This window comes from Cryobacterium sp. AP27, assembly GCF_056680495.1.
This window is the reverse complement of sequence record NZ_CM155285.1, coordinates 399,970-457,640: the sequence shown is the minus strand read 5'-3', so window position 1 is coordinate 457,640 and position 57,671 is coordinate 399,970. Positions and strand designations below refer to the sequence as shown.

Below are 57,671 nucleotides of genomic sequence, written 5' to 3'. Positions count from 1 at the left end.
ATTCCGGCGCACCGGGTAGCGGATGCCGTGCGCATCACGTCGCAGTACCCGGCGGTGCACGGCGCCCCCGTGCATGTCGGCGACCCCGCGGCCCTCGGCATCGACCTCGGCCGGCCGGGCTTCGGCGACGCGGTCGTCGTCAGGTCCGGCGAGGTTCCGGTGTTCTGGGCCTGCGGGGTCACGCCGCAGGCTGCTGTGATGGAGTCACGGCCGACACTGGCCATCGGCCATGCGCCCGGCCACATGCTCATCACCGACGCCCGGGACTCCGACTACCTTGTCACTCCCTAACCCCACCGACCTCCCGCGGCCCCTCTGATCTCGACAGGCTCGATCCAAGCGCTGGTCGAGCCTGTCGAGACCGCGCGACCCAACCTCCCCCCACCCCGCTGGTCGAGGAGCGCCGTCTACGGCGCATCTCGAGACCGCGCGAGCCAATCTCACAACCCAAGGACAGAATTTACATACTAATTAAGTTCTCCACAGCCGTGAGTGTTTCTCGAATGTTTCTTTGATTCGTGGGATAATCAGGGTATGGAGAACAACGAAGAAGTTCCTCCTCCGGAGGATGCCGCGGGAGCGACCACCCCGCCCGAACCCGTCACCCTGACCCTCGCCCAACTGGACGAGGAACGCGCCGCTGCCGACGACACCCGCACTCGTCTGCTCGACGTTGTCAAAGACTTCGACCGGGCGATCTGTGCCGCGCAGGCCGGCCGTGCGGCGGCCGTCGACGACGTGCGGCGCTGGACGGACTCCACCGCCGAAACGGGGCTGCCCGTCCACGCCCGCGGGCCGCGCACGTATGTGGAGTGGTCGCCGCGCGAGGCCGCGCACGAGGGCCTCGTCGCCGAACTGGCCTGCCTGTTGACGCTGCCGGAGAACACCGCTCGTAACCTCATCTGCCACAGCGAACTACTCCAGCACCGCCTCCCCGCCACCCGCGATGCCCTGCACCGCGGGGACATCAGCTACCGCCACGCCGAGATCATGATCGAGAACGCACTCGCCCTCCCGGACGAGGCGTGGACCGTCTTCGAACAAAAGGCGCTCACGGACAGTGAGACGCTGACCGTGCCTCAGTTCAGGAAGAAGGCCGTGAAGGTTCGTGAGATCTCCCACCCAGAATCCATCGCCGTGCGGCACAAGCGGGCCCTCGCCGATCGCTGCTTCTTCGTCAGCCCGGGGCGGGACGGAATGGGGTATCTGGAGATGACGCTGAGCAACGAAGACGCCAGCGCCATCAGCGACCGCGTCGAAGTGATGGCGAAAGACCTGAACACCATGGACGAGTCCCGCACCCTCACCCAACTGCGCACCGACGCCGTGGTGGACCTGCTCCTACACGGCGTCACGGAGACCGGGCTCGGCGCCGGAATTCGGGCGAACGTCTACGTCACCGTTCCCGTCCTCACCCTGATGGGCCAGAGCGAGGAGCCCGGCACGCTGGAAGGATTCGGGCCGATCGACCCGGAAATCGCCCGCCGGCTCGCCGGAACGGCCACCTCATTCACCCGCATCCTCGTGCACCCGGAGACCGGAGCGGTGCTGTCCGTCGGCCGCACCCGGTACGCGGTCCCGAAGGACCTGAAAACGTGGCTGCAACTGCGAGACGGAACCTGCCGGTTCCCCGGCTGCAACCGTCGCGCCCCGGGCTGCGACATCGACCACACCCTGGCGTGGGAACACGGAGGTGAAACCGTCTTCTCGAACCTCGCCCACCTCTGCCGCCGCAACCACCGCGTCAAGCACGAAACCGGATGGTCCGTCAAACAGAACACAAACGGCACCCTCGAGTGGACCAGCCCGGCGGGCAAGCACTACGCCACCCACCCCGCCACCCGCATCCGCCCACCGGCCGCACCCGTCGACACCGTGCCGGCGATCCCGCGACGGCTTCACGTCGACCCATGGACCACACCGATCACCCACCCCGGCGACTGCCCCATCTAAGCCATCGCGGCGGCTAAAAGGTCGTCCAGCGGCCTTCTCGCACCGGCGGGAGTGGTTTCACACGGCCCGCTCGTCGCGTCCTCTCGGCGTACGCGATCAAAGCGGCGGCCGCGATCGCGGACAGAATCGCCAGCACAAGGGTGAGCACTGTGATGACGGGATAGAACCCAATACTGGAAGCGGGACTCGGGCCGAGGACCCCTGCAGCGATACCGAGCATGATGATTCCCGCCGCCGCGCCGCCGGCCGCCGCCGCTGCTCGCGCGCCCGGTTCCTTCTCCAGTCGACGATCACGGAGCGCGACGGCGAGCCATCCGCCGGCACACGCTACCGCAGCGACGAGGACTCCGATGGCACCGTACGTCAGCGACTCCCGCACTGCCGCCGAACGGGTGAGGTATCCCGCACCGCCCAAGCGGTCGGGGGCCACCACGAGCACGAACAGCAAAAAGCCAAGGCCGAAGCCGATCCCCAGCCCGGCGACGGAGACACGCCAATACCGCTTCACCATGGGCCCAGCCTAGCGACCGCGTGGGCTTCAGGCGGGCTGCGTCGCCGGGGCGGTGAGCGCAGCGAGTTTGTCCACGCCGATGGGCTCGCTCGCGAGCAGCGGAACGATCGCGACCCGTTGTGCGAGGGTGCGCACCGTGTCGATCTGTTCGACCTCGTTTGCGGCTCTCGCCTGCAGGAAGGGCGTTTCCGGATGCGCCGCGGCGATGGAGTTGTTCACGACCCATCCCCACGGGTGGATACCGGCGCGCTCGAGGTCGCCTTGCAGCCCCTCGGCCTCAAGCACCGGCGTGGTCTCGGCCAGGGTGACGAGGATCACCCGCGTCAGGGCCGGATCCTGCAGCCGCATCAACGGGGTGACGAACGACATACTGTCGCCCATCTGACGGGAGATTTCGCGGTGATACGAACCCGTCGCGTCCAGAAGCAACAGCGTGTGGCCCGTGGGGGCGGTGTCCACGACCACGAACTCGTGCCGCGAATCATGCACCGCCTTGGAGAACTGCCGGAACACCGCCACCTCGTCGCTGCACGGCGACAGCAGGTCTTCGGCCAAGGCGGCTCGCCCGTCGGCGTCGAGGTTCTTTCCCTTTGTCGCCATGACATGATCCCGATATTCGCGGATCGCCTGCTCCGGGTCGATGCGGGAGACGCGGAGTCCCGGAATGCTCCCGTGCAGGGTTTCCGTGAGGTGTGCGGCCGGGTCGGTGGTTGTCAGGTGCACGGCGTGCCCGCGCTGCGCGAGGGCGACCGCAATCGCCGCGGCGACGGTGGTCTTGCCCACGCCGCCCTTTCCCATGCACAGCACGAGGCCATAGCCGGCCGGCTCCAGCTCGTCCACGAAACGACCCAGCGGCGCATCCGGCACGTCGACGAACGGAGGTATGACCGGTTCGGACGGCAACGGCGGGGTGGGCTCAAACAGGCTGCGAAGGGCATCGACGCCCATTATGTTTCCGGCCTTCAGCTCGAGAACGTCGCGCGGAAGCCCGGCGATCGCGGCCGGCATACCAGCCATGGCCTCGGATTCCCGCGCTCGTACCGCGGCGGCGATCGGTTCAGTGCCCGCCCGGGAAGGAAGCACACCGTTGACGACGACATAGCCGCCGTTGATGCCGATCTGCTGCAGCTCGAAGAAGGTGCGGTCGATTTCCGCCAGGGACGATGGCTGGGCGCGCGCCACCAGGATCAGGCGCGTGCGGGCCGGGTCCGCAAGGGCAGCCACCGCGGCGGCGTAGACCGTCTTGTGCTTCTCCAGCCCGGAGAGCGGGCCGAGGCACGACGGATCGCCCTTGCCTGCGTCGAGGAATTCGGTCCAGGACCCCGGGAGCTGCAACAGGCGGATGGTGTGGCCGGTGGGAGCGGTGTCGAAGACGATGTGGTCGTACGACTGCAGCAGGCTGTCGTCGGTCAGCAGGTTGGTGAATTCGTCGAACGAGGCGACTTCGGTCGTGCACGAGCCGGAGAGTCCCTCGGCAATGCTCGCGAGTTCGCTGTCGGGCAGGAGTCCCCGCACCGGCGCGATGATGCGTTCCCGGTAGGCCTCGGCCGCCTGCTCGGGGTCGATCTCGAGGGCGAACAGGCCCGGCACCTCCTCGATCGGCGTCACCGTGTTGCCGATGGTGAGGCCGAAGACCTGGCCGACGTTTGATGCCGGGTCGGTGCTCACCAACAGCACCCTTCGGCCCCGGCCGACAAGGTCGATGGCCGCGGCGCAGGCAACGGAGGTCTTGCCCACTCCGCCCTTACCGGTAAAGAACAGAAATCGGGGTGCGTCGGCAAGGAATTTCACCATGGCACTCAGCAACAGGTGGTCTCGGCAGCGCCGCAGCATCCACTCGCGGACGCCGGCGTGGGCGCTGGCGCTGCCTCCGCCAGCCCCAGCTCCGTGCGCTCCGGACGCGGTGCGAGATCGGCGAAGGCGAACAACTGTTCCCGGGGCGGGTAGGCGCCGGTCGCGACGGTGACGCCGTCCACGAGGGTGAGCGGCAGTCCCGTCGATCCCACCACGTGCATGAACGCGCTCACGGCGGCGTCCTCGGTGAAGGCGATCGGGTCGGTCGCGAGGTTGTGCCGTTGGATGTCCGCACCAAGGTCGCGCAGGCTGCGCACGGCCGCGGTCAGCTCCACGAGGGAGGGGTCGACGTCGACTCCGCAGACTCCGGTGTCGCAGCACAGCGCGGGCTCGTAGATTCGAATGACGGCCATGGTGTTCTCCTCGTTCTCGTTGTTGAAGCGTTCGTTACATCGAACATTGTCGATACTTCAGTATGGCCCTATACATCGACATTTATCAATATAAATATGTTCCACTCAGGCGGCCGGTTGACTGACGGCAGCGAGCAACTGTGCCTCGGCGCGGTGCAGGTACTCGGTCATGAGGTCGGCGGCCGTGGCGCGTGCGCCGTCGTCGAGCAGGCCGAGAATCCGGGCGTTCTCCTCGATGTAGGGAGCGTGGAAGCCGCCGTCCGCGACCATGGAGTGAAACACGAGCCGCATCTCCGCGAGTACCTGTGTCATCTGCAGCACCAGGCGTTCACTGCCGGTGAGCGCCACGAGTGCCGCGTGGAATTTCTGATTGGCATCGGCCATCCCGGGAACCGAGCCGGCCTCGCGGGCCTCGCGGGCACGCGCCACGGCCGCATGGAGCGGCGCGGTGTCCCCCGCCGGAGACCACAACAGCGCCGCCGGTTCCAGAAACCTCCGCACGCGGTACATCTCGCGGATGTCCTCAACCGACGGACGGGCAACGTAGACGCCCCGGTTCGGCAACCGCACGACGATGTGCTCGGCCGCGAGCGTCGAAAACGCTTCGCGGAGAGTGTTTCGGGACACGCTGAGCACCTCGCTCAGGGCATGTTCCGAGAGCTTGGCACCGGGGGCCAGCTGGCCAGCGGCAATGCGCTCGCGCAGCACCGAGGCCACCCATATTCCCGTTTCGGCATGCCTCGGGTCGGAACTCTGTCGACGTAGGTCCTGCAGAATATCGTCGAGAGTCATAGTCCCAACCTATGGGGTCGACGGTGGGATCAGTTCACCACGGACGCGACGGCCGCGTGTGCCGAGACGGCGTCGCCCACCTGCACAAGCTTGTCGGCGAGGGTACCGCTGATATGTGCCACCACAATGGATTCCATCTTCATGGCTTCCAGCACGAGAACGGGGTCGCCCTCAGCAACCGTTTCACTCTCCTCCACGAGCCATTTCACGACGGTGCCGCTCATCGTGGAGCGAAGTGACGTCGGATCGGTGGCCTCCTCGGCCACGGGACCAACGTCGGATGCTGCGCCCGAGCCGGCATCCCGGCCCAGCCCGGCCAGCAGCCCGGCAGGCAGGCCGAGGGACATCCGCTTTCCGTCGAGGTCGATGGAGATCGTACGGCGTTCGGATTCGGGCGCCACCGTGTGAAACGCGGGGTCGATATTGATCGCCGCGGCGAAGTCGCCCTCTATCCAGCCGGTGTGCACGCCGAGGCGTTCGATCCCGCTGAAGGCCTCGGTCTCGACGACCGCGCGGTGGAAGGGCAGCACGGTGGGCAGTCCCTCGATCTCGAACGCCGTCAGTGCCCGCCGCGCCCGGCGCAGCGCCTGCTGGCGGTCTGCGCCGGTGACGATGAGCTTGGCCAGAAGGGAGTCGAACTGCGCCGGCACTGTGCCGCCTTCACGCACGCCGGAGTCGACGCGAATGCCGGGGCCGGTGGGTGTCACGAACCGGGTCACAGTACCCGGGGATGGCAGAAAGCCGCGACCGGGGTCTTCGGCGTTGATGCGGAATTCGAAGGCGTGGCCGCGTGGTTCAGGGTCGTCCTGCACCGGGAGCGGGCCGCCGGCGGCGATCTGCAGCTGGGCGAGCACGAGGTCGACACCGGAGGTCTGTTCAGTGATCGGGTGCTCCACCTGCAGCCGCGTGTTCACTTCGAGGAAGGACACGCTGCCATCCTGACCGAGCAGGTATTCCACCGTGCCGGCACCGGTGTAGCCGGCCTCGCGGCAGATCGCCTTGGCCGAGGTGTAGATCTGCTCGCGCTGTTCCGTGGTGAGGAAGGGCGCGGGCGCCTCTTCGACGAGCTTCTGGTTGCGGCGCTGCAGTGAGCAGTCCCGGGTGCCGACGACGATCACGTTGCCCGCGCCGTCGGCGAGAACCTGGGCCTCCACGTGGCGCGGCTCGTGCAGGAACCGCTCCACGAAGCATTCGCCGCGACCGAACGCGGCCTGGGACTCGCGTACCGCGGAGTCGAAGGCTTCTTCCACCTCGTCGAGCTTCCAGACCACCTTCATGCCTCGCCCGCCGCCGCCGAACGCGGCCTTGATGGCCACCGGCAGGCCGTGCTCTTCGGCGAAGGCGCGTACCTGGGAGCCGGATTCGACCGTGCCTTCCGAGCCGGCCACGAGCGGGGCGCCCACCCGAATGGCGATCTCTCGCGCGGACACCTTGTTGCCGAGAACCCGGATACTCTCGGGTGTCGGGCCGATCCAGATCAGGCCGGCATCGAGCACGGCCTGGGCGAAGTCCGCGTTCTCGGAGAGGAACCCGTAGCCCGGGTGAACGGCGTCGGCCCCCGAGCGCATGGCGATGCCGAGCAGCTTGTTCACGTTCAGGTAGGTGTCGGCGGGACTATTGCCGTCGAGGGCATACGCTTCGGTGGCCTCGGACACGTGCAGGGCATCGGCGTCCACATCGGCGTACACGGCCACGGAGTCGAGCGCTGCATCGTCGCAGGCCCGGATGATGCGCACGGCGATCTCGCCGCGGTTGGCGATCAATACTTTCTGCACGGTGTCAGCTCTCTACTGTCTGTTCGTTGGGATCAGGCTGTTCGTTGGGATCAGGCTGTTCGTCCACTACGGGTACGAAGCGGATGCGGGCACCCGCGTCGAGCTGCGCCGCACGGTCAAGGTCGCTCGCCACCACGACTCCCACCACGGGATATCCGCCGGTGACCGGGTGATCGGCGAGGAACAGCACCGGAAGTCCGGAGGCCGGCACCTGGATTGCCCCCGCGACGGTCCCTTCGCTGGCCAGCTCGCCGAGGCGGGAGCGTTCGAGCGGGTCGCCGTCGAGGCGCAGGCCGATGCGGTTGGAGTGCGCGGTCACGGTCCACTCGGCGACGGTCAGCTGCTGCAGCGTTTCGGTGCTGAACCAGTCGGCGCGTGGACCCGGCACAAACCGCAGCTCGGTGAGTTCCGTGGGTTGCGTCGGCGAGGTCTCCGGGTTGCCGACCACGCTCGTGGGCGGGGCGCCATGCACGGCGACACGGTCGCCGTGCATGAGCGGCGCCGCGCCGAGGCCCGAGAGGGTGTCGGTGGAGCGGCTCCCGAGAATCACGGGCGTATTGATGCCGCCGCGCACCGCGAGGTAGCTGCGCACGCCCCAGTCCGGTGCGGATACCGTGAGCCGCTCCCCGGCGAGCAGGGCGAACGGTGCGTCCCGGGGCGCCAGCCGATCGGTGCCGGGGCGGCCCCGATCGGGCGCGTCGGCCTCGTTGGGCACGGCCCCGACGATGGCAAGCTCTCCTCCGGCGCCGCTCACGGCGATCACCTGGTCCGTGATCGCCTCGAGGATCAATCCGCCGAGCGCATTTTCGAGCACCGCGGCATCGGCGGGGTTGCCGACCACACGGTTGGCACGTCGCATCGCGCCGCGATCGAGGGCGCCGCCGCCCGTGACGCCCAGGTGGGCGTGGCCGGGCCGGCCGAGGTCCTGGATGGTGGTCTGCATCCCGGGGTCGACGATTCGAAGGTCACCGGCGGCGTCCGCGCCGGGTTCCGCGACGGCCGCGGCCGCCCGCGCGAATTCGCGTACGGCGCGGAACTGCACCCGGTTGCCGGGCTTCACGAGGGCCGGTTGCTCGCGGTTGAGGTTCCACAGCAGGGCGTCGGTGCGGCCGATCAGCTGCCAGCCACCGGGGCTCTTCCGCGGATACACGGCCGAGTAGTTGTCGGCGAGGGCCACCGAACCGGGCGGAACCGCCTTGCGCGGGGTGTCGCGCCGCGGCACGTTAAGGCTTTCGTTTTCGCCCACGAGGTACGCGAATCCGGGGGCGAACCCGCCGAAGGCCGCGGTCCAGACCTGGCTCGTGTGCGCGTCGATCACGGCATCGCGGCTCAGGCCGGTGGCCGCCGCCACGTCGTCGAGGTCCTCGCCGTCGTAGATGGCGTCGAGAATCACGAGGGTGTCGTCGGCGTCGGCCTCGGCGCCGAGGTCGAGGCCGCGGATCGCGGCCGGGAACCGGCGGGCCGCTTGAGCGGAGTCCCCGGTCACGAGCACGGTGAGTGCGGCCGCCACCACGTCGACCTGGCCGCCCAGCGGATGCTGTGCGAGGGCGTGCTGCAGGCGCAGCACGTCGCTGAGGCTGCCGAGCTGAACCAGCACCGCGCGGTCTCCGGCGGGCCTGATGTCGTGGATGTGGTGTGTCATCGGCTTAGATGAAACTGGCGATGGTGACGCCGGAGTCGGCGAGGGCATCGCGCACGGCCGCGGCCAGTGCGACGGAGCCGGCGGTGTCCCCGTGCAGGCACACGCTGTCGACGTCGACCGAGATGAGCGATCCGTCGATGGCGCGCACCTGGCCGTCGCCGACGAGGCGCAGCACGTGCTCGATGACGGCGTCGACGGAGTGCAGCACGGCGCCCGGCAGCGCCCGGGACACCAGGGTGCCGTCGGGGTTGTAGGCGCGGTCGGCGAATCCCTCGGCCACGGTGCGCAGACCGGCGGCGCGTGCGGCGCGCTCGATCTCGGTTTTCGGAAGCACCATCACGGGCAGGTTCGCGTCGACGGCGAGCACAGCCTCGACCACCGCGCGGGCCTGCTCGGGGTGGTGCGCGATCGCGTTGTAGAGCGCGCCGTGTGGTTTCACGTAGCGCACCTCGGTGCCGGCGACCCGGGCCAGGGCCTGCACGGCCCCGATCTGGTAGATCACGTCGTTGGTCAGCTCGGTGGGGTTCATCTCGATGAACCGGCGGCCGAAGCCGGCCAGGTCGGGGTAGCCTGGGTGCGCGCCCACGGTCACCCCGGCCTCTGCGGCCGCCGCGCAGGTGGCCCGGATGGTACTCGGGTCACCGGCGTGGAAGCCGCAGGCCACGTTGATGCTCGAAACCGAGGCGATGATCGCGGCGTCATCACCGAAGGTCCAGTTACCGAAGGACTCCCCGACATCGCTGTTCAGGTCAATGGTGGGCATCGTTGCCTTCCGTCTCGAGAAAATTGTTCTCTCCAGACTGCACTACTCACGCCGATTGTTCAACAATCTTGCGCGCATTGGTGCCGAATCGCTCCCGGTTACACCGCCTCGAGCACGCTCACATAGTTGGCGACGCCGACGCCGCCCATGTTTTGCACGGCGGCACGGCGCGCCACGGGCAGTTGCATCTCGCCCGCCGTTCCGGTGAGCTGCATGGCGGAGATCACGTGCTGCGAGACCCCGGTCGCGCCCACGGGATGCCCCTTGGCCTTGAGCCCGCCGGACACGTTGATCGGAAGTCGTCCGCCGACGTAGGCCCAGCCCTCCTCAATCGCCCGGCGCCCCTGGCCGCGCTCGGTCAGGCCGATGACCTCGTACATGATCAGTTCGGCGATCGTGAAGCAGTCGTGCACCTCGACGAAGTCGAGGTCGTCGAGCCCGGCACCGGCCATCGTCATGGCCCGCTCGAACGAGACCCGCGTCGAGGCGAACTCGGTGGGGTCCCGGCGAGCGGCGGGCAGGAAGTCGTTGGCCTGCCCGAAACCTGCCAGCCGAACCGGATCGGTCGCCGCGGTGCCGGAACGATGCGGCTCGGTCGTGAGCACCATCGCGGCCGCACCGTCGGAGACGGGTGAACAGTCGGTGCGGCGCAGCGGTTCGGCGACCATCGGATTACGATCCGAGACGGTTTGGCAGAAATCCTCGCCGAGGTCTTTGCGCAGTTGTGCGTACGGGTTGGCCACGCCGTTGCGATGGTTCTTCGCGGCAATGGAGCCGAGCACATCACCGATGGCGCCGTAGCGTGTCGCATAGGCCTGAGCGACCGTGGCGAAAAGCCCGGTGAACCCGGTCCTCGACGGCATCCCGGCCCTGTCGTAGTCCGCTCCGAGCAGCGCCGAGCCGACGAGGTCGGCCGGCGCGTGCGTCATCTTCTCCGCCCCGATCACGAGAACGGTACGCGCGGTACGGGCGAGAATCGACTTCACGCCCTGCTGCACGGCGGCCGATCCAGACGCGCAGGCGTTCTCGACCCGGGTCGCGGGCACGTGCCGCAGTCCGGCATCCGTCTGCAGCGCCAGCGACGAGGGAAACGCGAGTGGTGTCAGGCCCGAGTTGAACTGGCCCACGAAGATCTCGTCAACCTGGCTCGCGTCGATGCCGGCGTGGGCGAGGGCCTCCGTCGCCACCTGGACGATGAGGCTCTCGAGCGTGTCGTCGACGAGCTTGCCGAAGCGACTGTGGCCCCAACCGGTGAGCAGCACATCGCGTCCGAATTGTTCCTTCAGGCTCATACGAGCTCCTCCGACAGCTCGGCAGCCACCGAGAAGGCGGACTCCGTCTTGTGCCGGATCTCCGCCACGGTCACGCCCGGCGCGAGACGCTGCAACACGAGGCCGCCCGGCGTCACATCGAACACCGCGAGGTCCGAGATGATGCGGTCGACCACGGCCAGTCCGGTGAGCGGCAGGGTGCATTCGGTGACGATCTTGGCGGAACCATCGCGGGCGACGTGCTCGGTGAGCACGACGACGCGCGGTGTGCCGGCCACGAGGTCCATGGCGCCGCCCATGCCCTTGACCATCTTGCCCGGGATGGTCCAGTTTGCGAGGTCGCCGTTTCCGGCCACCTGCATGGCGCCGAGAATGGCGACCTTCACATGCCCGCCGCGGATCATGCCGAACGAGGTGGCGGAGTCAAAGATCGAACCGCCGGGCAGCACAGTCACGGTCTGCTTGCCGGCATTGATCACGTCGGCGTCTTCCTCGCCCTCGAACGGAAACGGCCCCATGCCGAGCAGTCCGTTCTCGCTCTGCAGGGTGACGGAAATTCCCGCCGGAAGGTTGTTGGCCACGAGCGTCGGAATGCCGATCCCGAGGTTCACGTAGTCGCCGTCGGCCAGTTCTTCGGCCGCGATCGCAGCAATTTCATCGCGTGTCCAGGTCATGGTCTTCTCCTCAGTTCGGTAGTGATCAGGCCGCGATGGCGTCGCGGGAGCGGACCGTGCGTTGTTCAATGTCTTTGCTGCGGTTGCGTGACTGCACGATCCGCTGAACATAGACGCCGGGGGTCACCACATGGTCGGGTTCGATCTCTCCCGCCTCCACCAGGCGCTCCGCCTCGACGATCGTCATAAGACCGGCCGTCGCGACCACCGGGTTGAAGTTTCGTGCGGTGTAGCGGTAGACGAGATTGCCGCGGGTGTCGGCCATATGAGCCTTGACGAGGGCGACATCGGCCACGATCCCGCGCTCCTGCACATAGGTGACCCCGTCGAACTCGGCAAGCGGCTTGCCCTCGGCGATGAGCGTGCCCACGCCGGTCTTGGTATAGAACGCCGGGATGCCCGCGCCGCCTGCCCGCAACCGCTCGGCAAGGGTGCCCTGCGGGCTGAACTCCACGTCGAGGGCGCCGGCCAGGAACTGCTCGGCGAAAAGCTTGTTCTCCCCCACATACGAGGCGATCACCTTGCGCACCTGCCCGGCCTCGAGCAGCACGCCGAGACCCTTGCCGTCGACGCCCATGTTGTTGGAGACCACGGTGAGGTTCTTCACCCCGGATGCGCGCACCGCGTCGATCAGGTCCGCTGGGATGCCACTGAGACCGAAGCCGCCCACGGCGAGCGTCATGTCGTCCCGCAGCACATCCTGGAGAGCATCTGCCGCACTTGTCTGCACCTTGGTCACTGGATCTCCTCGTTGAGTAGTGCGGATGGATTGTCGTCCACTTTGTGGACAAATCGGTCACTACCTACCCAACCGCGGCCACCGCATCCCTGTCAATGTTTGTGGGCGGGTTATCGGCTAAGGCATCCATGCCGTGACCGCACGGACGCGTTATGTCCATATAATGGACAGCATCGATCCCTCGACAGAAACGGACACCATGGCAGGCGATGACACGAGCCGAACTCCCGCCCAGGTGCAGGGGGCGCAGGTCGTGAGCAGGATTGCCCGGCTGCTGCGCATTGTCGGTCAGGAGCCCCGCGGTCTTCCGCTGGCCCGGATCGTGCGTGAGAGCGGACTCACCCGGCCCACCGTGCACCGCATGCTGAGCTCGCTGCTCGGTGAGGGCCTGCTGGACCACGACCCGGTCGCGGGCACCTGGCGCTTCGGGCCGGAGATCTTCGTGATGGGCGCCGTGGCTGCGCAGTCGTATCCCATCGAGGATCTCGCGCGTCCGAGTCTGCACCGGCTCGCCGAAGAGACCGGAGAAAGCGCATTCCTCTCCATCCGCCGGGGTGCCGAAACCGTCTGTCTGCTGCGCGAGGAAGGCAGCTTTCCCATTCGCTCCTTCGTCTTGCACGAGGGCGTGCGATTTCCGCTCGGTGTCGCATCCGCCGGCCTCGCGATCCTCGCGTACCTCGCATCCGATGAGGTGGACCGGCTCCTCGTGCAGGATGACACCTTCCGGGAACGCTGGGGAGAACAGCACTCCCCCGCCGCCATTCGGCAGCATCTGGAGCGGACGCGGGCCACGGGCTACGCGGTGAACCCCGAACTGATTCTCGAGGGCAGCTGGGGAATGGGTGCGGCGATCTTCGACCAGGCGGGACGACCCACCTGGGCGCTCTCCCTCACCGGCATCGAGCCGCGTTTTCGAGCCGGTCGGCAGCCCTACCTCGGCCAGCTGTTGCTCGATGAGGCGCACAAGATCACTCAGAAGCTGCAGCACACCCGCTAACGGCAATGTCAATTCGGGACGAATGGCCCTGTAACCCGCTATCCGGGTGCATCATCGTTGAGACCGCCTGCTGATCACATTCCGAGGATGCCTGAGGTACCACGCATGAGCACAACACCGGCCACGTCTACCGCACCGCCCGCGCGACCGGGGGGTGGTCGCCGGGCAGGCTTGCTCATCCTCGTCGTTCTGGGTTCCCTCATCGCCTCGTCGGGTTTCGCCACGCTGCTCGGTGGTTCAACGCTGGCCTGGGCGAATGCGCAACAGGGCTCCGAAGGCTTCTTCAGCACGCCGCCGGAAACAATCTCCGTCGACACCTACGCGGTGACGTCCCCGTCGTTCAACCTCGGCAGCCAACTGGGAGAGAACCTGATCCGCGGAGATCTGGGGAGCATCCGTTTGCAGGCCACTGGGACGCAGGCGAACAACCCGCTGTTTCTCGGGGTAGGTCCCACCGTCGATGTTGAGCGATACCTCGACACCGCCGCGCACTCGGAGATCACCGGCGTGGAGACGGCGCCGTTCACGCCGCGTTTTCGTGAGGTGGCCGGCACCGAACAGCCGGCACCACCGGGCACTCAGGACTTCTGGGCTGCCTCGACGGCCGGCACCGGAACGCAGGACCTCGTTTTCGCTGCGACGGATGGCGCGACCATCCCGGCCGGCGACTGGACCATCGTGATGATGAACGTCGACGCGAGCCAGGGCGTGTCGGCCGACGTGTCGGTCGGCGCGCGAGTGGGCTTCCTCGGCGCTCTCGGCGCGTTCCTCATCATCGGCGGTCTTCTGGCCCTGCTCGTGGGCATCGCCCTGATCCTGATCGGCGCCATTTTGCTCGGTCGCGACCAGGACCGCGGCGACGCGTCCGCTGCCGGCATGGAGGCGCGGTCGGTGCCTGCGGCGAGCGCGGCCCCCGCTTGGCTCTATCCGTCCCGGGTGCGCGGCACACTCGACCCGCAACTCTCGCGCGGGCTCTGGCTGGTCAAATGGCTGCTCATCATCCCGCACGTCATTATTTTGTTCTTCCTCGGGTTTGCCTTCGCGATCGTCACGATCATCGCCTGGTTCGCGATTCTGTTCACGGCCCGGTACCCGCGCGCCCTGTTCAACTTCAACGTGGGGGTCATCCGCTGGGGCTGGCGAGTGGCGTACTATTCGTACTCGGCGCTCGGCACGGACCGGTATCCGCCGTTCACGCTCGACACGACCGATTACCCGGCCGAGTTCGACGTGGCCTACCCCGAGCGCCTCTCCCGCGGACTCATTTTTGTGAAGTCGTGGCTTCTGGCCATCCCGCACCTGCTGATCGTGGCCGCCCTCACCGGCGCTGCCACCGGGACCACGTGGACGGGCGGCTGGACACTAGCCGGGCGGATGCCCACCGGCGTCACCGCGGGCATCTCCCTGCTGGGCCTCCTCGTGCTCGTGGCCGCCGTGATCCTGCTCTTCAGCGGCCGCTACCAGAGGCCGCTCTTCGACCTGATTCTCGGCATCAACCGGTGGGTGCTGCGGGTGCTCACCTACACGGCGCTGTTCCGGGACGAGTACCCGCCCTTCCGTCTTGATCAGGGCGCGGACGAGCCGGTCGCGACACACTAAGCATCCGTCGGCCGCGACCGATCGGCCGACGCGACCCGTGCGACCGCGCCGCACCGGGCGACCGCCCCGGCGTCGCTAGGATACGACATACCAACGAAGCCATCGGAGCGCACATGCACCCTGCCGGGAACACCCGCACCCGCATTCAGGGTCTCGACCTCTTGCGCGGGGCCGCGATCCTTCTCGTGCTCCTGCGACATTCCTGGCCCGAGTATTTTGGCGGCGGGGGCATCGTGGGCGTTGTCGCGTTCTTCACTCTCAGCGGATACCTGATCACGGGACTGCTTGCGAGTGACGTGCGCCGCTTCGGCAGGATTCGATACGCCCGCTTCTACCGGAACAGAGCGATCCGTCTGGTGCCGGCCCTGCTCTTCCTGCTCCTCGGCTTCACCATCGCCGAGGGCGTGTTCAACGTTTCCGGCACGCGCGACCAGGTGCTTCGGTCGGTGTTGACCTCGCTGACGTACACGATGAACATTCCGGGGTTCAACCACGGCAGCACCAATCTGAACCACCTGTGGACGCTCGCCAACGAGGAGCAGTTCTATATTCTGTGGCCGGTGCTCATCGTCATCGGAATCCGATTCAGGAAGCTGCGCCTGATCGTCGCGCTTGCTGCCGCCGCACTGATCCTGGCGACGGTCTTCACGCTCGTGCTCACCTTCCCCGACATCGGAAAGATCTATTCCCGCCCAACGACCTGGACGATTTCCATGGTCATCGGCGCGGCCGCACAGCTCGGCGCGGATCCCCTGTCGCGGGTATTGCAGGGACGGCGGGCGATCGTTGGGGCGGGTCTCGGATGCGGCGGGCTCCTGTTCCTGACGTTCCTGCCGGACGCCAAAGACAACATCCTGATGTATCTCCTCGGCGGGCCGATCATCGGGCTCTGCACCGTGCTGGTCATCTGGAAGGTACGCGACTGGGGTGTCGTCCCCGCTCCCGCCCGCCCGCTGGTCTGGCTGGGAATCGTGTCCTACGCGGCGTATCTCTGGAACTATCCCGTCAGCTGGTGGCTGATGGACGGCGGCTTCGGTGCCGGCCGGCAGTTCGCCGCCATCGCGCTGACTCTGCTGGCCGCAGTGGTGAGCTGGTTTCTCGTCGAGACCCCGTTCAATCGGCTGCGCGCGCGTTTCGAGGCCACGACCCGTCAGAAGGCCATGCCCCCGAAACTGTCCACGCCCGCGATCTGACGCTGCGGCAGCTCCGGTCGTCTCAGGCCGGAACGACGACCTCGATCACCGTGGGGCGGTCGGCGGAGAGCGCAGCGCGCACCGCGTCCGCCAGCCCGTCCATGCCCTCCAGCCGCACCCCGTATCCGTTGCACGCGACGCCGAGCGCGGGAAAATCGGGACCGGAGATGTCGACACCGATCAACGGGATTCCCCGCTCGATCTCCTGATCCCGAATCTCGGCAAAACCGGAGTTGTTCATGATGATCACCGGCAGGGCCAGGCCCTGCTCCGCGGCGGTCACGAGCTCCATGGCGGTGAACTGAAAGCCGCCGTCACCAACAAGCACGATAACGGGCGCGTCCGGCAGAGCCGTCTTCGCCCCGATTGCCGCCGGCAGTCCGTAGCCGAGGGTCGCATAGCCGGTCGGGTACAGGAACCGGTTCGGTTCCTCCATCGGCCAGAAGTGCGCCGTTCCGTAGTACGACACCTGCGCGCTGTCTCCGGCCACGATCGTGTCGGCGGGCAGCGCCTGGCGCAGCACGTCCTGCACCTCACGCCACAGCGCGCCGTCGGCCAGCGCGGTGGCCTCGATGCCGCCCCGCGCCTGCGCGGCGCGTTCGGTTCCGTGCGATGCCACGACACCGGATGCCTGCACTCGCGCGACGAGGTCGTCGATGACCGCCGCGGCATCGCCGCGCAGACGCACGGTCGCCGTGAGGTTCTTGTCCAGCTGACCGGCATCGATGTCCACCCGGATCACCTGGCCGGCCGGCCGGATCTCGCCGCCCCACAGGTCGGAGTCCCCGAGCTCCGAGCCCACGACGAGCAGAACATCCGAATCGTTCAGCACTCCCTGCGCAGGCGCCAGCCGGGCCGACGCCCCGAGCGAGAGCGGGTGCGACTCGGGCAACGTGCCCTTGCCGTGCACCGTCGTGACGACGGGGGCGTCGAGCAGCTCGGCCAGCCGACGAACCTGCGCGACGGCGCCACGGGCCCCTCCGCCGGCCAGAATGCTCACTCGTTGACCGGACGCGAGCAGGGCCGCGGCGCTGTCCAGTTCGGCTGTCGCCGGATGCGGCAGCTCCCTCGCGGTCGACGCGCTCGGCGCCGACGGCTCCCAGTCCCCCTCGAGCACATCAATGGGCACCTCGAGGTGCACCGGACGCGGCCGCTCCACCCGCCACCGGTCGAAGATCTCGGCAATCGCCGGCCCGATCTCGGCCGCGCTGTGCACGCGAACGCTCCGCTCGAGCAGCGCCTCCAGGTGGCCCTGTTGGTCTTTGACCTCGTGCAGCCAGCCGACGTTCTTGCCCTCCAACCCGCGCGGGATTCCCGGGGAGATCACCAGCAGCGGGATCGAATCAGCGTACGCCGTCGCCGCCGCCGTTGTCGCATTCGTCAGTCCGGGGCCGCTGGTCGTGACGACGACCCCCGGTCGCCCCGACACTCGGGCGTAGCCATCTGCCGCGTAGCCGGCGCCCTGTTCGTGTCGAGGCGTCACGTGCCGAATGTCGGAGCCGGCGAGGGCCCGGTAGATCTCCAGGTTGTGGGTGCCCGGAATGCCGAAGACCACCTCGACGCCCTGTTCCTTGAGCGCCCGCACGACCGCCGCGCCGCCGTTGGCGGTCACCGCGCTCACGCTTCGACCTCCCTCGGGGTCATGGCGGAGATGAGTTCGTAGGCCACATGGGACGCGGCGACGGCGGTGATCTGCGCGTGGTCGTAGGCCGGCGCGACTTCGACCACGTCGGCGCCCACGAGGTTCACGGCGCTCATCGCGCGGAGGATGCCGAGCAGTTCCCGGCTGGTCAGCCCGCCCGCCTCGGGGGTGCCCGTCCCCGGGGCGTGCGCGGGGTCGAGCACGTCGATGTCGACCGACACGTACACGGGGCGGTCGCCGAGGCGGGCGAGCATCCGCTTCACTACTCCGGCCACGCCCTCCGTCTCCACCTCGTGCCCGGCGATGATGGCGAAGCCGAGCCTGGCGTCATCGGTCAGGTCCTGACGGCTGTACAGCGGGCCGCGGATGCCGATATGCAGGCTGGCCGTCATATCGATCAGGCCTTCCTCGGACGCGCGGCGGAACGGGGTGCCGTGCGTGACGGGGGCGCCGAAGTAGGTGTCCCAGGTGTCCAGGTGCGCGTCGAAGTGCACCACGGCGACCGGGCCGTGCTTCGCGGCGACGGCGCGCAGCAGCGGCAGGGCGATCGTGTGGTCGCCGCCGATGGTGACGAGCCGGGTTCCGCCCTCGCCGAGCTGGCGGGCCGCCGCTTCGATCTGGGTGATGGCCTCGTCGATGCTGAACGGGTTGGCGGCGATGTCGCCGGCGTCGACGACCTGCTGGGCGCTGAACGGCGAGACGTCCTGCACCGGGTTGTAGGGGCGCAGCAACCGGCTGGCTTCACGCACATGGGCCGGGCCGAAACGAGCACCGGGGCGGTAGCTCACACCGCTGTCGAAGGGCACCCCCACAACGGCGATATCGGCGTGGCCGACATCTTCGAGGCGAGGCAAACGGGCGAAGGTGGCGATACCGGCGTAGCGGGGCGAGAGACTCGCGTCGAGCGGGCCGATCGGGGTGTCAGACATGGGGTTCCTTTGGGGAGGCTGAACGGAAGACTTAGATGACTTTGGCGAGAAAGCTGCGGGTGCGCGCATGCTCGGGTGCGTCGAGCACCTGCGACGGCGGACCCTGCTCCACGACGACGCCGGCATCCATGAAGACCACCCGGTCGGCGACCTCGCGGGCGAAGCCGATCTCGTGGGTGACCACGATCATGGTCATGCCGTCCCGGGCGAGGTCTTTCATGGTGTCGAGCACCTCACCGACGAGTTCGGGGTCGAGGGCCGACGTCGGCTCGTCGAAGAGCATAAGAGTCGGGTCGAGGGCGAGCGCCCGGGCGATCGCGACCCGCTGCTGCTGCCCGCCGGAGAGCTGAGCCGGGTAGAAGTCGGCGCGGTCACCCATGTTGACGCGTTCGAGCAGTTCGTGCGCCCGCTTCTCGGCCGCGGCCCGGCCCATCTTCTTGACGAAGATCGGCGCCTCCGTGATGTTTTCGAGGGCCGTGCGGTGCGGAAACAGGTTGAACTTCTGGAAGACCATGCCGATGCCGCGGCGTTGCGCGGCGATCTCACTGGGACGCAGCTCGTAGGTGTTGCCACGGGCCCGGCGGTAGCCGATGAGGTGCCCGTCGACCCAGATCTCGCCGCGGTCGATGCGCTCCAGGTGGTTGATACAGCGCAGAAACGTGGACTTGCCCGAGCCGGAGGGGCCGAGAACACAGACGACTTCGCCGCGGGAGATATCGAGGTCGATGCCGCGCAGCACCTCGAGGTCACCGAAGCTCTTGCGCACGTCCACGGCCCGAACAAGAGGTTCTTCGATCATGAGGGAGTGTCCTGTCGCTGGGCAACGCGCAGCTGCGGTCTCGGGCCGGTGATCGACCGGTCGAGCCTGCGCTCAATGCGGTTCTGGATGAGGGTCAGGATGGTCGTGAGCAGCAGGTACCAGATGCTCGCGACGATCAGCAGCGGAATCTGCTGGAAGTTGCGGGAGTAGATCAGCTGAACCGCGGTGAGGAGTTCGGGTAGCCCGATCACGATCACCAGCGAGCTGAGCTTGAGCATCGAGATCGTGTTGTTCGAGATGGGAGGCAGCACGACCTTGGCCGCCTGCGGCAGGATGATCCGGCGGTACGCGAGCAACCGGCTCATGCCGACCGCTTCGGCCGCCTCGCCCTGGCCAGGGTCGACCGATTTGATGCCGGCCCGAATGATCTCGGCCATGTACGCGGCCTCGTTCAGACCGAGTCCCAGAATCGCCGCGGTGAACTGACTGATCAGCACATTCGTGGGGATCTCGAGGAACGTCGGTCCGAACGGGATCCCGATGCCGATGACCGGCAGGATCGACCCCAGAAAGAACCAGAACAGCAGCTGCACAAGAATCGGTGTCCCGCGGAAAAACCAGACGTAGCTGGAGGCCACGAAACTCAGCACACGGTTACCGGACAGGCGCATGATCGCCAGCACAGTGCCGAGCGCGATCCCCAGCACCATGGCGAGCACGGTCAGTTCAAGGGTGATCAGCAGGCCGCGCATCACCGAACGTTCGAACAGGTAACCGGCGACGAGGTCGAGCCTGAGCTTGTCGTTGGTCACCAGAAACTGGATGAACAGGGCCGCGGCCACGAGGATCGCGCCGACTCCGACCCACTGACCCGGGTGGCGGACGGGGATGACCCGCCCGCCACTCAGGCGTGGGCCGTCAGTTCTGGTGACCGTCGTCATTAGACGGTGCCCGAGTTGATCGGAGCGCCCGTGAGCGCCTGCTTCTCAAGGCCCCACTTGGCGAGGATCTCGTCGTACACGCCGGAGTCGATGACCTTCAGCAGGGCGCCCTGCACGGCGTCGCGCAGCTCGGGGTTGTCCTTGGGGACGACGACACCCACCGGGAGGGTGTCGAACGGGTCACCGGTCAGCTCAAATGCGCCGTCTGAGGTCTGCGCCGTGTACGCCAGCGTGACGTCGAGCGCCACGGATGCGTCGGCGCGGCCGCTCGCCACGGCCTGCACCGCGCTGGCCTGGTCGGGGAACGGCATCTTCTCGATCGGGGGCGTTCCGGCCTCCGCGCAGGCGCCCTGCAGGCCGTCGATGGTGAGGTCGCCGGTGGCGCCCTTCTCGACCGAGACCGTGTGCCCGCACAGGTCGCCCGACCCGTTGATGGCCACGTCGTTGCCCGAGGCGACGAGGATGGACACGCCCGACTGGAGGTAGTCGACGAAGTCGACCTCGCTCTGGCGCGCCACGGTGTCGAGGATACCGGTGAGCGACAGGTCATAGCGTCCGGCCGCGATACCGCCGACGATGCCGTCGAAGTTGACGTTCTGGAACTTGAACTCCACGTCGAGTACCTGTCCGAGTGCGGCGCCGAGGTCGGCGTCGAACCCGATGACGGTGCTGCCGTCGCTGTCGAAGAACTCCATCGGCGGGAAGGACACACCCGAGGCAACGAGCACCGTGCCGGCGTCGCGCAGGTCGGCGGGGACTGACGCGGCGAGGGTGGTGTCCGCGTTGAGGACGGTGATCATCGGCGTGGTGGTTTCGGCGTCGGCCGGGGCCGCGTCGGGGGCTGCGCAGCCGGAGAGCAGCAGACCGGTGGCCATCGTTCCGACCAGCAGGGCCAGTCCCGTTCGGGTGGTGAGTGTCTTCATGAGGCGTCCTTGTCTCGACGTGCGGGGGAAAAGCGGGAAGAGGAAACGTGCGTGTAAGTAAAGAAATAGTTCTTATTAGGCAACTGTAGGACCATGCTCCGGTGTACCTGACGCCATTGTCAAGTAACGATTCCGTATCGGCCTACGGTGCGGGCGTCAGCACCCAGAGCACTTCGCACTCCTCGGTATCCGAGGAATTGCGCCACGTGTGCGGGTCGCGACCGCGAAAGGTCATGGCATCGCCGTGATCAAGCACAAAGGCATCCTCACCGATGGTGAGGTCGAGCGAGCCGCTGATCACGAAGACGAACTCGACATCGCAGTCGAGCACGTACATGTCGACGCCGGCGGTGCCTCCGGGCTCGATGACCGAGCGGATGACCTCCACCTGATTCTGCGTGCCGGGCGTCATGAGGTACTCGGCGGCGCCCCGGCCGCCGAAGTTGATCGGCGAACCCTGGCCGGCGCGCACGACCTGCGCGGTGGGCGGTTCGAACAGCTCGCCGACCCTGAGGCCGACGGCGTCACAGATGGCCACGAGCGTGGCCACCGACGGCGACACCTGGTCGCGCTCGAGTTTGCTCACGAACCCCTGCGTGATGCCGGCGGTTGCCGCCACCGCCCCCAGGGTGAGGCCCTTGCTCAACCGCGCGGCGCGCAGCCGCAGACCAATGGGAACCTGACGAGACATGATGCCCTCCTAGGCTTCAACGTTGAGGGCGACCGCGCGAACCGGTGCGCCGTCGGCTGCTTCGAAGGCTATCGGCAACAGGGAAACGAGCGGTTCATCGAAGTCGATGGCGGCCAGATTGGTGAGGTTTTCGCTGATCACACCGCCGACGTCCGCGATGAGATGGTGCACCGGGAAGCCGACACCCGGATGCTCGTCATCGGGGGTCTCGTCGATATTGATCGCGTCGATTCCGAAGGTGCGCACCCCGAGCTCGATCATCCGAGCGCAGGCATCGGCATCCAGGTAGGGGTTCTCGAAGTAGAGCGGGGTTCCGTAGTGCTCGCTCCACCCCGTGTGCAGCAGCACGATTACTCCCGCTTCGAGCTGTTCGGCGACGGGCGCCACGTGCTGCCAGGTGATGACGCCCCGTGCGCCGAGGCCGCGAGCATCCACGATGACACCTCGCCCGGCGAACCGGCCAAGCGGGATCTCGTCGATCTTCGGCGCCGATTCGTCGAAGTGGTACGGGGCATCGACATGTGTTCCCGTTTGCGACCCCATGCTCACGCTCAGCAGGTTGAAACCGTCGCGCTCAATCGTACTGTGCACGAGAAACCGCGCCTCCGGGTCGCCGGGGTAGGTCTGGGTCTCGGCGTTGATGACCAGAGACAGATCAACGACCTTGTTTATCCTCATAGTCAAAAACTATTGCACATTGGTCAAGTTCACCGCTAGTGTCACTTTCTAGTCATTGCCTACTCTCCCCTGACCCGAAGGCAGCCCATGAGCAAAACCACCGAGTCCGTCCCGCGTACCGAAACGGTCGTGCTGAACGCCAGGCCCCGGGTTACCGAGGTTGAACAGCACGGCATCGACACCATCCCCGATGCGGACCGCACCTCGACCTGGGTCGATCTGCTCCGCATCCAGTTCGGCGGCGCAAACACGTTCGCGACCGTGCTGCTTGGGACATTCCCGATCGTGCTCGGACTCTCCTTCTGGCAGGCCGTCGTCGCAACCGTCTGCGGCGTGCTGGTCGGCGCCCTCTTCCTCATGCCGATGGGCCTGTTCGGGCCGAAGACCGGAACAAACAACGCCGTGACATCCGGCGCGTTCTTCGGGGTGCGCGGTCGGGTCGTCGGGTCGTTCCTCTCCCTGTTGACCGCCGTCGCGTTCTACTCGATCTCGGTGTGGGTCAGCGGCGACGCCCTCGTCGGCGCGCTGACACGACTGGCCGGAGTGTCGGATTCGATCGGGCTGCGCACGGTCGTGTACGGCGTGATCGGCGTCATCGTCATTGTTGTCGTCGTGTTCGGATTCCAGTTCATGCTGCTCGTGAACAAGACCGCGGCCTTCGCCAACACTGCCTTGATCCTGCTCGCCGTCGCGGCCTTCTCCGGCACCTTCGACGCCGGGTACAACCCGGGAGTGAACGCTTACGCTCTCGGCGGGTTCTGGCCCACCTTCGTCGCTGCGGCGCTGATTGTCATGAGCAACCCGATCTCCTTCGGTGCGTTCCTCGGCGACTGGACCCGTTACATCCCGAAGAGCACCCCGCCGCGCAAACTGTTCCTCGCCACCTTCCTCGGCCAGCTACTGACTCTCATCCCCTTTCTGTTCGGCGTTGCGACCGCCACGATCGTGGCCGGCCAGGGGGACTACGTGTTCGCCCTGATTCAGGCGTCCCCGATTTGGTACGCCGTACTACTCATGCTGGTCGCATTCATCGGCGGGCTCTCCACCGGAACCACCTCTCTCTATGGCACCGGACTCGATTTCTCGTCGGTGTTCCCCCGTTTCAACCGCGTTCAGGCAACCATCGGCATCGGCGTCATCGCCTTCGCCTTCATTTTGACCGGGCGCTTGTTCTTCGACCTGCTCGGCGCCGTCAATGCCTTCGTCGGAGCGATCATCGTGACCACGACCCCGTGGATCGTCATCATGGCCATCGGCTACTTCGCGCGCCGCGGGCACTTTGACGCGCGCAACCTCCAGGTTTTCAACAAGGGCGAGATCGGCGGCGTCTACTGGTTCACGAACGGCGTGAATTGGCGCGGCATGGTCGCCTGGATCGGTGCGGCGGCGATCGGCCTGTTGTTCGCCAACTATCCGCCCGTGATCGTCGGCCCGTTCAGCAGCCTGGGCGGCGGCATGGATCTGAGTCTCATCGTCGCGGTCGTGGCCGCCGCCGCTCTGTACATCGGCGCCCTCTGCATCTTCCCCGAACCCCGCTACGTGTTCGGCAGCGACGGCGCACGCATCATCCCCTCCGTGCCGGCCACGCCCCAGGAGATCGAACTCGACCACAACTCGACGGCGGCCAAAGTGGCCGTGCTGCGCAGCCGCAAGCCGTGAGCGTCGCAGCCGAGGCCATCACGGCCACCGAGATCGCCGACACCGACGCGTCTGCCCTCGCCGCTGTGGACGCGCTCATCGACAACTTCCGCCGGCACCGCAAGGCCGCGTATTTCGCCGGCTTCGCCGCCGATGCGACGTTCCTGTTTCACACCGCGCCGCACCGCATCGACGGCGCCGCCGCCTACGAAGCCCTCTGGACCGAATGGGAGACGTGCAACGGTTTCCGCGTGCATGACGCCACATCCACCAACCGCCGAATTCAGGTTTTCGGTGCCACGGCCGTGTTCAGTCACGACGTGGAAACGACCCTGGTCATGGACGAAGAAACCCTGATTCTCACCGAGCGGGAATCGATCATCATGGAGCGTCGCCAGGGCAGGTGGCTGTGCGTGCATGAGCATCTGTCCATCGCCTCACCCGACCCGAATGAGAGCGACATATGACTCCCCCACCCGATTCCGGCGTCGCGATTGTGACCGGCGCCGCGAGCGGCCTCGGTGCCGCCGTTGCCGCCGCCCTGCGCACGGTCGGCTGGCGTGTGGCCGGCTTCGACCTGCGTCCCTCCGACACCGCCCTGAGCGTGGAGGTCGACGTCACGGATGCGGCAGCCCTCTCCGCGGCCGCCGCCCGCGTGGCGCGAGAGCTCGGCACCGCCGACGCCCTCGTCACCGTGGCCGGCATCTACGAGGAGCTCCCCCTCGAATCCATCACCGATGACCGGTGGGACCGCATGCTCGCCGTGAACATCGGCGGAACGGTCAACGCGTGCGCCGCCGTTGTTCCGCAAATGCTCGAACGCGGCAGCGGCGCCATCGTCACCATCTCGTCCGATCTGGGCCTCGGCGGAAGCCAGGGCGATGCCCATTACGCCGCAACGAAGGGAGCCATCGTGGGCTTCAGCCGCAGCCTTGCCCTCGAGCTGGAGAGCAGCGGGATCTTCGTGAATTCCGTCGCCCCCGGGGCCGCGGACACCCCCATGCTCGCGGCGGATTCGCCATGGCGAGCCGAGTCGTTCCTGTCGACGCTGCCCGCAGGACGCCTGGTGCGTCCCGACGAGATCGCCGCGGCCGTGCTGTTTTTCCTCGAGGTGCGCGGCGCCTGCGTCGGCCAGGTCATCTCCCCCAACGCCGGAGCCACAATCTAATGGGCGGGAACGGCTTCATGGACGAACACAGTGCATCCGACCTGCCCGGCGACGCGAACGCGCCGCGGGTCGCCCTGGTGTCGCTGGGCGTCGACGCGGAACGCTCCGCCGTCGTGGCGGCACTCGCCCGCGCCGGCGTACGGGTCGCAGTGCTCGGCACCGCCGTCGCGGGGTCTCACCTCGCCGTGCCGCTCGGAGACGATGCGGCCGCGGTCGCCGCCGTCGAGCGGGAGCTTGGCGGCATCGACATCCTCGTGGTGGGGGCCGAAACCCCGGCTCCGTCCGCATTCATAGACACCGATGTGACGCAGTGGATGACGAACGTGCACGAGGCCGTATCGGCACCGTTCCGACTGATGCGGGCGACCGCTCCGGCGTTGCGCCGGGCCGGAGACAGCCGCATAGTGCTGGTCGGCGCCGGGTGGGGCGCAGCGGGCACCGTGAACGGCACAGCCGGCGCATCCGTTCACGGTGCCCTCATCGCGCTCACGAAGACCCTGGCCAGGGACCTCGGACCGGACGGGGTGATCGTGAACGAGATCGTCGTCCAGCCGAGATCAGGCGCGGACACCGGCGCCCTGGCCGCCGCCGTCGTCTACCTGACCAGTCCGGCCGGGTCGGCCATGGTCGGCCAGGTTGTCACCCTCGGCCGCGGCGGAGAGGTGCGCCCCTAGGCCCTGACCTGTTCTACCGACGGCGCTCCCCCAGCCCGCGCAGGAAGGCGGCCTGGCCGGCGTGTTCGAGGTCGTCGTCGAGCACGCTGACCAAACGGACCCCGCGGGTGACCGCCGGCGTAAACCGGCGGTCGATCACGTCGTCGAGGTCCGTGTCGGTCAGGGTCTGCAGGTACGCGAGCGTCTCGGCGTGCACGGCGTCGTAGTAGCCGCCGAGCAGCTCCGCGTCGACGCGCACGGCGGCGACCTCGGCGCTCGACTGCCCGTAGCCGGTCGCCGACCGGTCGAAGGGCAGCGAAAACCTCTGCTCCCAGCCGTCTCTCGTCCAGACCTGCTGGCGGCCGGCCAGCTCGGCAATGTGGTCGTCCTGCACGCGTGACAGGTGCCAGACCAGCCAGGCGATGGTGTTGGCGTCGGCATCCGCTCGAAAGGTGAGGGTGAGCGCGTCGGCCCCGTCGACGGCGGCGGATACGGCAGTCTGGATGCGCCCGAAGGCTTCAAGCAGCAGATCAGTCGAGTTCATGATTCTCCTTATCGGACGTTCGTGCAGGCGCTCCCACGCTAACGGCACGCATCAGGCGGCGGAGAAACAAAAAAGGCCGCCTGCCAGAAGAATCTGGTCGGGCGGCCTTTCACGTGCATGCGGTGGAGCTAAGGAGATTCGAACTCCTGACCTTCTCATTGCGAACGAGACGCGCTACCAACTGCGCCATAGCCCCCGACTGCTTATGCAGAATATCACGCGCGGGAGCGGCCCGCGTGCACGGGAACACCCAGTTCGGGTTCAGCCGACGGCGCGACGCAGACGCAACACGGCGTCCAGGTCGGTCATGCCGGGCTCCGTCTCGCCCACGATACCCATCGAGGCGAAGCGGCTGGCGGCGGCCGGCGGAGTCGGAGCAACGTGCGCCGGCACCGGAAGTGAGCGAGCGGCGGGCGCAGCAGAAGCCGTGATCTGCGACGCTCGACGGTCAAGCTCGGCTTCCTGCGCCACGCGACGCAGCTCGGCCGCAGCATCCACCGAGGCCATCGCGGTCTGCGCGACAGAACCGCGAGACAGGTGCATGGGGCGTGGCAGGGGCTGAGGCGTCCAGGTGGACGCCACCACGGGGGCCGTCTCGAGGTGCACAGGCTCAAACGGCTGTCCGGTCCGCGGAGCACGCGCGGGGGCCGACGGCACGATCCGCGCCGTGCGCGCCACCTTCGCCAGGCGGGACAGCGTGAGGAACGCGGCGGCGATCGTGGCGATTCCCATGCCGAAGAGCAACCAGGAGCCGGCCGCCACGATCGGCGCGATACCGCCGAGGGCACAGATCAAACCGGTGAGAAGCACGATCGAGCTGAGGGCGCGTCCGCGGCGCAGACGCTTGAGAACCTGTGCCGGGGAGACGGGGACCGGAACCCGGTTGGCGGCCTCGAGGGCGGCGGCGACATCGCGCGCCGCCGCAGCGGCATCCGCCTCGACCTGGTCTGCTGCAACCTGCATCTTTGCCTGTTCCTTCGCTGCGGCACGCACAGCGGAACGAGCCGCTCCTTCGGTGCGTGCAAGAATCTTTTGTTGGTCGGCCACGGTACGAGCGTTGGCCTCGAGACGAACCTGCGCCGGGACCTCGGCCGTTTCGGCCAGAATGCGCAGCGTCTGCTGCAGTCGCACCGCATTTCGTTCGGTGGCGAGGTACTCCCGCCGGCGAGACCAGGTCGGCATCAAATAGGCGACCCAGAGCACAGCAGCCACCGCTACCATCACTCCACCGCCCAGGGCCTCACCAGTCATGTTGACAACGGTAGGAGTGTGTGGGCGGTACGGGCATGATTACGGCGGGTGTGTCATCGAAATTGGTCACTATTTTGTAGTCCTACAACACTGAGCGTGAGGTGATCGGGAGTGGACGCAGGGATGATTCGAGGTCGACGGCACTGACCTTGGCCGCATCCGCGGGAACCCGCCCCTCTTTCCACCGGCGCATGACACCCTGATTGAGTTCCTCGGCCACGAGGCCGAAACAGAAGTGATCACGCCAGTCGCCGTTGATATGGATGAATCGACGCCGGAGTCCCTCATAGCGAAAACCGAGCTTCTCAACCACGCGCAGGGAGGCGGCGTTCTCCGGACGAATGCAGATCTCCATCCGGTGCAGCCCCAGCTGGTAGAAGCAATAGTCGGTGGCGAGCGCCACCGCCGTGGGGGTGACGGACTTCCCGGCGAACCGCTCCCCCACCCAGTACCCCATCGTCGCCGAGGAGAGTGAACCCCAGGTGACCGACGACACGTTCAGCTGGCCCGCGAGCTGTCCGTCGTACTCCACGATGAACGGCAGCCCGTGTCCCGCGCGGGAATGCGCGAGCAGACCGCGGATGCTGGCCCGCGAGTCGAAGGAAACCGGCGTGTGCGGGTTGGTCGCCTCCCATTTGCGCAACCAGGACCGGTTGTCGAGCAGTTCCCCCTCCAGCGCCCTGGCATCGCGCAGGCGCACCGGGCGCAGCGTGACGAGGCCCTCCCTGAGGGTGGGAATGGCGAGGGACACGTGTGACCTGTTCTGTTCATGGGCCACGAGAACGCGACACCCGGATACCCCACGCATGTGGGGGAGCTTGCTGTGGCCAGTCTGCCCTAGTCCATCTGGTTCACGAAGTCCTTCAGCCAGGGACGCAGGTCCCGGCCGAGGTCTTCGCGATCAACGGCCAGCTGCACGATGGCCTTGATGTAGTCGAGGCGGTCCCCGGTGTCGTACCGGCGTCCGCGGAAGATGACGCCGTACACCCCGCCGGTTTCCTCGGGGTTGACGGCCATCTCCTGCAACGCGTCGGTGAGCTGGATCTCATTGCCCTTGCCCGGTGCGGTGTGCTCGAGGATGTCGAACACCTCCGGACGCAGCACGTAGCGGCCGATGATCGCCAGATTGGACGGAGCATCCGCGGCACTCGGCTTCTCGACGAGTCCGGTGATGCGTACCACGTCGGGGTCGTCGGTGGGCTCGATCGCGGCGGCGCCGTACATGTGGATCTGCGACGGGTCGACCTCCATGAGGGCGACGATGCTCGTGTTGCGCTTCACTTGCTCGTCCATCATCTGCGTGAGCAGGATGTCGCGGGAGTCGATGATGTCGTCGCCGAGCAGCACGGCGAAGGGCTCATGGTTCATGTGTTGGCGGGCGCGGAGCACGGCGTGACCGAGACCACGCGGGTCGCCCTGGCGCACATAGTGAATGTCGGCAAGCTCGTTCGACTCACGCACCCGGGCGAGTCGGGCATGGTCGCCCTTGCGCTCAAGCATCGCCTCCAGCTCGGTCATCCGGTCGAAGTGGTTTTCGAGTGCGTTTTTGTTGCGCCCGGTGACCATGAGAATGTCACTTAAACCGGAGGCAACAGCCTCCTCCACCACGTATTGGATCGCCGGTTTGTCGACGACCGGAAGCATCTCCTTTGGCATCGCTTTGGTGGCCGGCAGAAAGCGCGTACCGAGCCCCGCTGCCGGGATGACGGCCTTAGTAATTTTGGTTCCCATGGCCCCTACGATAGCGGCATCTAGAATGTGACGTATGGACTCAGACATCGCTCACCGCAAGCGGGCGCTCCGTGCTGAGTTACGGGAACGCCGCCAGAACCTGACCTCGCTCGAACGCGAGGCCGCGACGGCCGGCTTCACCGAGAATCTGCAGAGCCTCGTGGTCGATCTTTCCGCTCGTTCACTGGCCTGCTACCTCTCCGCACGCAGCGAACCCAACACCAGACCCTTTCTCAATTGGGCGCATGAGCAGGGACTGAAAGTCCTGTACCCCATTTCTAGGGACGACGGCCTTCTCGACTGGACCGTCGGAGACAATGAGTCGGAGATCGAGGGCCTCTCCGGTGTGCCGGAGGCCGTCGGGGAACTTCTCGGACCGATCGCCATCAACGATGTCGATCTGATAATCGTGCCGGCCGCCGCGGTGGATTCCACCGGATTGCGCATGGGCTGGGGCCGCGGCTACTTCGACAAGACCCTCGGTTCCATGGAGAAATGTCCCCCCGTGTACGCCGTTGTCTTCGATAATGAATATCTGGAGGACGTGCCTCGCGAGGTACACGATCAGCCCGTCAACGGACTGGTCACCCCCACGCGCATCATCGCGTTTTAGTCTTACTCGGCAGGCAAAAGCCCGCCGCGCCTTACCAGCTGGAGATTCAGTGCCTACCTATTCCTACCGTTGCACCGAGTGCGACACCGCTTTCGACATCCAGCAGGCCTTCACCGACCATTCCCTCACGGTGTGCCCCACCTGTCAGGGAAAGCTGCGCAAGGTCTTCTCGTCCATCGGTGTGACCTTCAGTGGTTCGGGCTTCTACAGCAACGATTCCAAGAGCGACTCCAAGCGGTCCAATTCGAATCTGGATCGCAAGCCGAGCGAGAAGTCCGAGGCCAAGCCCGAGTCGAAACCGACCGATTCTTCCGCCGGCACGCCGGCGAAGAAGGACTCCGCGCCCGCGAAGTCCTCGTCGGCATCGTCTTCGTCGAGCTCTTCGGGCTCGTCAGCACCCGCATCGACCACGTCCTAATACCCGAGCACGCCTCGGTTCATCGCCACTACGAGATAGTCAGGAGCATCCTGTGATTAGGGGATTCAAAGAGTTCATCATGCGCGGCAACGTCATTGACCTTGCTGTCGCCGTTGTCATCGGAGCGGCGTTCACCGCCGTTGTCACTGCGCTGGTCACCTATATCTTCAATCCGCTGATCGCCGCGATCTTCAATGCGGAGTCGCTCGCGACGGCGATGGTGATACCGCTGCGCAGCGGGCCGGATGCTCCGGAGTTGGCGCTCGGCGCGGTGCTGGCCGCACTGATCAACTTCGTGCTGATTGCCGCGGTCGTCTACTTCGTCTTCGTGCTGCCGATCAACCGGCTCAAGGAGAACCAGGAGCGCCGCCGGGAAGACGGCGTCGCCGCCGCCGCGGTCGAGGACCCCACAACCGAACTCGACATGCTCACCGAGATCCGCGACCTGCTTGCCAGGAACGCGGCCGGCGCCGACGGCCCGAAGCACTAGGCACACCCGCAGTACGCCCCCGCTCGCCACCGCTCGCGGTGCTGTTGCTAGTTCAGGAGATCCGGCCGTCGGCATCCGCTCACCCGCGCCATCACGCGGACGCCGGAGCCCGTGCCCGGCAATCTCCTGAAGTAGCAACCGGCAGGGGTTACCAGTGCGGTGGGCGGTCCTCGCGCAGCCGTGCGTCGTTGCCGCTCGCGGCAGCGCCTCCGTGCGCGACGCCGCCCTCTTCGCGGAGCACCGGCGGATGCGGGTTGGGATCGGTATCGGGCGCGGGCAGCAGCTTCGCCCGGCGTCCCGTCCCCGGCTGGCGCACGATCGGCTGACGCTCGGTGCCCCGGTTGCCTGTTGTCACGGGATGATCATTCCGCGGCGGGTTGCGGCGGGTCGACCTGAGCGGTCGGGCCCGTTCCCGCGGTCACCGGCTGCACGCCCGCGATTGACGCCACCCGGGCGGCGACGGCGTCGGGGTTGCTGAACAGCTCGAAGCTGTGCACGCGCAGGTAGTGCCAGCCGAGTCGGCGCAGCACCTCGGGCCGGAGCCTGAGGGACTCGCGCAGGCTGGCACGGCCGACTACCGCATCCGTTTCAACCACGATGGCACGACCGTTGTGCGACGCCGCCAGGGCGAGCTTGCCCCGGTGGCCGAGGGTCACCGTCAGGCCGCGCCGTTCGAGGCGACCGGCGAGGTCGACGAGCATGGCTTCGCGGGCGTCGGGAACCTGCACCACGACGCCACGCGCCTCGGTCTCGGTGAGCACCTGGGCCAGCGCGAGAATGCCATGGCGCTGACGGTCCGCTTCGATGTCTGAGGGGCGGAAACACGACACGATGTCCATGGACCGGCGGGCCCGTGTCATGCCGATCGCGAGCAGGCGTTCGCCGCCCGGTTCGCCGAGGGAACCGAAGTTGGACAGGAGCCGCCCATGCGGCGTGCGGCCGTAGCCGATGGAGAAGATGACCCGGTCACGGCTCTGCGCTACCGCCTGCTCCAGGGTGAGCACCGTGAACGGCTCGGCCCGGTCCTTCAGAATGAAGTCGGAGAGGTCGGTGCGCTTCGCGAAGGCGGCTAGCACGGCCTGGTGCACTCGCACCGAATGCCGCGCGCTTGCGGTGATGACCATGAGCGATTCGCGGGGGCGTTTGACGGCGTGGTCAAGCACCAGTTCGACGACCTTGACCACCTCCGCGTCGACGCTCTCGATGGCCCCGCTGTCGGCGTCGGGCATCCCGCGACCGCCGGCCACATAGTTGATGCTCAGACTGCCGTGTCCGAGGTAGCTGCCCGCCCACGGGAGCGAGTCGATGCGTCCCCCGTAGAAACGGTGGTTGACGAGCTCGGCGAGGTCTTCTCCCCCGGCCCGATAGCTGCGGGTGAGCGTGAGCGTGGGCAGCAGCTCGCCGAGACGAGCCAGTGCAGAGTCGGCGTGCATCGCATCGACGGTGAATGCCGGTTCGGTGCCGGGTCCGGCTGCGTCCCGAATGCCGGTTTCGAACAGGGACGGCGTTTGGGTGACCGGGTCACCGAACGCCACTATCTGCTTGCCGCGGCGAATGGCACCCACGTTCTCGGCGAGGGTGGTCGCACCTGCGTCCACGAGCAGCACGGTGTCGAAGCTGATGAGATCGGAGATCCCGGCGATCTCGTATGGCGAGGCCAGCCATACCGGCGCCAGCACGCGCCCGAGGTGCGGTGCGGCATCGTTCAGGCGCGCCGGGGTGGCACGGTCGGCGCGCAGCAGGCGACGCAGCTGGTCGGCTTCCTCGGGCCAGTCGACGACGCCGATCTTCCAGGTCTCGGCCAGCAGCCAGGCCAGGAGCTGACCGGTGGCGGACGCGTGCGCCTCGTCGACGAGCTTGAAGTCGGCCTCGAGCCGGTCAAGCACTCCGGTGTTCGCGTTCAGCAGGGCACGGTCGCCGCTGAGCATGGTCTCGAGCACGGACTGCCACCAGGCGAGTTCGAGTTCAGCGGCCACGTTCTGCTCGGACACGTGGCGCTGTGACAGGTCGGTCATCAGCGGGTCGAGATTGTTGTCGCGCAGCGTTGCGAGCAGTGCGGTGCGCTCGTGCAGGTTTGCCAGCACCTCACTGTCGGCGGCGAGGCCGGCGACGGTGTAGATGAGTTCCTTGATCGGGCGAGCCACGAGCGCGCGCGTGGTGCCGGCGGCGCCGAGCGGAACGTCGAGCAGGCCGAGGTCTTCGGCGACGCGCTGGTAGGCGACATGCACGTCGTTGATGCCCACCGGAACCTCCGGCGTCACACCGGCGGCCGCGTAGCGCTGCCAGAGAGTGCGCTGCTGCTGAATGCGACGCAGGCTTTCGTTCATATCGCTGACGCGCACGCCGGGGCGCAGGTATTCGTCGGCCAGCTTGCGCAGCCGGCGCCGGTTGGCCGAGGTCATCTCAGACGACTCGCGGCGGGACGACGTTGCGGTAATCAGCTCAGCGAGCGAACGGTCGTAGACGGCCGGCTGGAACTTGTCGAGGGTCTCCCGGATGTCCAGCAGCAGGCGCAGGTATACGCCGAGCTCCGCGATGGTTTCGAAGGGGCGCAGCCGCGTCTGGCCGACGAGGCCGGCGGCGCGTTCGAGCAGGCGTGGCAGTTCGGTCTCGTTGATGCGTTTGGCGAGCTGGTGTGCGTTGGACGCGTCCGCTGTGGACGTGAAGGACGCGCCGTACCAGGGCGAGTCGCCGGGTCCGTAACGGAACTCGCCGAGAGCGGCGGCCTTGATGAGCGTGGCCGCGGCGGCCGGACGTGAGTGCGCGAGCAGCTCCAGGGCGTGCCGGTCCAGGCGCGCGGTGGTGGAGGGTGGTGGGGACAGCTGGGCGAGCCGAGCGAGTTCCCCGAGCGCGTCTAGTACGGACACGCCGAGCGCCGGGTCGCGCCGAGTCAGCGCCGAACGGTAGTCGAGCAGCACCTTGCGCAGTCGCACCAGAGCGTCGTCGACGTCACTGACGCGCGGTTGGGCGGCCTTCTCGTTGCGCGTGATGGACTGGACCAGATCACGTTTGAGGGTGCGGGGGGTGACAGCCACTCCGGGCAGCCCTACCTGCACGAGGCGATGGGCGATGCCGTCGAGGCTTGAACGACGTGCACTCACCACGAGCACGCGCTTGTGCTGGGCGATCAACGAACCGATCGCGTTCACGATCGTCTGGGTGCCGCCGGTTCCCGGCAGGGTCTTCACCACGAGGGAATTGCCAGCGGCAATCTGGGCCACCACGTTCTCCTGCTCGGGGTCGGCATCGAGAAGTAGCACGTCGGTCGCGGGCGGGCGGGCGTCCTGCCCGATCGGCACGACGGGATTGTAGGCCGCTTCGACGTTCTCGCGGGCGTTGCGGTTGCCGGCCATGGCGTCGAGCAGCGGGTGCTCAAGCTTGTGCGCGTCGGCAGCGAGGGCGCGTCCCACGTCGGCAAAAGACGACACCACAAGGCGGGGTACGACCTGGAACCAGGGCAGGTGCGAGGTCAAACCGCGTAGCCGGTCAATCACCGGTTGCGGTTTGAAAGCGCCGTTGGTCACGGCGAGGGCCACGAAGGCATCGGCGTCGAGGGTGATCTGGAACTGGTCGTGCAGGGCCCTGGCGAGTTCGGGGTTCAGGAAGGGCTGACCCTTGAGCTTGAGTTCATAGTCACGGCCGTAGCGGCGGATGGCGAGCGGGCGCAGCAGCACGGGCGCGAGAAAGTCCTCATCGTTGAACCGCCACTCGGCGAGACCGATGCCCAGGTTGACCGACTCGATACCGCGCATGGAGCGCAGCTCAATGCCTTTCTGGGTGATCTCGTTCGCCGCCAGGCGAGCGTTGCGAAGCGCGAGTTCGTCCCGAATCAGGTTGGAGAGAAGCGTGGTTTTGCCGGAGATGAACTGCGGCAGACCACCGGGGTGCGTCGCGCTCAACTCAATGCGCGTTCTCGGGCTGTCGCTGAAGTGCAACAGCGGGGAACGGCCTCCGAGCTGCCCGATTTCGTCCCGCCAGCGTTGCCAGGCCGGCTCGGCGATGTTGCCCGCCACGAGCGAGGGGTCTCCCAGGCTCAGAGCGTGCGGGCTGGTCGAGTTTTGCGGGTCGGGTGAGGAGACGTCCGCGTACTTCGACAGCACATCGTCGTCGTCTTGTTTTCTATCGAGGTGCCACACAGGGATACCCTAAGTGCCTAACATGGCAATCGCCATGAAGCGGCCGGGGTTTCGCCCGTTTTCACCGTGAAATGTCAAGCGATGCGCCCAATCGGCACCACATCGTGCCACCGGTCTAGAGCCAGTTTCGTTTCTTGAAGGCGCGGTAGAGCACGCCGCCGAGCACGACCATCAGGCCGAGGGCCATCGGGTACCCGTATGTCCAGTCGAGCTCTGGCATATTCCGAAAATTCATGCCGTAAATGGTGCCCACCAGCGCTGGGGCGAACAGGATCGCGGCCCAACTGGAGATCTTCTTCACCTCCTCGCTCTGCGCCAGGCCGGTTTCTGACAGTTTGCGCATCTCGTCGTTCTGCGACTGCGCAACGAGGGTGCTGTGCACGGTGAGGGCATTTTGCAGGAGCTGACGGAACGCATCCGCTCGTTCGACCACGCGCAGGGCGTGATCGAGCACGTCGCGCAGGTGGCGATGCAGCTCAAGATCGACACGGTACTTGTCGAAGCCGCGCTGCAGGGCCTCGAACATGGGCACGAGCGGCTGCGTCGCCCGCTGAAACTCCATCACTTCACGCGAGAGGGCGTAAATGCGCCGCGACACCGCGGGGTCGCCGTCGAAGAGCTGGTCCTCAATCTCGTCGATATCGTTCTCCAGCCCGGCGACGACGGGCGCGTACTCGTCGACGACCTGGTCGAGGATCGCGTACAACACGGCCTCCGGACCGAGCGCCAGCAGGTGCGGCGTCTCCTCCATGCGCTTGCGAACCTTGGCGAGGTCGGGCGATTCCGCATGGCGTACGGTCACGACGAAGTCCGGGCCGACGAAGATGTGCAGCTCGCCGAACTCCACGCGCTCGGTCGCATCGACGTATCGTGCCGGACGAAGCACGATGAACAGCGTCTCGGCGTACCGCTCCAATTTCGCCCGCTGATGCCCGGCCAGGGTGTCGTCCACCGCGAGGCCATGCAGGTTGAATTCCCCGGCGACCGATCGGATCTCGTCTTCGGTCGGTCGATACAGGCCGATCCAGGCGAACCCGTTGTGCGCCTTCATCGCTGCAAAGGTCTCGTGCAGGGTGTCGTGCGCCGCGACGCGCCGCCCGTCCACGTAGACCGCGTTGTCGATCAGTGCCATGCTGCTCCCTCGTCCGCCTGTCAGTCTGCCATCAGTCGCTCGGTCAATCGGCATAGGCTCTAGCCTGTGCACAACGAATATCCTGGGGGCGTCACGGTGCGTGTCCGCCCGCGCGGCAGCACTCGGGCGGCCGACTACGCCTTCCTGGCCGAGACCGTCGCCGAGGCGAGCACCCTGCCTGTGTCCGCGGTCGAGGTCGCGCAGCGGTGTGGGACGTGCGGATCTTCCGAGCACGGTCGCCCGTTTGTGGCCGCTCCCCCGAACCTCACCGGCGTGGTGCGCATCAGTCTGAGTCGAGCGGGCGAGCTCACGGTCGTTGCCGTGTCATGGGCCGGTGCGGTCGGAATCGACGTTGAGGAGATCTCGGCCGTGCGCCGCGCCGGCTTCGACGATGTGGCCTTCACCGCGGCGGAGCGATGCGAGCTGAGCGGCCTCAAGGTCGCCGACGCGGATCACGCCCGGGCCGTCTTCTGGACGCGGAAGGAGGCCGTTCTCAAGCTCACCGGAGAGGGCCTCCGCGTCGATCCGCTCCACGTCGGCACGTCACTCACCGGAAACCGTCTGCTCTCCTGGCCGGGCTCGTTGCCGGATATGGCGATGGTTCGCCTGACGCCCGTCGACCTCGGGCGCGCCGGCATGGTCGGAACGCTCGCCCACCTCCCGAACGACGCTGCGCTCCCGGGCACCGTGGGCGCGTGAGTCAGAGGATGGGAAGATCCGCCGCTCGAATCCACCGCTCGACGAAGGTACCGATGACGCGGCTGCCGGTGTGCTCGGCGAAGAACGCGATGAACGCATCCGTTGTGACATGCCCGTGGCGATACGCCAGCGTGTACGCGCGCAGGGCGGAGAAGAACGCCTCGTCTCCCAGCGACAGTCGTATGGCATGCAGGGCCAGCGCCCCGCGCTTGTAGACCCGGTCGTCGAACATGTCTCGCGCACCCGGATCGCCCACGACCAGGTCCTTGGGCAGCTGATTGAGCGCATTCCGATGCGCGTGGGCATGCTGATTTGCGGTCAACCCCCCTCGCTGTTCCTCCCACAGCCACTCGGCATAGCAGGCAAAGCCCTCCTGCAGCCAGATGTCCTGCCAGTGCGACACCGTGAGGCTGTTGCCGTACCACTGGTGCGCGAGTTCGTGGGCGATGAGCCGGTCGCTGCCGTGCGCACCGTCCGCGTGATTGCGCCCGAACACGGCAAGACCGTGCGCCTCGAGGGGTATCTCGAGCTCGTCGTCCGTCACCACGACGGAGTACGAAGAAAACGGGTAGGGCCCGAACTTCTCGGCGAAGAACGTGGTCATCTCCTCCAGGCGCCCGAAATCGGTCGCCACCTCACGCGAGTGATTCGCGGGAAAGAACAGGCTCTGCGCCACGGGTGCGGCGGCCAGGTCGCGGCGGCGGTAGCGCCCGATGGACACGGCAGCGAGGTACGTCGCAACGGGTTCGTCCACGGCGAAGGTCCAGGTTGTGCGCCCGGAACGATCCGACTGTGACACGAGCGGGCCGTTCGAGATGACGGTGTAGCCCGATTCACAACTCACGCTGATGCGATACGTGGCCTTGTTGCTGGGATGGTCGTTGCAGGGAAACCAGGTTTGCGCGCCGATGGGCTGCCCGGAGACGAGCACGCCATCGTCGAGTTCTTCCCAGCCGACCTCACCCCACGCGCTGCGCACCGGGTGGGGCGCGCCGCGGTAGCGCACGACAACCTCGAAGGCCTCCCCCGCCTCGAGCGTTGTCGCGGTCGTGATCACGAGCTTGCGCGCGGCCTGCGAGATCTTTCGCGCCGGCACTCCGTTCACGGTCACCTTGTCGATCGTGAGGCCCGCGCAGTCGAGGCTGAAACGATCGAGTCGGCTGGTGGCGCGCGCCGTAATGGTCGCGGTGGCGTTGAGCCGATTCGTCGCCACTCGATAGTCGAGGGCAAGGTCGTAGTGCACAGCAAGGTAGCCGCCGTTGCCGCTCGTCGGGGTGTACGGGTCTCCGGCCGATGCGGAGCCATAGTTGGGTGGGGTCGTCGAAGGCATAGGTGTCCAACTATTTCATGGCCGGTCGGGCACCGGCGAATTGCTCGTCCCACGGCGGATTGTGCCATGGCGAAATGGGGTTGCCCGACCACACGGATCCGGTCGGCACGCGTTCGCCGCGCATCACGAGGGAGGACGGTCCCACCGTCGATCCCTCGTCCACCGAGGCGGCGGGCAAGATCACGCTGTGCGGGCCGAGCGTCGACCCGGAACCCATGTTCACCGTGTCGAGCTGCATGATGCGGTCGTGAAACAGGTGAGTCTGAACCACGCATCCGCGGTTCACGGTGGCGCCATCGCCGAGGCTCACCAGGTCGGCTTCCGGCAGCCAGTACGACTCGCACCACACGCCCCGTCCAACGTGCGCGCCGAGGCTGCGCAGCCACACGGCGAGCGCGGGCGTTCCGGCGGCCTTCGCGGCGAACCATGGCCGCGCCACGATTTCCACAAAACTGTCCGAGACCTCGTTGCGCCAGATGAATGATGACCAGAGCGGATGCTCCGTGGCTGTGATGCGCCCGACGAGCAGCCATTTGGCCACGGTCGTCACGCCGGCGGCCACCGCCCCGGCCGCGAGCAGCACCACTCCGGACAGGACGACCGCCCCGCCGAGACCGAGGGTGAGCCACAGCCATTCCAGGCCGCCGAGCACGCCCAGGGCAACCCAGGCCGTCACGATCGCTGGCACCAGTCGCAGCAGCTCCCACAGCGCCCGCGCCACCTTGAGCTGCACGGGCGGATCGAATGTGCGGGCCTCGTCGGAGTCCGAGATCGTGCGGCGCAGCCGGGCGGCGGGGTTGCCGAGCCAGCTGGAGCCGCGCTTGGCTTTACGCGGCGTAGAGGAGAGCACGGCCACCAGGCCGTTGCGCGGCACGGTGCGGCCCGGTCCCGCCATGCCGCTGTTGCCGAGAAATGCCCGCCGACCGACCTTGGCCGGGCCGATGTGCAACCATCCGCCGCCGAGCTCGTAACAGGCCACCATCGTGTCGTCGGCGAGGAACGCGTCGGGTGCGATGGTCGTCAGCGAGGGAATCAGCAGAACGGTGCTGGCCTCGACGCCGGGGCCTACCCTGGCCCCGAGCAGCCGCAGCCACACCGGCGTGAACAGACTCGCGAAGAGGGGGAACAGCACGTCTCGGGTGCCGTCGAGCAGGCGTTCGGTCATCCACACCTGCCATCCGACGCGGCTGCGCACCGGGTAGTAGCCCTCGCGCAGACCGACGCTCAACGCCCGCACCACGCCGATCACGAGCAGGGCGTAGAACGCTCCGCCCGCGACGACAGCGACGGGCATCATGGCGGCGGCGCGCACCAGTACGGACGCCAGGGAGTCGGCGCTGCCGATCGCGAGGCCGAGAAGCAGTGCCCCGAGTCCGATCGCGAGGGCCGGGATGCCGGTCAGGGCGATCGATCCGGCCGCGAACAGGGCGAGCCAGCGGCGACCGGCGGGCGGGCGCTCGGGCGGCCAGGCTTCTTTCGCCGAGCCCACGCGACGGGCCGGTGAGCCGGCCCAGCGTTCCCCCGCCGGAACGGCGGCGCTCACGGCGGCACCGGGTTCGATCTGGGCACCGTTTCCGATCTGGGCGCCGCCGAGCAGGGTGGTGCGGGAGCCGATTTTCGCATCCGCCCCGATATGCACATGACCGATGCGCAGGACATCGCCGTCCACCCAGTACCCGGCGAGGTCCGACTCCGGTTCAATGGCGGCCCGGGCACCGATCGACAGCATCCCGGTCACGGGCGGGAGCGTGTGCAGGTCAACGTCGCGGCCGATCCGGGCGCCGAGCGCGCGAGCGTAGTAGCTGATCCAGGGCGCCCCGGCCAGGCTCTGCGCATCCACGAGAAGTGCCACCTGCTCGGCGAGCCACAGTCGCAGATGAACCGAGCCGCCGCGCGGATAGTTGCCGGGCGTCAGACCGGGCAGCAGCATCCGGGCGGCGACGACCGAAATGGCCATCTTGCCGGGCGGGGTGACGAACAGAACAAACCCGATCAGCACGGCCCACCAGGACACGGTGGGCACCACGCTCGACGCGCCCCAGGCCGCGAGCAGGTTGTTCGCCACGGCCAGATACACCAGCCAGCGCATGCCGACGAGCGCATGCAACGGGATCCCCAGCAGCGTCTGGGCGAACTGGCTGCGGCGCGGCGTGGGAAGAACTTCGCGGGTGACACCAGGAATGTCGGGGGTGCGGGCGTCGAGTTCCGCGGCGAGGGAGCCGATGCGCGGGTAGTCATAGATGTCGGCGACAGTTGTTTCGGAGAATCGCTCGCGCACCGCGGAGACGAACTGGGCGGCGGAGAGCGATCCGCCACCATGCGCGAAGAAGTCGTCGTCGGGCCCCGAGACGGCGACGCCGAGGATGGCGGCCCACTTCTCGGCGAGCCAGCCGGCCGTGGCTCCCAGCTCGCTCGCGGCGGCAGAGTCGACGGTCACGGGCAGCGGCCAGGGCAGTGCCGCCCGGTCGACCTTGCCGGACGTGCGGGTGGGCAGCTCGGGAACGATCGCGAGCAGCGGGACGAGGGCGGCCGGCAACTCCTCGCGCAGCCGGTCCATGGCGAGGGCGCGGTCGAAGCCGTGCGGGGCATCCGCGCGCCCGGCCGTGGTCAGCGCGACGTAGCCGACCAGTACGTGATTGCCCGCCGGGGTCGTCTGAACGACGGCGGCGCCGCCGGCCACCCCGGTGAGCGCCTGCAATGCGGCGTCGACCTCACCGAGTTCGATGCGCCGACCGCCGATTTTCACTTGATCGTCGGCGCGCCCCACGAACACGAGGCCGGGCGTTTCGAAGCGCACCAGGTCGCCGCTGCGGTAGGCGCGGTCCCAGCCGAGTCCGGCATGCGGGGCGTACTTTTCGGCGTCTTTGGCCGGGTCGAGGTAGCGGGCGAGGCCGACCCCGCCGATGATGAGTTCACCGGTTTCGCCGTCGGCCACGCGTCGGCCGGACGGGTCGACGACGGCGAGGTCCCAACCGTCGAGCGGCAGGCCGATGCGCACAACGCTTTCGGTGCCGAGCAGCGCCGCGCAGGCCACGACGGTGGCTTCGGTGGGGCCGTAGGTGTTCCAGACCTCGCGATCGCGAGCGGTGATGCGGGCCACGAGGTCGGGCGGGCAGGCTTCCCCGCCGAAAATGACGAGGCGCACGCGTTCGAGGGCGTCCTGGGGCCAGAGCGCCGCGAGGGTCGGCACGGTGGAGACGACGGTGATGCCGTGGGAGATGAGCCACGGGCCGAGGTCGGCGCCGGAGCGCACGAGGGAGCGGGGGGCCGGAACGAGGCATGCGCCGTTGCGCCAGGCGAGCCACATCTCCTCGCAGCTGGCGTCGAAGGCCACCGAGAGGCCCGCGAGCACCCGGTCGTCGGTGCCGATCGGTTCGCGGCGCAGGAACAGGCCGGCTTCGGCGTCCACGAACGCCGCGGCGGAACGGTGCGTGACGGCCACGCCCTTGGGCACTCCGGTGGAGCCGGAGGTGAAGATCACCCAGGCGTCATCGTCGGGGGCGGGAATGACGCCGGTGGAGAAGACGAGGCCCGGATCTTCGGTGGCGGGCAGGCCTCGGGCGGCGAGGGCGTCGGCATCGACGGCGTTCCGCACGGCGAACACGGCCCCCGGGCCGATGATGCCCACGACTCCGGCTTCGGTGAAGACCAGCCGCGCGCGTTCCTCCGGGTCGTCGGCGTCGACGGGCACGTAGGCGGCACCCACGAGCAGGGTCGCGAGAATCGAGACATACAGGTCGCGCGTGCCGGACGGGATGCGAATGCCCACGTTGTCACCACGGCGCACACCGTGGCGGCTGAGCCGAGTGGCCTGATCGTGCACCAAACGCAGGAGTCCGCGGTAGCTGATGCCCCCGGCTGCGTCTTCCAGCGCGAGCGCGTCGGGATGCCGCTCGGCGGTCTCCGCGAGGATGTCAGCGAGGGTGCGCGCGGGCGTGGCCAGCGACCCGGCCTCGAGCACCCGCTGCCCGCTCCGGTTACGCTCGTTCCCTGCTGTGGTGCTCTGGTTCACCGGGGCTCCCCTACATCGCTCGCCTTAATCGGCCGCGCAAGACCCAGTTTAGAGGTTGACGGTGTCGTCCGACTCGCTCGCGGAGTCGGCGGCGCAACCCCGCGTAACCGCGCGCCCGACGGGTCACTCTCCATCCCCGGCACGAGGCAACCAGCCCGCCGCGGGCCCCCGCGCTTGCGACGCTCGGGCGTGGATGCTCCGCCGGTCATCGGTGCAGCGATGATGGGGACCCGCAGGTCGTTCAGGGTGAAGATTCGTGAGTTCGGGCCGACCCTTGCCTTCGCGCCTAAACCGGTATAGGTTGATTCTAAACCGGTTCAGCACACGGCGACACTCGACGAGGAGACACGATGGCCAAGGCCCGCCCCACCATTGCCGACGTTGCCCGTGAGGCCGGCGTCAGTAAAGGCCTCGTGTCGTTCGCACTCAACGACCGTCCTGGCGTAGCCGCGGACACCCGCCAGCGCATTCTCACGGTGGCTGCGGAGATCGGCTGGCGCCCCAGCATGCGCGCCCGTTCGCTCAGCACCGATCGGGCCTTCGCCGTGGGCATCGTCATCGCCCGCAATCCCGAAATCCTGTCGTCGGACCCGTTCTTTCCGGCCCTGATCGCGGGCATCGAATCCGCGCTCGCCCCGGCTCGTCAGGCCCTGGTGCTGAGCATGGTCGGCACTCCCGAAGACGAAATCGCGAGCTATCGCCAGCTCGCGGCCGATGACCGGGTGGACGGCGTCATCCTCAGCGACCTGCGACCGAACGACCTGCGGATCGCGCTCACCGCGGAGCTCGGGCTCCAGGCCGTCACCCTCGGTCACCCCGACGGCCCCACCCCGTTTCCGGCCGTCTCTCTTGACGACGCCCCGGGTATCCGCTCGGCCGTTCGGCTGCTCGCCGAGCTCGGACACACTCGCATCGCCCACGTGGCCGGGCCGAACACCATGCTGCACTCCGTGCGGCGGCGCGCGGCCTTCGTCGCCGCCCTCGACGAGCTCGGTCTGCCCAGCACCCTGGTGGCGGAGACCGATTTCAGCGCGGCGGATGGCGCTCGCGCCACGGGAGAGCTTCTCGCCCTGCACCAGCCCCCGACCGCGATCGTCTATTCCAATGACCCGATGGCCATCGCCGGAATGGGCCTGGCCCAGCGACTCGGAGTGCGAGTTCCCGAGGATCTGTCCATCACCGGTTTCGACAACAGCGAGGTGGGCCTGCACCTCAATCCGACGCTGACCACCGTGTCGACGGCAGCGCAGATTTGGGGAGAGGCTGCGGCGAGCGCCCTCCTCCGTTTGCTCGACGGTGAGCCCGTCAGCGACATCGAACTTCCCCCCGCTCATCTCGTCGTTCGCGGCTCCACCGCGCGCGTCGGGATCCCCCAACTGATATAGCCCCGCGGCCCAGCCGCACACACCCAACGGCCTAGCCGTACAACAGCGGCCTGGCCGCACGAACAAAGGAGCCCTCGTGGCCTCGAAGACAGCAAAGACGCTGGCACCCAAGTCGAGAAACAAGTATGGATTGCTGGCGATGTTCGCCGTGGGCGCCGTGGCCTTGGCCGGCTGCAGCGCGGGCGGCGGCGGCGGGTCGGCGGACAGTCACGGCGACATCACCATCTGGTACTCGAACAACGAGCAGGAGGTGGCCTGGGGCAAGCAGATGGTGACCGCCTGGAACGCGGACCACCCGGACGAGAAGATCACCGGCCAGGAGATCCCCGCCGGCAAGAGCAGCGAAGAGGTTATCGGCGCGGCCATCACCGCCGGCAACGCCCCCTGCCTCATTTACAACACGGCCCCCTCGGCCGTCGGCCAGTTCGAGAAGCAGGGCGGCCTCGTCGACCTGTCCACGTTCCCGGACGGCGCGGACTACATCGCCGCGCGCAGCGGCGACGTCGCCGACCAGTACAAGAACGCCGACGGCGAGTTCTACCAGATGCCGTGGAAGTCCAACCCGGTGATGATCGCATACAACAAGGACATGTTCGCGGCGGCCGGTCTCGACCCGGAGAACCCGCAGCTCTCCACCTACGACGACTTCCTCGCCACGTCGAAGACCCTCGTCGATGCCGGCGTCGCACCCAACGCCATCCTCCCCGCCCCGACCAGCGAGTTCTACCAGAGTCAGTTCGACTTCTATCCGCTGTATGCCGCTGCGACCGGCGGAACGCAGATCGTCGAAGACGGCAAGGCCACCTTCGCCGATCAGGCCGGCTACGACGTCGCCGATTTCTGGGCCACGCTTTACACGGACAATCTGTCCGGCAAGGAGGCCTACCAGGGTGACTCCTTCGCCGACGGCGTGGCGGCGATGGCGATCGTCGGCCCGTGGGCCGTGTCGGTCTACGACGGTGTGAACTGGGGCACCGCGCCGGTTCCCACCAAGGACGGCATCGCGCCCGAAGACACCTACACCTTCAGTGATGCCAAGAATGTGGGCCTCTACACGGCGTGCACGAACCAGGGAACGGCCTGGGACGTGCTCAAGTTCTCGACGAGTGAGGCACAGGACCGCCAGCTGTTGGAGCTCACCGGCCAGATGCCGCTGCGCGAGAATCTCACCGACACCTACGCGGACTATTTCGCGGCCAATCCCGCCTACGCGGCGTTCGGTGAGCAGGCCTCTCGCACCGTCGAGGTACCGTCGGGACCCAACACGGTCCAGATCATGCAGGCCTTCCGCGACGCATGGTCGAAGTCGGTCATCTTCGGTGGGGGCGATGTGCACACGGCGCTCGACGATGCGGCCAAGAAAATCGACCAAATCGCCGCACAGTAATTAGTGCAGCCATGACAACGTCAACTCGCACCCGGGCGGATGCCCCGGCATCCGCACCCGGAGCACGACGAACCTCGAGAAAGCAGCGGGTGTTCGGACGTCACCCGCTCGGGCTCTTGTTCAGCGCCCCGTACCTGGTGTTCGTCATGCTCGTCTTCGCCTACCCGCTGCTGTATTCCGTGTGGATCTCGTTTCACGACTTCTTCTTCACGGCGCCCGGCGCGCAGGTGGAGCGCCCGTTCGTGGGCCTGGCGAACTTCGTCACCGCGTTCTCCGATCCGGCCGTCGTCCGTTCGTTCGGCAATGTCGGCATTTTTCTGCTCATCAACGTGCCGCTGACCGTGGTGCTCTCGCTGCTGTTGGCGACCGCGTTGAACCGGGTGACGCGGTTCAGTACGTTCCTGCGGGTGAGCTTCTACGTGCCGTACGTCACGGCGAGCGTGGCCGTGGTTGCCGTGTGGATCTTTCTCTTCAACGGCAACGGCCTCGTGAATCAGATTCTCGGCCCGGCCGCCCCTGACCCGTCGTGGCTGATCAACAGCAACTGGGCGATGCCCACGATCGCGTTCTTCGTCACATGGAAGCAGCTCGGTTTCTACATTCTGCTCTACCTCGCGGCGCTGCAGGGCGTGCCGAAGGAGCTGTACGAGTCGGCGTCGACCGATGGTGCGGGAGCGGTGCGGCAGTTCTTCGCCGTGACGGTTCCGGGTGTGCGGCCGGCCACCGTGCTCGTACTGCTCGTCTCGACTGTGACGGGCGCCAACCTCTTCACCGAGCCGTATCTGCTCACCGGAGGCGGCGGGCCGAACGGGGCATCCGCATCACCGGTGCTCATCATGTACCAGCGGGGCCTGCAGCAGGGGCAACCCGACGTTGCGGCCGCGATCGGTGTGGTGCTCGTGATCGTGGTACTCGGTATCGCGCTGTTGCAGAACCGATTCGCCGGAGGGAAAGACTGATGACGACGTTCCAGAAAATTCTGCGCGCAAGCGTTCTCGGAATCGGTGCGCTGGCGTTCCTGTTCCCCTTCTATTACATGGTGATCGGGTCGCTCCAGGCCACGCCGGACCCCACGGTGGCGGGGGCGTTCCCCAACCCCGCCAATCTCACGATTGAAAACTACGGGGCGATCAACGAGCGCATCAACCTGTTTCAGGGACTCGTGAACTCGGGTATCTTCACCGGTGGCGTTCTCATCGGCACGCTCGTGTTCGGACTGCTTGTGGGCTATGCCCTCGCCGTGCTGCAGTGGCGGGGCCGGGGTGTGACGTTCGCCCTGGCGCTGCTCGTGCAGGTGGTTCCCTTCCAGTTGCTGATGATTCCGCTGTACGTGCTGATTGCGCGTGACTACGGACTCGCCGACAACTACCTCGGCATGATCCTGCCGTTCGCCATCAACTCCACCGCCGTCATCATCTTCCGCCAATACTTCCTGCAGCTGCCCAAGGAGCTGTTCGAGGCGGCTCGCATCGACGGCGCGACGGAGCTCGTGCTCCTCTGGCGGATCGCCCTGCCGCTCGTGCGCCCCGCGGTGATCACCGTGGTGCTGCTGACGTTCATCGGGCCCTGGAACGAATTCCTGTGGCCGTTCCTCATCACCAAGGATGCCGGCATGCAACCGCTTGCCGTGTCCCTCGCCAACTACATCTCGACCGTGGCGGCATCCGCTGCCAACCCCTTCGGGGCCACTCTTGCGGGCGCAGCGGTGCTCGCTGCCCCCGTGGTTCTGCTGTTCATCGTGTTTCAGCGCTACTTCATATCGACCGACATCGGCTCGGGCGTCAAAGGATAATCATGTCGAACACCATCACGACCTTCCCCTATTCCCTCACCCGCGCCGGGGTGATCATGACGCCCGAGGACGGCAACGAACTCGAGGCCGAGGGTGTGCTCAACCCCGGAACCGGGCACGCTCCCGACGGAACCCTGTACCTCCTGCCGCGCCTGGTCGCGTCGGGCAATGTGAGCCGCGTCGGCCTGGCCCGGGTGATCATCGAAAATGGTGTGCCGACCGGGGTCGAGCGCGAGGGCGTGGTGCTTGCACCAGATCGCGGCTGGGAGCGTGGCGCGAACAACGCCGGGGTCGAGGACCCCCGCGTGACCTTCGTTCCCCGCCTCGGCATGCACGTGATGACCTACGTGGCGTACGGACCGCTCGGGCCGCGCACTGCGCTGGCCGTGTCGACCGACCTGCGCGAGTGGACCCGACTGGGTCCGGTGTTGTTCACCTACGACGACGACCTGGACATGGACCTGAACCTGTTCCACAACAAGGACACCGTCTTCTTCCCCGAGTCCGTCACGGCGCCCGACGGCGTAGAGAGCTTCGCCGTGCTGCACCGTCCCATGTGGGACATCGGCGAGGTACGGCCGGGCGAAGGCATCCGCCTGCCCGCCGGTGTCGAGGACGCCCGACAGAGCATCTGGATCAGCTACGTTCCGGTGGCCGACGTGTTGGGCGACATCCGTTCCCTCGCGATCTGGCAGCAGCACCGCTTTCTCGCGGGGCCCGAGTTTCCGTTCGAGGCGCTCAAAATCGGTGGCGGCCCGCCGCCGCTGCGCGTGCCGGAAGGCTGGCTGGTGCTGCACCACGGCGTGACCGGAGTGATCGACAACGCCTTCGACCAGCAGCGCAAGGTCAACTACGCCGCCGGCGCGATGATCCTCGACGCCGAGGACCCGACGAAGGTTCTGGCCCGCACGAGCGTGCCGCTGCTGAAGCCGGAGACGGCCGATGAGATGAGTGGGATTGTGCCCAACGTCGTGTTCCCGACGGCCATCGAAGAGATCGACGGGCAGCTGTTCGTGTTCTACGGCATGGCCGATTCCAAGATCGGCGTCGCCCGCCTCGACCGCGCCGAGTAGTCCCGTGGTCGCTACTTCAGGAGATCCCGGCTCGGCGCGTCGCGGTGCCGCGTCGTTCGGCGCGCAGCGGCTCGCACCCGCGGGGATCTCCTGAACTGGCAACGGATGCCACGGGCACGACGAAGCCCCAGTCTGATGACTGGGGCTTCGTCGTGCCTGCCTCGAAGAGGTTTTGAGCTAGTGGTTCAGAGCCGGCTCGTCGAACTGGTTGCTCGTGTTATTGACGCCGCCGGCCTTCAACGCAGCCTCGCCGGCGAAGTACTCCTTGTGGTTGTCACCCAGATCAGAACCGGACATGTTCTGGTGCTTGACCGTGGCGATTCCCTCGCGGATCTCGCGGCGCTGCACGCCCTTCACGTAGGCGAGCATGCCCTGGTCGGCGAAGTAGCCCTTGGCGAGATCATCGGTGGACAGCGCGGCCGTGTGGTACGTCGGCAGCGTGATGAGGTGGTGGAAGATGCCGGCCTCGGCCGATGCGTCGCGCTGGAAGGTGCGGATCTTCTCGTCGGCGTTGCGGGCGAGTTCGGTCTCGTCGTAGTCCACGCTCATGAGCTTGGCCCGGTCGTAGGCCGACACGTCCTGCCCCGCGTCGAGCAGCGCGTCGTACGCCTGCTGACGGAAGTTGAGCGTCCAGTTGAACGACGGGCTGTTGTTGTAGACCAGCTTGGCGGTCGGGATGACCTTGCGCACCTCGTTCATCATGGCCCCGATCTGGCCGATGTGCGGCTTCTCGGTTTCGATCCAGAGCAGGTCGGCGCCGTTCTGCAGCGAGGTGATGCTGTCCAGCACGCACCGGGCCTCTCCGGTGCCCGGGCGGAACTGGAAGAGGTTGCTGGCCAGACGCTTCGGGCGCAACAGCTTTCCGTCGCGCTTGATGACGACGTCACCGTCGCCGAGGTCGGCCTCGGTGATCTCGTCCACGTCGAGGAAGGAGTTGTACTGGTCGCCGAGGTCGCCCTTCTGGTAGGACACCGCGAGCTTCTGCGTGAGGCCGGCGCCGAGCGAGTCGGTGCGGGAGACAATGATGCCGTTTTCGATGCCCAGCTCCAGGAACGCGTAGCGCACGGCGTTGATCTTCGCGATGAAGTCCTCGTGGGGAACGGTGACCTTGCCGTCCTGATGGCCGCACTGCTTCTCGTCGGAGACCTGGTTCTCGATCTGGATGGCGCAGGCACCTGCTTCGATCATCTTCTTGGCCAGGAGATAGGTCGCCTCCGGGTTGCCGAACCCGGCGTCGATGTCGGCGATGATCGGCACGACATGGGTCTCGTAGGTGTCGACCTGGTGCTGAATCTTCGCGGCCCTGGCGTCATCGCCGGCGCTGCGAGCCTGGTCGAGGGCGGTGAACAGCAGGTCCAGCTCGCGGGCATCGGCCTGGCGGAGGAAGGTGTAGATCTCCTCCACGAGCGCGGGAACGGATGTCTTCTCGTGCATGGACTGGTCGGGGAGCGGACCGAACTCGGAGCGTAGCGCGGCGACCATCCATCCGGACAGGTAGAGGTAACGCTTGTTGGTGGTCTTCAGGTGCTTCTTGATCGAGATCATCTTCTGCTGACCGATGAATCCGTGCCAGACGCCGAGCGACTGGGTGTAGATGGAGGAATCTCCGTCGTACTCCCCCATGTCCTTGCGCATGATGTCGGCCGTGTACTGGGCGATTTCGAGACCGGTCTTGAATCGGTTCTGGGCGCGCATTCGGGCGACGGACTCGGGGTTGATCGCATCCCAGCTGCTCCCGATCTGCTGCTTCAGGGATTCGACGGCTGCGGTGTCGTCTTGATAGAGCGTCATGTTCATTCCTTCGACGTAGGAGTGGTGCAGGCATGTGGACTGAAAATATGGCTGACCTTGCGGCTGCTGACTAAAGAATGACGCAGATCCACGGGGTACTTGCCAGAATTCACACCAGAACTTCTGCGATTCTTCTGCTCCTGGAAAGAAAACGCGCCGTGCACCCTCTGGCGCCCACCCGCCGCACGGATGCCGCAGGCACCCCGCGCCCAGCCGGTAACATCGGGTCATGGCCCTCACTTCGCCCCCCATTACCGCCGGGAATCGGTAATGGCTCCCCGCGTCAGCACGACTGACCGCATCCACGACGCCCTGCGTGAAGCGATACTCTCCGGCGACCTCGCCAGCGGTTCGCTGCATTCCATCTACCAGCTGGCGGAGCGGTTCGAGGTGTCGCGCACGCCCGTCCGCGACGCGGTTCTGCGCCTCGCGGACGTTGGCATGCTGGAGATCGAGCGCAACCACGGCGTGCGGGTGCGCGGGCTGAAGGTGGACGACGTGCGCGAGGTGTTCGAGGCGCGCCTGCTGCTCGAGGTTCCGGCCGTCGCGTTCGCCGCGGCCCATGCGGACGAGGCCCTCGTCACGGGGCTGAGATCATGCCTGTTCGACTGCGCGGCGGCGGCGGAGGCGGATGACGAGGCGCGGTTCAAACGCAGCGACCGTCGACTGCACACACTTCTGATGACGGCCGCCGGCAACGGCCGCATCTCGGCCATGGTGGAATCGCTGCGTGATGCGACACAGGCCCACGGCGTCTGGACGGCCGATCGATCACGTACTCTCCTCGCGATTCAGCACGAACATGAACCGATCGTCGAGGCCGTGGCGGCCCGGAACGCAGACGCTGCGGCACTCCTCATGTACGACCATCTCGTCGGGACCGCGGTTCTGTTGCTGCGGCAGGTGGCGAGCATTTCGGGTGAGGCGATTCCGGAACCGTGGCCGGGAGCGCTCGTATCACGCGGACGGGTTCGCTGAAACCTGTCACAGGTCGAGCCCGGCTGGAGTAGCATGCTACTCATGGCCCACTCGCCGAACACCCTGCCCGACTCCCGGACCCCCAGCGACGTCTCCGACCTCATCGCGCTCTTGCGCGAGACCGTGGTGGGGCCGGTGGATGCCGACACGCGCCGGCGCGCGGAGTACTCGACGGATGCATCCAACTATCGCGTAGTGCCCGATGTTGTGGTCTTTCCGCGCGACACCGACGACGTGCTCGCCATCGCCGAGGTCTCCCGGTCGACGTCAACACCGCTCACCATGCGCGGTGGCGGAACCTCGGTGGCCGGGAACGCGATCGGACCGGGCATCGTCGTGGACCTGTCGCGCTCCGTGAACCGGATCATCGACATTGACGCCGAGGCCCGAACGGCGCGGGTGGAGCCGGGCGTGGTGCTGGGCACCCTGCAGAAAGAGGCGGCTGGCCATGGCCTGCGTTTCGGCCCAGACCCGTCCACCTGGGCGCGCTGCACCATCGGCGGCATGATCGGGAACAATGCGTGCGGATCGCACTCGCTGGTATTCGGACGCACGGCAGACAACGTGGTCGACCTCGACGTGCTCGATGGCAGGGGACGCCGCTTCACCGCCGGCGCCGGCCTGGACGTTGTACCGGGCCTGGAAGACTTCGCTCAGGGCAAGCTTGAGCTGTTCCGCACCGAACTCGGGCGTTTCGGCCGTCAAGTCTCCGGATATTCCCTGGAGCATCTCCTGCCCGAAAAGGGCCGCAACCTGGCTGCAGCACTCGTGGGAACCGAGGGAACGTGCGGCGTCGTACTCAGTGCGACCGTCAAATTGGTGGACGTTCCGGTCGAACCGATTCTCCTCGTGCTCGGCTACCCCAGCATGTTCGCGGCCGCGGACGCTGTGCCGGCCATACTGCACCATCACCCGGGCGCCATCGAAGGACTGGACGCCCGCCTCGTCGACGTTGTCCGCCGCATGCGCGGCGACGCGGCCGTCGCCGATCTTCCATCCGGCGCGGGGTGGCTGCTCGTCGAGCTCTCCGGCGCCGATCGTCGAGAGACTCTTGACCGCGCCACCAAGCTGACCCGTGACTCCGGGGCCGTTTCGTCGCGCGTCATCATCTCCTCGGCGGCGGCGAAGTCGGTGTGGCGCATCCGCGAGGACGGCGCCGGCCTCGGTGGACGCACGGCGACCGGCAACCGGACCTGGCCGGGATTTGAAGACGCGGCCGTGCCGCCGGAGAATCTGGGCGGTTACCTGCGTGAATTCGACGCGATGCTCGACGAATACGGTATCGAGGGTGCGCCCTACGGGCACTTCGGTGACGGCTGTATCCACATCCGTCTGGATATTCCGCTCGACCATGATGGCGACGTGCTGCGTTCGATGATGCAGGACGCGGCACGGCTCGTCGCCAGGCATGGCGGGTCGTTGTCCGGTGAGCACGGCGACGGTCGGGCCAGGAGCGAGCTCTTGCCCCTGATGTACTCACCAGAGGCCATCGCTTCCTTTGCGGCGTTCAAGCACATTTTCGACCCTCAGGACCTCCTCAACCCTGGCGTCGTCGTTCGGCCGGCTCCCCTCGATCGTGACCTGCGGCGCCCCGCGGCGTTGCCGTTGCTGAGCGTGAACGGCATGGCCTTCACCCACGATGATGGGGACTTCACCAAGGCGGTGCACCGGTGCGTGGGCGTGGGCAAATGCCGCGTGGACAATACCCAGGCAGGCGGCTTCATGTGCCCGTCGTTCCTCGCGACCAACGACGAGAAGGATTCCACTCGCGGCCGCGCCCGCGTGCTGCAGGAGATGGCGAATGGCACCCTGGTCGATCGTGACTGGCGCGCACCGGAAATCCACGAGGCCCTCGATCTGTGCTTGTCGTGCAAGGCCTGCTCCACCGACTGCCCGGCCGGTGTTGACATGGCGGCGTACAAAACCGAGATGCTGCACCAGACGTACAAGGGCCGCCTGCGACCGATCACGCACTACGTGCTCGGTTGGCTACCGCGCTGGGCCCGGATGGTGTCCCCCTTCGCCCGTCTGGTCAACCCGATTCTTTCCGTGGGCTGGATCCAGCAGCTGGTCCTGGCACTCGGGGGCATGGACCATCGCCGCTCCATCCCGGCGTTTGCGAACACGTCGTTCACCTCAAGCCGGCGGGCGAACCCGGTGGGGCTCGCCGGTGATGAGAAACGAGTCTTGTTGTGGGTCGATTCGTTCAGCGACAACTTCTCGCCGACCATCGCCCATTCAGCCATCACGGTGCTCGAGGCGGCCGGCTACACCGTCTTCACACCGGAACGGCCCGCGTGCTGCGGCCTCACCTGGATCACCACCGGTCAGCTGACGGGCGCGCGCCGGATACTGGGCAATCTGCTGGACGATTTCTCCCCGTTCGTTGCGGACGGGGTGCCCGTACTCGGCCTGGAGCCCTCGTGCACTGCGGTGCTTCGCTCAGACCTGCTCGAACTCTTCCCTGATGACCCGCGGGCCGCAGCCCTCGCCGCGAACACGTACACACTGGCGGAACTGCTAAGCGCCCCGGCACCGATCGGGCCGGCGGGCACCTGGTCGCCTCCACGACTCGACGGCTGCGAGATCGTGGTGCAGCCGCACTGCCACCACCACTCCGTGATGGGCTTCTCCCCGGACGCCCGCCTGCTCGAGGAGCTGGGGGCCTCCGTGACCCCCCTGGCCGGATGCTGCGGGCTGGCCGGAAACTTCGGCATGGAGAAGGGCCACTACGACATGTCGGTGGCCGTCGCCGAAAATGCGATGCTGCCTGCCCTGCGCGCGGCCGCGCCGGGGACCCTGTTGCTGGCCGACGGTTTCTCATGTCGCACGCAGGCGAGCCAGCTGGCCGATGCGAACGGCATCCATCTGGCCGAGCTGATGGCCTCGCGGCTCGTCACGGATCCTGTCGCAAAGGTGGTCCCCCCGCGCGTTGGCTGATGACGATCACGGATTCGCTGAGAGAGATTCGGCCGGTGGAACTTTTTTCAGGCCGGTCAACTGCTAGCTTGAGTGCAATATGAGTGCCATAGGGGGGCCGATGCACGCACCGACGCGTTCGCGCATCATCCGGCGACTCACGATTCCCCCGCGCGGCCGCGCCAGCTGGCCGCTGTGGTCGATGGGCCTTCTGGTAGGCGCATACGTGTTCATGCTCCTGATCCATGGCGCCGGAGACAGAGCGGTGGGCGAGGAGGTGCTCGGCTCCCTCGCGGGATGGGTGCCGGCCGCCGTCTGCTGGCGCGCGGCGTACCGCACCGGATTCCGGTCCAGGCACGCGCCGCTGGCCGCCGCGGCCGTGACGGCCTTCGCGACCGCCAACCAGATCTACTTCCTCTCCCTGACCGGAACGATGTCGCTGCCATTCCCGGGACCGACCGATATCGGATACCTCCTGTTCTATCCCCTCATGCTTGCCGCCCTCGTCGGGTTGGTGCGGCCTCAGCTGCGAAGGATGACCTACGCGGTCGTGCTGGACTCAATAGTGGCGGCGCTCGGAGCCGCCGCCGTTATCACCGTGCTCGTGACACCGGTGCTGGCACCATCGATGAACAGGCCGCTGTCGTTCGCGACCGCGGTCTCCCTCGCCTACCCGCTGTTCGACGTGCTGTTGGTGGCGGGGGCGGTGGGACTGGTGGCGTCACGTGCTCGCCGGGGTTGGGTACTGCTGGTGACCGGCCTCCTCGTATTCGCCGCCGCCGACGTCACCTACGTCCTCCGCGTGGCCACGGACTCGTATGCGGTCGGCACCATTCTCGACGCCGGTTGGGCCGTCGGACTCACCCTCATCGCCTTGTGGGTCGACTGCTCGACTCGGTCGGGGGCAGCGCTCGAAAGCACCGGCACTGCCGGGCACTACCTGTTCGTACCGGCCATCGGCACGACGGCCGCCGTCGGAGTCCTACTGCTGGCCAGCCAGGCTGACGTTCTGGTTCTGGCCGTTGGGCTTGCCACGCTGACGCTGCTGGTCACCTCGGTGCGCTTCCAACTGACCGTGAAGCAGCTGACGGGGATGTCCGCGATGCGCGTACAAACCCGCACGGATGATCTGACCGGCCTGCCGAACCGGCGGGCGCTTTACGCGGACGCTCCCGTCCGACTGCTCGCGAGCGCAGACCGGCCGAGCGCGTTGCTGGTATTGGACTTGGACCGATTCAAGGACGTCAACGACAGTCTCGGCCACGAAATCGGGGACAGCCTCCTGGTGCAGGCCGGTCGACGATTGTCCGCGGAGCTGCGCATCGGTGATCTATTGGCCCGGCTCGGTGGCGACGAATTTGCGATCCTGCTCGACAATACCGACGAGAAGCGGGCCTCGGCAGTGGCCCTCAAACTCAGCGCTGCCCTGGTCGCACCGTTCGAGCTGGCGGGCATCGCAGTGCCGGCAAGCGCGAGTATCGGCATTGCCGTATTCCCCGAGCACGGCGCCGACCTGGGCACCCTGCTGCGCAAGGCAGACATGGCAATGTACAAGGCCAAGGAGACGCGCTCCGGGCACCACCTCTACAGAAACGACGACGACAGCCATGGCGACGCCCGACTGCGCACGGCAGAGGAACTGCGTCTCGCGTTGCGAACAGACCAATTGGTCGTCTACTTCCAGCCCAAAGTCGACCTGGACACCGGTTCGGTACACGAGGTGGAGGCCCTCGTACGGTGGCAGCACCCCACCCGCGGCCTGCTCTACCCGGACGCGTTCGTCCAACTGGTCGAGGAATCCGGTCTGATGTACGGGCTGACCACGGTGGTGCTGGGGAAGGCCCTTGACCAGGCAGCCATCTGGCAGGCCGCCGGGAGACCCCTCACTGTGGCCGTCAATCTGTCGGCGAGCTCACTGATCGACCAGGACCTGCCCGAACGTATCGCCGCGATGATGACCGCACGCGCTCTTCCATCCTCTGCCCTGAGCCTCGAGATCACCGAGGACTTCCTGATGACCGACCACGATCGGGCGCAAGCCATCCTCACCCGGTTGCGCACCGCCGGCATCAGACTGGCCGTCGATGATTTTGGCACCGGATACAGTTCCCTGGCATATTTGCGCGACCTGCCCCTCGACGAGCTCAAGCTCGACCGGTCCTTCGTGATGACGATGGCCGACGATCGTCGGGCCGCGGCTCTGGTCGAATCGGCCATCGCGCTCGCCCACAGCATGGATCTGCGCATGGTCGCCGAGGGAGTAGAAGACGCCGTCGCCTACTCCATGCTCGCCGGGTACGGCTGCGACCAGGCCCAGGGTCATTACATCTCCCGGCCCGTGCCCGCCGCCGAACTGGACGTGTGGCTGGACGAACGGCTCGTCGAGCGCGCATCCCGGTGACGCGGCCGGCACTTGCACCGTGGTGCCATCGAGGGTGCAAGACGGACGAAATGGTGCCCCTGGAGGGATTCGAACCCCCAACCGTTTCCTTAGGACGGAACTGCTCTTCCGTTGAGCTACAGAGGCTGGTCCCGCAAGTTTAGCTGCTCGCGAGCACCGTCCGGTCGCTCGGCGCCGAGACCGGCCCCTCCTGAGCAGTGATAGACGGCAGGGGCCGCGCACGACGCAACACGTGTGCCGGCCTAGGCGGCCGCGGCAGGGGCCAGATAGGCGTCCCACTGCGAGAGGGGGTGCTCGACCCCGCGCACGACCCATGTGGTTCCCGACGGCATCCGTGGAGTGAAGCGGAGGCTCCACCCCATCTCCGCCGGCGTGTGGTCGCTCTTGGAATTGTTGCACGTGAGGCAGCACGCGGCGAGATTGTCCCAGGTGTCACGCCCGCCGCGCGAGCGGGGCAGGATGTGGTCGATGGTGGCCGCTGACTTTCCGCAGTAGCAGCACCGGTGGTTGTCACGCCGAAGGACACCGCGCCTGCTGACCGGCACGATCCTCCCCCGCGGCAAGCGCACGTAGCGCACGAGCAGAATCACGCTCGGCCGTTCCCATACGCCCGAGGCGGCGAAGACCGGATGCCCCAGGTCGGATTGCACGATGGTGGCCTTCTGGTTCATCACCAGAATCATCGCTCGTTTGTATGTGACCACGGCGAGGGGCTCGTACCCCGCGTTGAGGACCAATGTTCGCATGCGCTCCCTTTCGAAGGAGACTGGACGGCTTCCAGCCATTCGAACTGCTTTTCTGACGTAAGCAGGAGGAAACGAGCGATCAAACAAAAAAGGACGCTGTCACGAATGACAACGCCCATCAGGCCACGACGTGGCTCACTGTCTGACAGCTATGACGACGCACAGAATCTACGCGCTCATCCATGGTGTGGATTGTGCGTACCTCGTGCATTCGGCTCTCCCTAACCCGTAAACAACAGAACATCAGGTTAACGCACAAGTGGCGTCTCGCGAAATGCGAGACGCCACTTGTGTGCTAGGTGTTACACAATGTTCACCGGTCAGTCAACGAAAAGCATGAGCTGTCCGGCCGCTGCAGAGGAGGTTAGATCCCGATGCGCACGATGTAGTAATCACTGGTCCAGATGGGCTGGATGCGCACATTCTGACCGGTGTAGGGTGCGTGCAGAATGTTGCCGTTGCCGGCATAGAACCCGTCGTGGCCCGGCATGATGACAAGGTCGCCGGGAACGGCGTCTTCGATGGAGATGCGCGTGCCCGCGGCGCCCTGGCCGGTGGACGAGTGCGGCAGACTGACGCCGAACTGGGCGTAGACATACTTGATGAAGCCGGAGCAATCGAAGCCGGCCGGAGTCGCCCCGCCGTAGACATAGGGAACGCCCTGGTACTCGGCGGCCTTGTTGAAGACGGCCTGCAGATCGAAT

The 57,671-nt window shown here is 67.0% G+C and carries 50 protein-coding genes and 2 tRNA genes (2 of these 52 only partly in view); 21 read left to right on the top strand and 31 right to left on the bottom strand.

Translation table 11 applies throughout. The features are described from left to right. Together AC1MB9_RS02165 and AC1MB9_RS02160 are read left to right on the top strand one after the other, a co-directional pair. Positions 1–291, top strand: the 3' portion of a protein-coding gene (locus AC1MB9_RS02165; protein WP_479963403.1) for a putative hydro-lyase. The gene continues 513 nt to the left of window position 1, outside the view; only the last 291 of its 804 coding nucleotides appear in the window; its start codon lies off the left edge, out of view; its stop codon occupies positions 289–291. A gap of 243 nt (positions 292–534) precedes the next feature. After that, positions 535–1,953 (top strand): HNH endonuclease signature motif containing protein, encoded by a 1,419-nt coding sequence (locus tag AC1MB9_RS02160; RefSeq protein WP_479963402.1) that lies wholly within the window; start codon positions 535–537, stop codon positions 1,951–1,953. A gap of 13 nt (positions 1,954–1,966) precedes the next feature. Here the strand turns inward: AC1MB9_RS02160 and AC1MB9_RS02155 are convergent, their stop codons facing one another. The 10 genes from AC1MB9_RS02155 to AC1MB9_RS02110 all read right to left on the bottom strand — a co-directional run bounded on the left by AC1MB9_RS02155 (position 1,967) and on the right by AC1MB9_RS02110 (position 12,327). Continuing rightward, a complete protein-coding gene (locus tag AC1MB9_RS02155) occupies positions 1,967–2,464 on the bottom strand; it encodes a hypothetical protein (protein WP_479963401.1) in 498 nt (165 codons plus the stop codon). 27 nt (positions 2,465–2,491) lie between these two features. Next, positions 2,492–4,258, bottom strand: coding sequence for an arsenical pump-driving ATPase (gene arsA / locus AC1MB9_RS02150; RefSeq protein ID WP_479963400.1), 1,767 nt, complete (start codon positions 4,256–4,258; stop codon positions 2,492–2,494). Between the two features lie 5 nt (positions 4,259–4,263). Further along, on the bottom strand, positions 4,264–4,671 hold the full coding sequence (arsD, locus tag AC1MB9_RS02145) for an arsenite efflux transporter metallochaperone ArsD (protein ID WP_479963399.1): 408 nt from the start codon (positions 4,669–4,671) through the stop codon (positions 4,264–4,266). 105 nt (positions 4,672–4,776) lie between these two features. Next, positions 4,777–5,463, bottom strand: coding sequence for a GntR family transcriptional regulator (locus AC1MB9_RS02140; protein WP_479963398.1), 687 nt, complete (start codon positions 5,461–5,463; stop codon positions 4,777–4,779). A gap of 29 nt (positions 5,464–5,492) precedes the next feature. Next, a complete protein-coding gene (locus AC1MB9_RS02135; protein WP_479963397.1) occupies positions 5,493–7,238 on the bottom strand; it encodes an acetyl/propionyl/methylcrotonyl-CoA carboxylase subunit alpha in 1,746 nt (581 codons plus the stop codon). 4 nt (positions 7,239–7,242) lie between these two features. Continuing rightward, a complete protein-coding gene (locus AC1MB9_RS02130) occupies positions 7,243–8,880 on the bottom strand; it encodes a 5-oxoprolinase subunit B/C family protein (protein WP_479963396.1) in 1,638 nt (545 codons plus the stop codon). Between the two features lie 4 nt (positions 8,881–8,884). Further along, entirely contained in the window at positions 8,885–9,643 is a 759-nt protein-coding gene (locus AC1MB9_RS02125) for a LamB/YcsF family protein (RefSeq protein WP_479963395.1), read from the bottom strand. Positions 9,644–9,741: 98 nt separating this feature from the next. Next, complete coding sequence (locus AC1MB9_RS02120; RefSeq protein ID WP_479963394.1) at positions 9,742–10,935, bottom strand: acetyl-CoA acetyltransferase; 1,194 nt, start codon at positions 10,933–10,935, stop codon at positions 9,742–9,744. Beyond that, positions 10,932–11,588, bottom strand: coding sequence for a 3-oxoacid CoA-transferase subunit B (locus AC1MB9_RS02115; RefSeq protein WP_479963393.1), 657 nt, complete (start codon positions 11,586–11,588; stop codon positions 10,932–10,934). Before AC1MB9_RS02115 ends, AC1MB9_RS02120 begins: the two co-directional genes overlap by 4 nt. A gap of 25 nt (positions 11,589–11,613) precedes the next feature. Next, entirely contained in the window at positions 11,614–12,327 is a 714-nt protein-coding gene (locus AC1MB9_RS02110; RefSeq protein WP_479963392.1) for a CoA transferase subunit A, read from the bottom strand. A gap of 199 nt (positions 12,328–12,526) precedes the next feature. Here AC1MB9_RS02110 and AC1MB9_RS02105 point away from each other — a divergent pair, with 199 nt between their 5' ends. The 3 genes from AC1MB9_RS02105 (at position 12,527) to AC1MB9_RS02095 (ending at position 16,116) form a co-directional block, all read left to right on the top strand. Next, a complete protein-coding gene (locus AC1MB9_RS02105; protein ID WP_479963391.1) occupies positions 12,527–13,324 on the top strand; it encodes an IclR family transcriptional regulator in 798 nt (265 codons plus the stop codon). Between the two features lie 105 nt (positions 13,325–13,429). Then, positions 13,430–14,923 carry a DUF4389 domain-containing protein gene (locus tag AC1MB9_RS02100; protein WP_479963390.1) on the top strand — a complete coding sequence of 498 codons (1,494 nt, stop codon included), beginning with the start codon at positions 13,430–13,432 and terminating at the stop codon, positions 14,921–14,923. A gap of 113 nt (positions 14,924–15,036) precedes the next feature. Then, positions 15,037–16,116, top strand: coding sequence for an acyltransferase family protein (locus AC1MB9_RS02095; RefSeq protein WP_479963389.1), 1,080 nt, complete (start codon positions 15,037–15,039; stop codon positions 16,114–16,116). A 22-nt stretch (positions 16,117–16,138) separates the two neighbouring features. On the opposite strand, the gene AC1MB9_RS02090 is transcribed toward AC1MB9_RS02095, so the two are convergent. From AC1MB9_RS02090 to AC1MB9_RS02060, 7 genes are all read right to left on the bottom strand, one after another. Next, complete coding sequence (locus AC1MB9_RS02090; protein ID WP_479963388.1) at positions 16,139–17,737, bottom strand: 5-guanidino-2-oxopentanoate decarboxylase; 1,599 nt, start codon at positions 17,735–17,737, stop codon at positions 16,139–16,141. Beyond that, positions 17,734–18,687, bottom strand: a complete 954-nt coding sequence (gene speB / locus AC1MB9_RS02085; protein ID WP_479963387.1) for an agmatinase — start codon at positions 18,685–18,687, stop codon at positions 17,734–17,736. The genes AC1MB9_RS02090 and speB overlap by 4 nt, the downstream gene beginning before the upstream one ends. 31 nt (positions 18,688–18,718) lie before the next feature. Continuing rightward, positions 18,719–19,486 (bottom strand): amino acid ABC transporter ATP-binding protein, encoded by a 768-nt coding sequence (locus AC1MB9_RS02080; RefSeq protein ID WP_479963386.1) that lies wholly within the window; start codon positions 19,484–19,486, stop codon positions 18,719–18,721. After that, complete coding sequence (locus tag AC1MB9_RS02075; RefSeq protein WP_479963385.1) at positions 19,483–20,388, bottom strand: amino acid ABC transporter permease; 906 nt, start codon at positions 20,386–20,388, stop codon at positions 19,483–19,485. Before AC1MB9_RS02075 ends, AC1MB9_RS02080 begins: the two co-directional genes overlap by 4 nt. Next, positions 20,388–21,311: an ABC transporter substrate-binding protein gene (locus tag AC1MB9_RS02070; protein ID WP_479963384.1), complete on the bottom strand. Its 924-nt coding sequence runs from the start codon at positions 21,309–21,311 to the stop codon at positions 20,388–20,390. The genes AC1MB9_RS02075 and AC1MB9_RS02070 overlap by 1 nt, the downstream gene beginning before the upstream one ends. A gap of 142 nt (positions 21,312–21,453) precedes the next feature. Beyond that, positions 21,454–22,002, bottom strand: a complete 549-nt coding sequence (locus tag AC1MB9_RS02065; RefSeq protein ID WP_479963383.1) for a helix-turn-helix domain-containing protein — start codon at positions 22,000–22,002, stop codon at positions 21,454–21,456. A gap of 9 nt (positions 22,003–22,011) precedes the next feature. Continuing rightward, on the bottom strand, positions 22,012–22,680 hold the full coding sequence (locus AC1MB9_RS02060; RefSeq protein WP_479963382.1) for a cyclase family protein: 669 nt from the start codon (positions 22,678–22,680) through the stop codon (positions 22,012–22,014). 87 nt (positions 22,681–22,767) lie between these two features. On the opposite strand from AC1MB9_RS02060, the gene AC1MB9_RS02055 reads away from it, so the two are divergent. From AC1MB9_RS02055 to AC1MB9_RS02040, 4 genes are read left to right on the top strand one after another with little or no spacing between them, the layout of a single operon-like run. Next, positions 22,768–24,339: a purine-cytosine permease family protein gene (locus tag AC1MB9_RS02055; protein WP_479963381.1), complete on the top strand. Its 1,572-nt coding sequence runs from the start codon at positions 22,768–22,770 to the stop codon at positions 24,337–24,339. Then, entirely contained in the window at positions 24,336–24,785 is a 450-nt protein-coding gene (locus AC1MB9_RS02050) for a nuclear transport factor 2 family protein (protein ID WP_479963380.1), read from the top strand. The genes AC1MB9_RS02055 and AC1MB9_RS02050 overlap by 4 nt, the downstream gene beginning before the upstream one ends. Further along, a complete protein-coding gene (locus tag AC1MB9_RS02045; RefSeq protein WP_479963379.1) occupies positions 24,782–25,486 on the top strand; it encodes an SDR family NAD(P)-dependent oxidoreductase in 705 nt (234 codons plus the stop codon). The genes AC1MB9_RS02050 and AC1MB9_RS02045 overlap by 4 nt, the downstream gene beginning before the upstream one ends. A gap of 17 nt (positions 25,487–25,503) precedes the next feature. After that, on the top strand, positions 25,504–26,160 hold the full coding sequence (locus AC1MB9_RS02040) for an SDR family NAD(P)-dependent oxidoreductase (RefSeq protein ID WP_479963378.1): 657 nt from the start codon (positions 25,504–25,506) through the stop codon (positions 26,158–26,160). Positions 26,161–26,173: 13 nt separating this feature from the next. On the opposite strand, the gene AC1MB9_RS02035 is transcribed toward AC1MB9_RS02040, so the two are convergent. The 5 genes from AC1MB9_RS02035 to galU form a co-directional block, all read right to left on the bottom strand. Next, entirely contained in the window at positions 26,174–26,683 is a 510-nt protein-coding gene (locus tag AC1MB9_RS02035) for a mycothiol transferase (protein WP_479963377.1), read from the bottom strand. Between the two features lie 123 nt (positions 26,684–26,806). Next, a tRNA-Ala gene (locus AC1MB9_RS02030) sits at positions 26,807–26,879 on the bottom strand. A gap of 65 nt (positions 26,880–26,944) precedes the next feature. After that, positions 26,945–27,934: a hypothetical protein gene (locus AC1MB9_RS02025; RefSeq protein ID WP_479963376.1), complete on the bottom strand. Its 990-nt coding sequence runs from the start codon at positions 27,932–27,934 to the stop codon at positions 26,945–26,947. An 82-nt stretch (positions 27,935–28,016) separates the two neighbouring features. Beyond that, positions 28,017–28,685, bottom strand: coding sequence for a GNAT family N-acetyltransferase (locus tag AC1MB9_RS02020; protein WP_479963375.1), 669 nt, complete (start codon positions 28,683–28,685; stop codon positions 28,017–28,019). A gap of 86 nt (positions 28,686–28,771) precedes the next feature. After that, positions 28,772–29,665, bottom strand: coding sequence for a UTP--glucose-1-phosphate uridylyltransferase GalU (galU, locus tag AC1MB9_RS02015; RefSeq protein WP_479963374.1), 894 nt, complete (start codon positions 29,663–29,665; stop codon positions 28,772–28,774). 34 nt (positions 29,666–29,699) lie between these two features. On the opposite strand from galU, the gene AC1MB9_RS02010 reads away from it, so the two are divergent. The 3 genes from AC1MB9_RS02010 to mscL are packed head-to-tail and all read left to right on the top strand — an operon-like array spanning position 29,700 to position 31,186. Beyond that, complete coding sequence (locus AC1MB9_RS02010; RefSeq protein ID WP_479963373.1) at positions 29,700–30,278, top strand: 5-formyltetrahydrofolate cyclo-ligase; 579 nt, start codon at positions 29,700–29,702, stop codon at positions 30,276–30,278. 49 nt (positions 30,279–30,327) lie between these two features. After that, on the top strand, positions 30,328–30,696 hold the full coding sequence (locus tag AC1MB9_RS02005) for an FmdB family zinc ribbon protein (RefSeq protein WP_479963372.1): 369 nt from the start codon (positions 30,328–30,330) through the stop codon (positions 30,694–30,696). A gap of 52 nt (positions 30,697–30,748) precedes the next feature. Next, complete coding sequence (gene mscL / locus AC1MB9_RS02000) at positions 30,749–31,186, top strand: large conductance mechanosensitive channel protein MscL (RefSeq protein WP_479963371.1); 438 nt, start codon at positions 30,749–30,751, stop codon at positions 31,184–31,186. 148 nt (positions 31,187–31,334) lie between these two features. Here the strand turns inward: mscL and AC1MB9_RS01995 are convergent, their stop codons facing one another. The 3 genes from AC1MB9_RS01995 to AC1MB9_RS01985 all read right to left on the bottom strand — a co-directional run bounded on the left by AC1MB9_RS01995 (position 31,335) and on the right by AC1MB9_RS01985 (position 36,454). Next, the gene (locus tag AC1MB9_RS01995; RefSeq protein ID WP_479963370.1) at positions 31,335–31,541 is read right to left on the bottom strand and encodes a hypothetical protein; all 207 of its coding nucleotides are present in this window, start codon (positions 31,539–31,541) and stop codon (positions 31,335–31,337) included. 7 nt (positions 31,542–31,548) lie between these two features. Next, entirely contained in the window at positions 31,549–35,322 is a 3,774-nt protein-coding gene (locus tag AC1MB9_RS01990) for an AAA family ATPase (RefSeq protein ID WP_479963369.1), read from the bottom strand. Between the two features lie 115 nt (positions 35,323–35,437). Then, the gene (locus AC1MB9_RS01985) at positions 35,438–36,454 is read right to left on the bottom strand and encodes a magnesium and cobalt transport protein CorA (protein WP_479963368.1); all 1,017 of its coding nucleotides are present in this window, start codon (positions 36,452–36,454) and stop codon (positions 35,438–35,440) included. 66 nt (positions 36,455–36,520) lie between these two features. Here AC1MB9_RS01985 and AC1MB9_RS01980 point away from each other — a divergent pair, with 66 nt between their 5' ends. Beyond that, the gene (locus AC1MB9_RS01980; RefSeq protein ID WP_479963367.1) at positions 36,521–37,153 is read left to right on the top strand and encodes a 4'-phosphopantetheinyl transferase family protein; all 633 of its coding nucleotides are present in this window, start codon (positions 36,521–36,523) and stop codon (positions 37,151–37,153) included. A 1-nt stretch (position 37,154) separates the two neighbouring features. On the opposite strand, the gene AC1MB9_RS01975 is transcribed toward AC1MB9_RS01980, so the two are convergent. Together AC1MB9_RS01975 and AC1MB9_RS01970 are read right to left on the bottom strand one after the other, a co-directional pair. Further along, positions 37,155–38,483, bottom strand: coding sequence for a M1 family metallopeptidase (locus AC1MB9_RS01975; protein ID WP_479963366.1), 1,329 nt, complete (start codon positions 38,481–38,483; stop codon positions 37,155–37,157). A 10-nt stretch (positions 38,484–38,493) separates the two neighbouring features. Beyond that, on the bottom strand, positions 38,494–42,495 hold the full coding sequence (locus AC1MB9_RS01970; RefSeq protein ID WP_479963365.1) for a Pls/PosA family non-ribosomal peptide synthetase: 4,002 nt from the start codon (positions 42,493–42,495) through the stop codon (positions 38,494–38,496). A gap of 350 nt (positions 42,496–42,845) precedes the next feature. Here AC1MB9_RS01970 and AC1MB9_RS01965 point away from each other — a divergent pair, with 350 nt between their 5' ends. The 5 genes from AC1MB9_RS01965 (at position 42,846) to AC1MB9_RS01945 (ending at position 48,132) form a co-directional block, all read left to right on the top strand. Further along, a complete protein-coding gene (locus AC1MB9_RS01965; RefSeq protein ID WP_479963364.1) occupies positions 42,846–43,880 on the top strand; it encodes a LacI family DNA-binding transcriptional regulator in 1,035 nt (344 codons plus the stop codon). 139 nt (positions 43,881–44,019) lie between these two features. Next, a complete protein-coding gene (locus AC1MB9_RS01960; RefSeq protein WP_479964564.1) occupies positions 44,020–45,267 on the top strand; it encodes an extracellular solute-binding protein in 1,248 nt (415 codons plus the stop codon). Positions 45,268–45,278: 11 nt separating this feature from the next. Beyond that, entirely contained in the window at positions 45,279–46,226 is a 948-nt protein-coding gene (locus AC1MB9_RS01955) for a carbohydrate ABC transporter permease (RefSeq protein ID WP_479963363.1), read from the top strand. Next, positions 46,226–47,059 carry a carbohydrate ABC transporter permease gene (locus tag AC1MB9_RS01950; protein WP_479963362.1) on the top strand — a complete coding sequence of 278 codons (834 nt, stop codon included), beginning with the start codon at positions 46,226–46,228 and terminating at the stop codon, positions 47,057–47,059. The genes AC1MB9_RS01955 and AC1MB9_RS01950 overlap by 1 nt, the downstream gene beginning before the upstream one ends. A 2-nt stretch (positions 47,060–47,061) precedes the next feature. After that, on the top strand, positions 47,062–48,132 hold the full coding sequence (locus AC1MB9_RS01945; RefSeq protein ID WP_479963361.1) for a glycoside hydrolase family 130 protein: 1,071 nt from the start codon (positions 47,062–47,064) through the stop codon (positions 48,130–48,132). A gap of 177 nt (positions 48,133–48,309) precedes the next feature. Here the strand turns inward: AC1MB9_RS01945 and AC1MB9_RS01940 are convergent, their stop codons facing one another. Continuing rightward, positions 48,310–49,923, bottom strand: a complete 1,614-nt coding sequence (locus tag AC1MB9_RS01940; RefSeq protein WP_479963360.1) for an isocitrate lyase — start codon at positions 49,921–49,923, stop codon at positions 48,310–48,312. A 270-nt stretch (positions 49,924–50,193) separates the two neighbouring features. On the opposite strand from AC1MB9_RS01940, the gene AC1MB9_RS01935 reads away from it, so the two are divergent. The 3 genes from AC1MB9_RS01935 to AC1MB9_RS01925 all read left to right on the top strand — a co-directional run bounded on the left by AC1MB9_RS01935 (position 50,194) and on the right by AC1MB9_RS01925 (position 56,221). Continuing rightward, positions 50,194–50,901 carry a GntR family transcriptional regulator gene (locus tag AC1MB9_RS01935; protein WP_479963359.1) on the top strand — a complete coding sequence of 236 codons (708 nt, stop codon included), beginning with the start codon at positions 50,194–50,196 and terminating at the stop codon, positions 50,899–50,901. Positions 50,902–50,943: 42 nt separating this feature from the next. After that, a complete protein-coding gene (locus AC1MB9_RS01930) occupies positions 50,944–53,841 on the top strand; it encodes an FAD-binding and (Fe-S)-binding domain-containing protein (protein WP_479963358.1) in 2,898 nt (965 codons plus the stop codon). 100 nt (positions 53,842–53,941) lie between these two features. Then, on the top strand, positions 53,942–56,221 hold the full coding sequence (locus tag AC1MB9_RS01925; protein WP_479963357.1) for a putative bifunctional diguanylate cyclase/phosphodiesterase: 2,280 nt from the start codon (positions 53,942–53,944) through the stop codon (positions 56,219–56,221). 51 nt (positions 56,222–56,272) lie between these two features. Here AC1MB9_RS01925 and AC1MB9_RS01920 read toward each other — a convergent pair. The 3 genes from AC1MB9_RS01920 to AC1MB9_RS01910 form a co-directional block, all read right to left on the bottom strand. Further along, a tRNA-Arg gene (locus AC1MB9_RS01920) sits at positions 56,273–56,347 on the bottom strand. A gap of 116 nt (positions 56,348–56,463) precedes the next feature. Beyond that, positions 56,464–56,967, bottom strand: a complete 504-nt coding sequence (locus AC1MB9_RS01915) for an HNH endonuclease (RefSeq protein ID WP_479963356.1) — start codon at positions 56,965–56,967, stop codon at positions 56,464–56,466. Between the two features lie 364 nt (positions 56,968–57,331). Continuing rightward, a protein-coding gene (locus tag AC1MB9_RS01910; RefSeq protein ID WP_479963355.1) for a C40 family peptidase crosses the window boundary here: on the bottom strand, positions 57,332–57,671 show its end. 350 nt of this gene lie beyond the right edge of the window; 340 of the gene's 690 nt are visible here — the last part of the coding sequence; its start codon lies beyond the right edge, outside the window; it ends in the stop codon at positions 57,332–57,334.

Coding starts and splice junctions, on each gene's coding strand:
- AC1MB9_RS02075 (WP_479963385.1), bottom strand. CDS start 20,388: ATGACGACGGTCACCAGAACTGACGGCCCACGCCTGAGTGGCGGGCGG.
- AC1MB9_RS01950 (WP_479963362.1), top strand. CDS start 46,226: ATGACGACGTTCCAGAAAATTCTGCGCGCAAGCGTTCTCGGAATCGGT.
- AC1MB9_RS01965 (WP_479963364.1), top strand. CDS start 42,846: ATGGCCAAGGCCCGCCCCACCATTGCCGACGTTGCCCGTGAGGCCGGC.
- AC1MB9_RS01935 (WP_479963359.1), top strand. CDS start 50,194: ATGGCTCCCCGCGTCAGCACGACTGACCGCATCCACGACGCCCTGCGT.
- arsD (WP_479963399.1), bottom strand. CDS start 4,671: ATGGCCGTCATTCGAATCTACGAGCCCGCGCTGTGCTGCGACACCGGA.
- galU (WP_479963374.1), bottom strand. CDS start 29,665: ATGGGAACCAAAATTACTAAGGCCGTCATCCCGGCAGCGGGGCTCGGT.
- AC1MB9_RS02070 (WP_479963384.1), bottom strand. CDS start 21,311: ATGAAGACACTCACCACCCGAACGGGACTGGCCCTGCTGGTCGGAACG.
- AC1MB9_RS02055 (WP_479963381.1), top strand. CDS start 22,768: ATGAGCAAAACCACCGAGTCCGTCCCGCGTACCGAAACGGTCGTGCTG.
- AC1MB9_RS02155 (WP_479963401.1), bottom strand. CDS start 2,464: ATGGTGAAGCGGTATTGGCGTGTCTCCGTCGCCGGGCTGGGGATCGGC.
- AC1MB9_RS01915 (WP_479963356.1), bottom strand. CDS start 56,967: ATGCGAACATTGGTCCTCAACGCGGGGTACGAGCCCCTCGCCGTGGTC.
- AC1MB9_RS02100 (WP_479963390.1), top strand. CDS start 13,430: ATGAGCACAACACCGGCCACGTCTACCGCACCGCCCGCGCGACCGGGG.
- AC1MB9_RS01940 (WP_479963360.1), bottom strand. CDS start 49,923: ATGACGCTCTATCAAGACGACACCGCAGCCGTCGAATCCCTGAAGCAG.
- AC1MB9_RS01975 (WP_479963366.1), bottom strand. CDS start 38,483: ATGCCTTCGACGACCCCACCCAACTATGGCTCCGCATCGGCCGGAGAC.
- AC1MB9_RS02035 (WP_479963377.1), bottom strand. CDS start 26,683: ATGAACTCGACTGATCTGCTGCTTGAAGCCTTCGGGCGCATCCAGACT.
- AC1MB9_RS02045 (WP_479963379.1), top strand. CDS start 24,782: ATGACTCCCCCACCCGATTCCGGCGTCGCGATTGTGACCGGCGCCGCG.
- AC1MB9_RS02060 (WP_479963382.1), bottom strand. CDS start 22,680: ATGAGGATAAACAAGGTCGTTGATCTGTCTCTGGTCATCAACGCCGAG.
- AC1MB9_RS02095 (WP_479963389.1), top strand. CDS start 15,037: ATGCACCCTGCCGGGAACACCCGCACCCGCATTCAGGGTCTCGACCTC.
- AC1MB9_RS02010 (WP_479963373.1), top strand. CDS start 29,700: ATGGACTCAGACATCGCTCACCGCAAGCGGGCGCTCCGTGCTGAGTTA.
- AC1MB9_RS02125 (WP_479963395.1), bottom strand. CDS start 9,643: ATGCCCACCATTGACCTGAACAGCGATGTCGGGGAGTCCTTCGGTAAC.
- AC1MB9_RS02040 (WP_479963378.1), top strand. CDS start 25,504: ATGGACGAACACAGTGCATCCGACCTGCCCGGCGACGCGAACGCGCCG.
- AC1MB9_RS01945 (WP_479963361.1), top strand. CDS start 47,062: ATGTCGAACACCATCACGACCTTCCCCTATTCCCTCACCCGCGCCGGG.
- AC1MB9_RS02160 (WP_479963402.1), top strand. CDS start 535: ATGGAGAACAACGAAGAAGTTCCTCCTCCGGAGGATGCCGCGGGAGCG.
- AC1MB9_RS02025 (WP_479963376.1), bottom strand. CDS start 27,934: ATGACTGGTGAGGCCCTGGGCGGTGGAGTGATGGTAGCGGTGGCTGCT.
- AC1MB9_RS01985 (WP_479963368.1), bottom strand. CDS start 36,454: ATGGCACTGATCGACAACGCGGTCTACGTGGACGGGCGGCGCGTCGCG.
- AC1MB9_RS02080 (WP_479963386.1), bottom strand. CDS start 19,486: ATGATCGAAGAACCTCTTGTTCGGGCCGTGGACGTGCGCAAGAGCTTC.
- AC1MB9_RS01925 (WP_479963357.1), top strand. CDS start 53,942: ATGCACGCACCGACGCGTTCGCGCATCATCCGGCGACTCACGATTCCC.
- AC1MB9_RS01960 (WP_479964564.1), top strand. CDS start 44,020: ATGTTCGCCGTGGGCGCCGTGGCCTTGGCCGGCTGCAGCGCGGGCGGC.
- AC1MB9_RS01955 (WP_479963363.1), top strand. CDS start 45,279: ATGACAACGTCAACTCGCACCCGGGCGGATGCCCCGGCATCCGCACCC.
- AC1MB9_RS02130 (WP_479963396.1), bottom strand. CDS start 8,880: ATGACACACCACATCCACGACATCAGGCCCGCCGGAGACCGCGCGGTG.
- AC1MB9_RS02115 (WP_479963393.1), bottom strand. CDS start 11,588: ATGACCTGGACACGCGATGAAATTGCTGCGATCGCGGCCGAAGAACTG.
- AC1MB9_RS02120 (WP_479963394.1), bottom strand. CDS start 10,935: ATGAGCCTGAAGGAACAATTCGGACGCGATGTGCTGCTCACCGGTTGG.
- AC1MB9_RS02105 (WP_479963391.1), top strand. CDS start 12,527: ATGGCAGGCGATGACACGAGCCGAACTCCCGCCCAGGTGCAGGGGGCG.
- AC1MB9_RS02065 (WP_479963383.1), bottom strand. CDS start 22,002: ATGTCTCGTCAGGTTCCCATTGGTCTGCGGCTGCGCGCCGCGCGGTTG.
- AC1MB9_RS01930 (WP_479963358.1), top strand. CDS start 50,944: ATGGCCCACTCGCCGAACACCCTGCCCGACTCCCGGACCCCCAGCGAC.
- AC1MB9_RS02140 (WP_479963398.1), bottom strand. CDS start 5,463: ATGACTCTCGACGATATTCTGCAGGACCTACGTCGACAGAGTTCCGAC.
- arsA (WP_479963400.1), bottom strand. CDS start 4,258: ATGGTGAAATTCCTTGCCGACGCACCCCGATTTCTGTTCTTTACCGGT.
- speB (WP_479963387.1), bottom strand. CDS start 18,687: ATGTCTGACACCCCGATCGGCCCGCTCGACGCGAGTCTCTCGCCCCGC.